We start from the raw sequence: 54,619 nt of genomic DNA, 5'->3' as shown, positions 1-54,619 counted from the left end.
CTACCACGCGATCTGGGTGCTCACCCAGCACCTCGGGCTGCCCAGAGAGGTGCTCGCCGAGACCTACTACGCCTCCCGGGCCCGCATGGAGGCGGGCGAGGGGTCGGTCCACGCGCCCGAGGGCATCACCGAGCTGTTGGACGACGTCCGCGGCGCCGGGGTCCGCACCGTGCTCGTCACCAACGCACCCGCGACGGGCGCGACCTCGTGGCTGGCGACTGTCGGCATCGCCGAGCGGCTCGACGCTGTCGTCCCGGACGCGGGCAAGCCCGCTCGGATGCGCGAGCACCTCGAGACGCTGCTGGAGCAGGCCGGCGCGACAGGCTCCCCGCACCTGCTCATGAGCGTCGGCGACGTGTGGGTCAACGACGTCGAGCCCGCGACCGCGATCGGGGCGCACGGGCTCTACATCGACCGCTACGGCTCCGGTCGCGGCCCCAGCACGGCGAGCGCGCCCACGATCGGCGAGCTGTACCCGGTGATCCGGGCGTGGGCCGCCGACCCCGCGGCCGACCTCGCCGCACGCGGCTGACCGTGCCCGCGGCTCAGTCGATGCCGAGGTCGCGTCGCAGCTTGGCGACGTGACCGGTGGCCTTGACGTTGTACTGCGCGAGCGCGACCGTCCCGTCGGGCGCCACGACCACGGTGGAGCGGATGACGCCGATCGAGGTCCGGCCGTAGCTCTTCTTCTCGCCCCACGCGCCGTACGCCTCGAGCACCTGGTGCTCGGGGTCGGACACCAGCGGGAACGTGAGGTGCTCGGCCTCGACGAACGCCGCCAGCTTGTCGACGGGGTCGGGCGAGACACCGACGACGGCGTATCCCTGCGCGGTCAGCGACGCCAGGGAGTCGCGGAAGTCGCAGGCCTCCGTGGTGCACCCGGGGGTGCCGGCGGCGGGGTAGAAGTAGACGATGACACCCTTGTCCGCGCTCGCGAGCAGGTCGGCGAGGGCGACGGTCGTGCCGTCGGCGGCGGGCAGGGTGAAGGAGGGCGCGGTCGCGCCGACGTCGAGTCGAGGCATGCCGCCACTCTAGGTCCGATCGGGACCCGGGTTCGGCTCGTCCGGACGGCTACGGTGACGCCCGGACGAGGTCTCCAGCCTAAGCGCTGATCGCCTCGGTGGTGAGAGCACCCACCCTGTCGAGGGCCTCGGACCACCGCGCCTCGTACGTCGCGGCGTCGGTGACGCCGTCGTGACGCAGGTCCAGCCGGGTCGTGCCGCCCTCGTCGACGAGGTCGAGCTCGACGATCGTCGCGGGCGCCTCCGGCGTCTCGTGGAAGGACCAGCGCAGCTGCTCCAGCGGGTGGAAGCTGCGCAGCACGCCGCTCGCCCCGTCCGCGCAGCGCCACGGCTCGCCCTTGCCGCCGAACGCGGCCCCGGCACCCAGCAGCGCCTCCGCGCCGCCCGGTCCGGTGAGGACGCGCCACACCTCGGCCACGGGCGCCTGGACGGTCCGGGTGACCCGGACCCCCTCCTGCGCTGCTGTCGATGCTGCCCCAGCTTCTCCGGACCCGGACTCGACCGCGCTCATGCGACCCTCCATCGGACGTTGGTCGCCTCGGCGCTGCGCCGAGGCGCAGTCCCATCCCACCACCGTTGCCCGCGCCACGCCAGCGGTTCGGAGGGTGGATCCGAGCCGTCGACGTGACGCGGGCAGGTGGGTGGTCGGGAGGGCTCTCAGGCGGCCGTGGTGACGGCGACCCGGTCGCCGTCACGACGCAGCGCGTAGGCCCAGGTGGCGGCGGCGAGCGCGACGCTCCAGACCGGCCAGAGGAAGGTCACGCCGACCGCTGCCCAGTTGTCGGCGAGGCTCGCGAGCCCCGCGACCCCGATGCCCTGGACGGCGCCCACGATCATCGACATCCCGGCCGGCAGCAGCATCGCCGCGACGAGCGAGGCGGGCACGACGGCCAGCGGCACCGGCACGCGGCGACCACCCAGCCCGGGCAGCCACGGCCAGAACCGCTCGCCCCACGGCCGCACCAGGCCGATCGTGAGCACGCTGCCGACGACCGCGGCCGCGCTGAGCATCAGCCCGTTGGAGACGTCGCCGCCGGCGGCCTCGAAGGACGCCATGTCGAACCCGATCGGCCAGCCGAGCACCCAGGCGACGCGCGTGACGGCGTAGAGCAGCGGTGCGGCGACGGCGACCCCGACGGCGGTGCGTCCCCAGCGCGCCGCGGCTGCCGGCTGCTGCCAGCGCGGCCGGGGCGCGTCGCCGCGCAGCGCGTCCAGCGCGGTCACGGCACCGAGGACGACGACCGCGGTGGTGCCGACCACCGCGAGCTCGGCGAGCATCGGCGGCCACGGCACGCTCGCGAGCGCGAGCCGCATCTCCTCGGAGAAGGGGGCCATCACCAGCATCGCCGGCAGGTATCCGGTGAGCGCGAGCGGGTTGGCGTCGCAGACGGCCGCCAGCGCGAGAGCCGCGACGCCAGCCGCACCCACGGCCGTGATCGTCTGCGCCGGTCCGCGACGGTCGGTACCGGCCCGCCCGATCGCGCCGACGAGGGCGCGCAGCCGCACCAGCCCGAGGGCGACGAGCAGGCCGGCGGCGCCGAGCAGCACGGCGACCAGCGGGTACGGCAGACCCATCGTCGGCGTGATGCTCGGGTGCGCCTCGCTCGAGGTGGCGCCGTGCCCGGTGAGGCCGGCGACCAGCGCCGTCGCGCCGCCGACGCCGGCGAGGAGCGCGCCGAGGGTGGTCCAGCGGGCCGCGCGGCGCACGCGTACGGCGAGGGAGGGGTAGGTGGTCGGGGGAGTGGTGACGTCTGCGATGTCCATGGCTCCAGCCTTCGCCGCGCCAAGGACGGCGCCATCCCGCCGTGGAGCCAACCGGCTCACCCGGTCGGGGGAGCCGGCTAGAGACCGGAGACGGCGTCGCTGAAGCCGGACTCGTAGGCGAAGATCGCGGCCTGCATCCGGTCGCGCGCGCCCAGCTTGGCCAGCACGTTGCCCACGTGGGTCTTGACGGTCTCGACGCCGAGCCACAGCTCGGCGGCGATCTCGGCGTTGGTGCGGCCGGCGGCCAGCAGCCGCAGCACGTCGCGCTCGCGGTCGGTGAGCGTCGCGAGCAGCGCCTCGTGGCGCGGCTGCGGCGTCGCGTGCGCCACGAGCCGGCGCACCGCGGTCGGGAACAGCACGGCGTCGCCGCGCGCGACCACCCGCACCGCCTCCCGGATCTGGGCGGGGTCGGCGCGCTTGAGGAGGAACCCGGCCGCGCCGGCGCGCAGGGCGTCGAGCACGTAGTCGTCGGCGGAGAACGTCGTGACGACGAGCACGCGTGTGTTCGGCACCCGCTCCAGGATCCGCTGGGTGGCGGTGATGCCGTCGAGCTGCGGCATCCGCACGTCCATGAGCACGACGTCGGGCCGGTGCTGCGTGGCAGCGGCCACGCCCGCGACGCCGTCGTCGGCCTCGGCGACCACCTCGATGCCGAGCTCGGCGCCGAGGATGGCGCGCAGCCCGCTGCGCACGAGAGGCTCGTCGTCGACGAGCAGCACCCGGACCGTGTCGGTCATCGCAGACCCTCCGTGATCGTCAGCCGCACGAGCCACGCCCCCGCCTCGGGGCCGGCGTCGAGCCGCGCCCCGACGAGCGTGGCCCGCTCGCGCATCCCGACCAGGCCGCGACCACCCCCGTCGCGCGGGTGGTCCACCCCGTCGCGCCCGACGGCGTTGCGGACCTCCAGCGTCAGCGCCCCGTCGGCGCGCCACCAGTCGACGTCGACCGGCCCGGTGCCGTGCCGCTGCCCGTTGACGACCGCCTCGGCGAGCAGCTGGTAGGCCTCGCGCGAGACCAGCGGGTCGAGGCCCGCCAGGTCCTCCACCGCCCCGCGCACGCGGACCTCGTGCCCCGCCGCGGCGCCCGGTGCCGTGGCCAGACCGGGCAGGTCGGCCAGCGTCGGTCGCGGCGTGCGGGCGGCGAGCTCGTCGTCCTCGTCGCGCAGCACCGCCAGGCTGCGGTCGAGGTCGGCCATCGCCTGCCGGCCGACCCGGCCGATCTCGGCGAGCGCGGCACGTGCGACGGCGGTGTCGGCGTCGAGCGCGGCCTCGGCGACGCTCGCCTGCATCGTGGTGATCGCGAGCGCGTGCCCCACGCCGTCGTGCAGCTCGCGGGCGACCCGGTTGCGCTCCGCGAGCACGAGCCGCCGCTGCCGCTCGGCGAGCTCGCGCTCGCCGGGCCCGGGGCCGAGCAGCGGCACCGCCAGCGCGCGCAGCAGCGCCCGCCCGAGCAGCGCCAGCAGCGGCAGCGCGAGCAGCACGAGCAGCGCCACCGGCACGCCCCAGCCGCCGAGGTCGGGCGCGCTCAGCCGGAACCCGTCGCCGCGGCTGCCGAGCGTCCAGCCGATCAGCCCGACGGCGTAGGGGATGCCGAACAGCAGCGCGAGGGTCGCGAGCGCGCCGGTGAGCAGGTGGGCGACGAAGTAGCCCGCGGCCCGCAGCCGGTCATCGTGGCCGAGCCGGGCGCTCGTCGTCGGCAGGTCGACGTCGAGGAAGGTGCGCGCGGCGGCGATCCCCAGGTCGCGCACCGGGGCGAGGAAGGGCGGGACGAGCGCGAGCGGCACCGCGATGACCGTGAGCGCGACGGTGAGCGCCATCGGCACCTGCGGTGCGGCCCGCGCGAGCTGCACCAGCCCGCTGACGAGCACGCCGTAGCCGGCGGCGATGACGCCGCCGAGCACGAGGTAGACGCCGGCACGCAGGGCGCGCGAGGCCCACGGCAGCGCACGCGCGGTCCTCGGAGCCACCCCGCCATGCTGCCCGATCGCCGTCGGCAGCGGATCCCCACGCCGGGGGAGCGGCCGCAGTGGGGGCCTCAGTCGGTGCCGAACTCCATCGCGGCGGCGTCCAGCGCGTCGTCGACGGCGTCGACATCGGCCAGCTCGGGGTTCGCGGCGATCGTCTCGCCGCCGCCTGCGGGCAGTGTGCCGAGCAGGGTGCCGTGCTCGACGAGCAGCTGCCCCTGGTCGTGCGGCTGGCCCGCGTAGAGCTCGAGCTTGCTGCGGGAGTCGGCGATGTCGAGGTTGCGCATCGTCAGCTGCCCGATGCGGTCGGTGGGGCCGAACGCGGCGTTCTCGGTGCGCTCCATCGACAGCTTGTCCGGATGGTAGGAGAAGTTCTCGCCGCGTGTGTCGACGATCGTGTAGTCGTCGCCGCGGCGCAGCCGGATCGTCACCTGCCCGGTGACGACCGAGGCCACCCAGCGCTGGATCGACTCGCGCACCATGAGCGACTGCGGGTCGAGCCAGCGGCCCTCGTACAGCAGCCGCCCGAGGCGCCGGCCCTCGTTGTGGTAGCTGGCGATCGTGTCCTCGTTGTGGACGGCGTTGAGGAGCCGCTCGTAGGCGATGTGCAGCAGCGCCATGCCTGGGGCCTCGTAGATGCCGCGCGACTTCGCCTCGATGATCCGGTTCTCGATCTGGTCGCTCATGCCGAGTCCGTGCCGGCCGCCGATGGCGTTGGCCTCGCGGACCAGCGCGACCGGGTCGAGGTCGCGGCCGTTGATCGCGACCGGCCGGCCGCGCACGAAGGTGATCGTGACGTCCTCGGAGGCGATCGCGACGTCGTCGCGCCAGAACGGGACGCCCATGATCGGCTCGACGGTCTCGAGCGAGGTGTCGAGGTGCTCGAGCGTCTTCGCCTCGTGGGTGGCGCCCCAGATGTTGGCGTCGGTCGAGTAGGCCTTCTCGGCACTCGCGCGGTAGGGCAGGTTCCGCGCCGTCAGCCACTCGCTCATCTCCTGCCGGCCGCCGAGCTCCTCGACGAACGCGGCGTCGAGCCACGGCTTGTAGATCCGCAGCGCGGGGTTGGCGAGCAGCCCGTAGCGGTAGAACCGCTCGATGTCGTTGCCCTTGAAGGTGGAGCCGTCGCCCCAGATGTAGACGTCGTCCTCCGCCATCGCGCGGACCAGCAAGGTGCCGGTGACCGCGCGCCCGAGGGGGGTGGTGTTGAAGTAGGTCTTGCCGCCGCTGCGGATGTGGAACGCGCCGCACGCGAGCGCGGACAGGCCCTCCTCGACCAGCGCGGCCTTGCAGTCGACCAGTCGCGCGATCTGGGCGCCGTACTCGTGCGCGCGGTCGGGGACGGTCTCGATCTCGGGCTCGTCGTACTGGCCGAGGTCGGCGGTGTAGGTGCAGGGCACCGCGCCCTTCTCGCGCATCCACGCGACGGCGACGGAGGTGTCGAGACCACCGGAGAAGGCGATGCCGATGCGCTCACCGGCGGGCAGGGACGTCAGAACCTTGGACACGTTGAAAAAATATACAGGTCACTGTATAACGCGTCGAGGCCGGTGGCTGTCGGGTCGCTCACACCGCCCGCCGGCGTCAGGCGCGGCGGCGAGACGGCGGGGCCGGCGGTCAGCGGGTGGCGGGCCGGGCGGGGCGCAGCGTCGTCGGCGCCGCTGCCGTCGCTCGGGGTCGGCGCCGACGGCTGGGGGTCGCGGTGCCGCGCTCGGCGCGCCGGCGCCACAGCTCGGCCTCGCGCTCGATCTCGGCGGTGCGCTGCTGGGCGAGACGTTCGCGGGTGAAGGTGGTGAGCATCGTCGGCTCCTGTCGTGGTGACCGTGCTGGTGACACCGACGACGATGCTCGCTGAGGGGGTGGTGGCGGCATCGGGCAGCCGCCTACTCCTCGGGTGCGCCCGCCCCTGAGGGACGCCTCGTACGGCCTGAGGGGTGGTCGCCGCTGCCCTGAGGGGTCACGGGCCGGCTGAGGGATGCGCCGTCGTCGGCGACGCGGCCCCCAACGCGAACGCGCACCCCACCACGAGGGTGGGGTGCGCGTCGACTCGCAGTGGGCTAGGCCCGGGGAGCGTTGCTCAGAGAGCGCGGATGTCCTGGGCCTGCGGGCCCTTGGGGCCCTGCGCGACCTCGAACTCGACCTTCTGGTTCTCCTCGAGGGAGCGGTAGCCGCTGCCCGAGATCGCGGAGAAGTGGGCGAAGACGTCGGCGCCGCCGTCGTCGGGGCTGATGAAGCCGAAGCCCTTCTCGGCGTTGAACCACTTCACGGTTCCAGTAGTCATGGTGTCTCCTTCAGGATCTGCCGCACGCCTTGCCGGTGCGGCCGCCACGGTGTTCGTCCGTCAGACCCTCGAAAGAGAAAGGCGCCCGTTCCACGAGGACCGGGCGCCTGAAAAGACGTCGATGCACTGCAACTTCGGGAACAACCCTACCCGATCCTCGGCCGCTGCGCGAGCCCTGGTGGTCGCGACCACGTTCCTGCTACCATGCGACGCATGGTACCCAGCGAGGACAGCATCCTCACGAACCTGCGGCGCGGGGCGCTGGAGTACTGCGTGCTGGCGTCGTTGCGCGAGGGTGAGGCCTACGGCTTCGACATCGCGCGTCGGCTCGTCGCCGACGGCGTCCTCATGGGCGGGGAGGGCACGCTCTACCCGCTGCTCGCACGACTGCGCAAGGCCGGCCTCGTCTCGACGAGCTGGCAGGAGTCCGACGCGGGTCCGCCGCGGCGGTACTACGCGATCACCGACGACGGCGCCCGCGCCCTCGACACCTTCCGGCGCGCCTGGACCTCCTTCCGGGACGCCGTCGACCTCACCCTGGAAGGCCCACGATGAACGGCACCACCGACCGCACCCGGCAGTACCTGGACGACCTCGCGCGGATGCTCGACGCGCTCGACCCGCAGGAGCGCGCGGACGTCCTCGACGGCGTCCGCGACCACGTCGACTCGGCGCTGGGCGCGCTCGGTCACGAGCCGACCGCGGCGGACGTCGACCGCGTGCTCGCCGAGCTCGGCAGCCCCGGGGACGTGGCGCGCGAGGCGCTCGCCGGCCGGGCCCCGGTCGCGCCCGTCGTTGCGCCGGCGGCCGCGCGGCCCGCGCTCGCCGGCATGTGGGTGCCACCCACCGTCGTCGGTCTCGTGCTGCTCGGCGCCGCGTTCAGCGTGTTCGTGCTGCCGCTCGCGCTGCTGCTCGCAGGGCTGGTGCTGCTGTGGTTCTCGCCGCTGTGGACGCCGCTCGAGAAGGCCCTCGGCACGATCCTGCCGGTGCTCGGCGTCGGCGCGGTGCCGCTGGGCAGCCTGCTGGTGTTCCGCGCCGACACGCCCAGCCAGAGCGGTATCACCCTGTGGGGCGTGCTGCTGCTCGCGCTGCTGGTCGCCGGCCTCGTCACGCTCGTCGTGCTCGCCGTCCGTGGTGGGCGCCGCGCGCGCGGGTGGGCCGCCTGAGGATCAGGCCGGCACCGCCGCGAGCCAGGTCAGGAAGGGCTCGCGGAACGTCGTGACGACCTCGTGCGCGTCGCTGCCGGTCTCGGCCGCCGCCGCGAGCTCGACGACGGTCCACGCCTTGGCCAGCAGCACGTCCTCGACGCGCGGGGCGGCCGCTCCGTAACCGGCGACGACGGCCTCGGCCGCCCGGCGGTCGGGCAGCCCGGGCAGCAGGATCGCGAGGTCGACGGCGGGGCTCGCCACCGTGACGCGCTCGAGGTCGAGCAGCACGGGTGCGCCGTCGGGCGCGAGCCGCCAGTTGCGGGGGTTGGGGTCGCCGGAGACGACGCCGCGGGGCTCGAACAGTGCGGCCGACCGGCTGGCGAGCCGGTCGAGGCGGTCGGAGGTGGCGCCGTCGAGCGCGAGAGCCCGTGTCGCGGCGTCGGTGAGGTCGCGGTCCCAGCGCGGCCGGTACCGGCCGGGCAGGGCCAGCACCGGCTCGACCGGCGCGGCGTGCAGCCGGCGCAGCACCGCCAGCACCTCCGGGTCGGCGCCCCAGCGCTCCTGGGGCAGCGGGTCCGGCAGGTGCTCCATGACGAGCCAGGGGCCCTCGGCCTCGACGACGGCGTGCAGCCGTGGCGTGCGCACGCCGAGCCGTGCCAGGCCGGGGGCGAGGTCGCGCATCACCGCGACCTCCGCGGCCGGCGCCGGGCCCTTGACGACGACGGTGGCGCCGTCGCCGTGCAGCGCCACCACCCGGCGGCCCGACAGGCCGCCCAGGGTCTCGCCGCGGCGCGGCTCGCCGACGACAGCTCGGGCTGCGGCCAGCACGGCCTCGGGCACGTCGACGTCCATGAGCCTCCGTCTCGTCGGGGCGCCCGGTCGCGCTCAGCCGGCGCGCGGGTCGCGCAGCCCGATCATGCCGTCCACGGGAGGGGGCCGCACCGCCCGCCGGGTACGCAGAAGGCCCGCGTCCTGCTGCTGCAGGTCACGGGCCCTTGCTAGTACGCCCCCTGGGACTCGAACCCAGAACCCAGTGATTAAGAGTCACTTGCTCTGCCAATTGAGCTAGAGGCGCTAGCCGACGAACGAGTCTAGCGCACCCCTGAGACTGCTCGGTGCGCTCCTGACGTGGCGCGGACCACACTCCCCGACGGTGCCTGGCGACGTGTCAGTCGAGCGTGCGCTGGTAGTCGATCGACCGGCCCATCACGCGGTACCCGAGCTGCTCGTTGACCGCGATCATGAACGAGTTCGACTCCGCGTTCCAGGTGTCGACGGTGCGCACCTGCGGCTCGGCCTCGAGCAGCCGCTGCATCATCGTGCCCTTGAGCACGAGCCCCAGCCGGTGCCCGCGGTGCGCCCTCGCGACGGTCGTGTCGTGCTGGTGCGCGCGGTGCGGTCGCTCCTCCTCGACGGCGACGATCGTGTGCCCGCCGAGCTCACCGGTCCCGCGGTGCCGGGCCACCACGTGGTGCAGCCGCATCCCCGCGGCCTCCTGCGCGGTCTCATAGCCCCGGATCCGCTCGGCGGAGAACACCTCGTCCTCGATGTCGAGGTCGTCGGTGGGGGCGTCGTTGATGTCGCCCCACAGCGCCACCATCGGCTCCATGAGGTCGTCGGGGACGGCGCCCGTGAACGCGAGCACCTCGTAGTCGGCGGCCTTGGTGGCCGCGGCCTCGGCGACCTGCTCGGCCCAGCCGCTCGGCAGGTCGTCGAGGTGCTGACGGCGCTGGATCCCCTGCGAGGCGCGTCGGTAGCCGTGCCGTGTCGCGAAGCCGTCGGTCCGCTCGGACTCCCAGCCGCCGATACCGACCTTCGGGCGGGCCTCCGCGCGGGCGACGTCCTCGAGATGGGCGAGCATCGCGCTCCCGTGGCCGCGGCGCCGGTGCTCCGGGTGCACCTCGACGCCGAACCAGGCGTGGTCGAGGTTGTCGTGGTGCGAGGTCCAGATGCTCGCGAGCGCGACCGGTTCGCCGCCGTCCAGACCGACCCAGAACCGACCGGGCTCGCCGTCCCAGCCGTGTGTCATCGCGCACCGGAGCTGGCGGACCGTGCGCGGCTCGTTCCACGGGTCGTCGGAGGCGACCACCGCCGCACGGAAGGATGACAGCTCCTCGACGAGGTCGTCGTCGGGTCGCAGAACCTCGATGTCCATGCGAGAAGGGTGCTCCTGCGCCGACCCGACGGCACAGCTGATTTCCGTCAGTGCGACAGGTGCGGCGGCAGCCTGTCCATGACGTCGTTCCAGCCCTGCTCCGCGCCACCCTCGGCGACGTGCTCGGTCGAGGTGTGGCGCACGGTCACGCGGGTGCCGGGCCCGTCGGGCTCGAAGGTGACCTCGACGAGGTCGACGACGGCGTCGTCGGCGGCGGTCGGTTCCGCTCCCGTCGTCCAGATCCACGTCATCGCCAGCCGGTGCGGCGGCTCGACCACCGTGAGCTCGCCGGTGACGCCGAAGCCGGCCGCGGCGCTGTGCATCCGGTAGTGGCCGCCGGCACGGACGTCGAGGTCGTAGGTGGTGTCAGGCCACTGCGGCCACCACCACTGCGCGAGCTCCTCGGGGTCGACCCACGCCGCGAAGGCGCGCTCGGGCGGGACCGGGACGGACCTGCTGATCGTGATCGTGGTGGCCTCGCTCATCGGCGCTCTCCTTCGTGCTCCGTGCCGCCGCCCAGGTGGGCGGCGAACCTGTCGAGGTGGTTGCTCCACAGCAGCCGGGTGCGTCTCGCCCACTCCAGGAGCGGGTCGAGGCTGCCGGGCACGAGCGTCACGGTGACGACACGCCCGTCCTTGCGACGGGTCGCCAGGCCGCCCGCGACGAGCCGGTCGACGTGCTTGAGCGTGGCGGGGACGCTGACGTCGAGGAGCGCGGCGAGCTCGGTGATCGTGGCCGGTCCCGACTCGAGCCGTTCGAGGAGCCGACGGCGCGGCGCGCTCGCGATCGCCTGCGCAGCGGAGTCGAGGGCGGTGGCCGTCATACGGTGACGGTAGCAGACATGTAACCAATAGGTTAAGTGATCGGAGGGGTCGGATCGGTGCCGGTACGGTTCGGATGTGCCTACCCCGCGTATCGCCCTGGTGACCTGCTCGGAGCTGCCGGAGCTCGACCCGGAGGACCAGCCGCTGATCGGTGCGCTGGCCGACCGCGGCGCGGAGGCGAGCGCCGTCGTCTGGGACGACCCGGACGTCGACTGGTCCGACTACGACCTGGCCGTGATCCGCTCGACCTGGGACTACACCACCCGGCACCGCGAGTTCCTGGAGTGGGCGGCGTCGGTGCCGCGTCTGGTCAACCCGCCGAACGTCATCCGGTGGGCGTCGGACAAGCACTACCTGCAGGGGCTGGCCGACCACGGCCTGGCGGTCGTCGAGACGACGTGGCTGGAGCCGAGCCGCAACTTCGACAAGCGGGCGCTCCACAACCGCTTCCCGGCGCGCGAGGACTTCGTCATCAAGCCGGCCATCTCGGCCGGCTCGCTCGAGACCGGCCGCTACACCGCGACCGACGCCGACTCCCGCCGGTTCGCGATCGAGCACGCCCACCGGCTACTGAGCGAGGGTCGTTCGGTGATGGTGCAGCGCTACCTGCCCGAGGTCGACGCCGCCGGCGAGGCCGCCCTCATCTTCCTCCACGGCACCTTCTCGCACGCCGTCCACAAGGACGCGATGCTGGCGCCGGGGGAGGAGGTCGTCGGCGAGGGGGACACCCTCTACAAGCCCGAGTCGATGTCGCCCTACCGGGCGAGCGCCGTCGAGATCGAGGCCGCCCAGAACGCGCTGGCGTTCGCGCGGGCGCGCATCCCGGGCCGCAGCCCCGCGAGCCGGCCGCTGCTGTACGCGCGGGTCGACCTCGTGACGCCGCGCTCGGGCGACCCCGTGCTCATGGAGCTCGAGCTCGTCGAGCCCTCGCTGTTCTGCTCGCTCGCCCCCGGGGCGCTCGACAGGTTCGCCGACGCGATCATGGCCGAGCTGCGGATGGGTCCGGACACCCACAACATCGCGCTGGCCTGAGCCGGCCGCCCGGCGGCCGGCGACGCCGGCGCGTCACGGCAGCGCCGAGGCGGCGACGCGGGCGATGCTCTCGAGCTCGCGGCGGGTGGCGCCGTCGCGCGCGCGCTGCACGAGGCCGCTGAGCACCGACATCACGTAGCCGGCCAGGGCCGCGGCGTCGACATCGGGTGGGAGCGCACCCGCGGCGACGTCGACCTGGATCCGTTGCCTGAGGCGTGCCGCCTTCCGCTCGCGGATGCGCGACATCGCCGCGCGCACCTCGGTGTCGTCGGTGCCCGCGTCGCCGCTCGTGACCAAGCAGCCCCGCGGCAGCCCGCGACGGGTGTACCGCGCCGGAGCCTCGGCCAGGATGCGTCGCATCGCCAGCGTCGCCGTGGCCTCCTCCTCCAGAGCCGTGTCGATGAACTCGCCGTACCGCCGCTCGTAGACGTCCAGGGCCTCGTCGAAGAGGGCCCGCTTGCCGCCGAAGGCGTTGTAGAGGCTGGGCTGCCCGATCCCGAGCTCGTCGCTGAGCTCGCGCACGCTCGTCGCCTCGTACCCCTTCCGCCAGAACAGCCGGATCGCCTGGTCCAGGGCCGCGTCCCGGTCGAACTCGCGGGGCCGGCCCCGGGACGTCCCGCCTGCCGTCGTCGGAGCCACGGGCCTGATTGTAGATCGATCGCTACAGAATTTGGTAGCGTCGAGTTGTCTAGCGGTCGCTACAGAAGGGATGACGGCGTGAGACGTCTCGACGGGAAGACCGCGCTAATCACGGGCGCGGGGCGTGGGATCGGCCGCGCTGTCGCCATGCGTCTGGCGTCCGACGGTGCGCGGGTGGCGGTGCACTACGGGTCCAGCGCCGATGCCGCGCGCGAGGTGGTCGAGGCGATCGAGGCGCAGGGCGGGTGCGCGATCGGCCTCCAGGCGGACCTCGGGGCGCCAGGGGGCGCCGCAGGGCTGTGGGCCGCGTTCGACGAGCACGTCGGCGACGGCGTCGACGTCATCGTCAACAACGCGGGTGTGCTGGGTCCTCGGGTGCCCTATCCCGAGGTGACGGAGGCCGAGCTCGACGAGGTGCTCGCCGTCAACACCAAGGCCCCGTTCTTCGTCGTCCAGCACGGCCTGAGCCGGCTTCGCGACGGCGGACGCGTCGTGAACGTCTCGACCTCTCTCACCCACGGCTCCCGCAACCCCGACCTGTTGGCCTACTCGATGTCGAAGGCTGCGATCGACGCCTTCACCGCGGTGCTCGCGAAGCATCTCGGGCCCCGGGGCGTCACCGTCAACGCGGTCGGCCCCGGCGCGACGGCGACCGACATGAACGCCGCACGGCTCGCGACACCGGAGGGCCGGGAGGCCATCGCCTCGCGGTCCCCGCTGGGTCGGGTGGCGCAGCCCGAGGACGTCGCCGACGTCGTGGCGTTCCTCGCCTCCGACGACGCCCGCTGGGTGACCGGCCAGTGGATCGACGTCAGCGGGGGTGCGCTGCTCTGACGCCGCCGGCGGGTCGGCACGGGGCGTCGCGCCTCTCGCCCGCTCGTCCTCGCGGCTCGGGGCTCGTGGCGGACCGCGCGAGCCGCGTCGGCTCACCCGAGCTCGCGGGCGAGGTCGCCACCGGCATCATCGCCGCCGCCGCTGCCGGGGCGCTCGCCGCGCACCTCACCGGCTCCTGGCGCGTCGTGCTGCTCGGCATCGCGATGCCGTGCGTCACGGCCGTGGCCGCGGCCCGCACGGGCGGGCTCCTGCGCGCGCGGGCTCTGGCTGTGCCTGGCCGGCGCTGAGCCGTTGTATCGCGCGAGCATCTCGCTCGCCCGCTGGGCGAGCGCGACCCGCAGCTCCACCGGGCCGAGCGCTTCCGCCTCCGTGCCCAGCCGCCACAGCGCCCAGACGGCGTGACGCAGGTCGTCGACGACGACCTCCAGACGCGACCAGCCCTCGCCGTCCTGCGCCGCGGCACGGACCGCGCGCACCGTGTCGAGGAGCTCCTCGCGTCGCTCGTCGCGGACGCGGACGTCGACCACCAGGCTCTTCCCGGCGAGGAACCGTGCGCTGCGCTCGGACCACAGCCGTCGGAGGTCGACGTCGTCGCTGCGGGCGGCCGGCTCCGGGAGCATCTGCGCGGCGACGACGCGCGAGAGCCGGTAGGTGCGGTCCGCCCCGTCACGGCTGGCGAGCAGGTAGGTGCGCCCGCGGACGGTCACCAGCCCCAGCGGGTCGACGACGCGCTCGCGCGCCTCGGCGCCCGGTGCCGCGTGGCGCAACCGCAGCCGGCGTCCCGCGAGCGCGGCGCGCCTGACCTCGTCCATGACAGCCGCCGGGACGGCCTCGGTCGCGGCGGGCCGGGCGAGCAGGTCGGAGCCGGGCTCGACGAGGATCCGGCGCGTGGCACCGGCCAGCTCGTCGCGGTGACCGGCCGGCAGCGCGTCGACGACCTTGCGCACCGCCGAGGCCAGCGCCGGGCTCAGCCCGAGCAGCGGGTCGGACCGGCGAGTGGTGGCGGCCAGCAGCGCGAGCGCCTCGTCGTGCGTGAGGCCGGTCAGCTCGGTCCGGAAGCCCGGCAGCAGCGAGAAGCCGCCGTGGCGGCCCCGGTCGGCGTAGACGGGCACCCCGGCGCTGGAGAGCGCCTCGACGTCGCGCAGCACCGTGCGTGTGGAGACCTCGAGCTCGGCCGCGAGCTCGGCGGCCGTCATCCGGCCCCGCTGCCGCAGCAGCAGCACCAGGGAGACCAGGCGGTCGGCGCGCACCGTCCCAGGGTCTACCAGAAAGGGTGACACAAGGTGTCGTGCTTCGTCGGGACGCTGGTGCTGCGGGTGCCCCGAGCGCGCGGCGAGCGGCGCCGCCGGGGGCACCCGCACGAAGGAGGAACGATGGAGCGAGTGGCGGTCAACCCCGTCTCGTGGTCGCTGGGGCTGGGCTTCAACCAGGGTGAGGTGGTCTCGGGCGCGAGCCGCACGCTGTACGTCTCGGGGCAGGCGGCGACCGCCGTCGACGGACGTCCCACGCACCCCGGCGACATGGGCGCACAGCTCGGCGTCGCCGTCGACAACCTGGAGGCGGTGCTGCGGGAGGCGGGCATGACGCTGGCCGATCTCGTCCGCGTCGCCGTCTACACGACCGACGTCGACGCTCTGATGCCCGAGTACGGCGTGCTGGCGGGGCGGCTGGCAGCCGCGGGGGTCGCTCCGACGACGACGATGCTGCAGGTCGAGCGGTTGGCGATCCCGGGCCTCATGGTCGAGCTCGAGGCGATCGCCGTCGCCTGACGGCGGCGAGCCCGGAGACGACGCGAGGTGCGGACCCGATCGGGTCCGCACCTCGTCCGCTGGGGTGAGTAACGGGGCTTGAACCCGCGACCTCCTGGACCACAACCAGGCGCTCTACCAGCTGAGCTATACCCACCATGCGCACGCGACGTGGGGCACCCGCGTCACGCGACGACGGCCAGTGTACCGGGCCGCGAGGGTGCTCAGGACGTGCGCCGCGTCACCCCGCCGCGCCCGCCGACGGCGGCAGCACGGTGCGCGAGGACAGCACCTCGGCGGCGACGCGCTTGGCGGTCGCGGAGTCCGGCCCGGGGTCCGGCGGGAACAGCACCGCGCGGTAGTAGCGCAGCTCGTCGATGCTCTCGAGGATGTCGGCGAGGGCCCGGTGCCCGCCGGCCTTGGCGGGCGCGTTGAAGTACGCCCGCGGGTACCAGCGGCGCGCCAGCTCCTTGATCGAGGACACGTCGATGATCCGGTAGTGCAGGTGCTGCACCAGGTCCGGCATGTCACGGTCGAGGAACGTCTTGTCGGTGCCGACCGAGTTGCCCGCGAGCGGCGCCTTGCGCGGCTCGGGCACGAACTGCCGGATGTAGTCGAGCGCCTGCTCCTGGGCGTCGGCCAGCGGGATGCCGTGCTCGAGCTCGTCGATGAGCCCGGAGGCCGTGTGCATCTCCCGCACCACCGGCAGCATCGTGTCGACCACGCCCGGCGGCGGCGCGATGACGAGATCGATGCCCCCGCCCAGGGGCTTCAGCTCGGAGTCGGTGACGACGACGGCGATCTCCACCAGCGCGTCCTTGGCCAGGTCGAGCCCCGTCATCTCGCAGTCGACCCACACGATCGCGTCCGTTGCACTCACCCGGGTCACCTTAGTCAGCGGTCGTGACGGCGGTCGTCGCGGTCACCGGTGCGCGAACGGCAGGTCGCGGCTGACGTAGAGGTCGAACACCACGCGCGGGCCCACGCCGTCGGGCAGCGACAGGTCGAGCACCACCACCGGGCCGTCGCGGTCGACGCCGTCGAGCGTGAGCAGCTCCGACAGCGGCTGGCGGCTGACGAGCGTGTCGCCCTCGGCGAACATCGCCTCGAACGCCGGCGCAGCCGACTCCGCGGCCTCCTCGGACCCGAAGTGGTAGGCGATCGCGACGTCGGCCGCGCCGTCCTCGACGCCCCACCCGATGCCCACGGTCCGGAACGGCTCGGGCGGCAGCACCGCGCCCAGGTCGGCCTCGAGCGCGGCCACCTGCTCGGGCGAACCGGTCTCGCCGAGCGCGTCGGCGAGCGCCATCGACGATCCCGTCGCGAGCGCGGCGGCGACGACGTCGGCGTCGTCGAGGGCCGACGCCACGGCGCCCAGCTCGTCGTGGTCGGCCAGCGTCCGCTCCGGCCCGGCGACCCAGTCGGCGACCGCGGTCGTGCCGGGGGAGGCGGCGACCAGCCCGGGCCGCTCGGCGAGGCGCAGCGGCATGCCGAGCGGTCGCGCGACCGTCTGGTTCGCGACGTCGGTGGCGAGGTCCTCGCCCTCGCCGGCCGTGACGACGCCGTCGGCCACCTCGGGCAGGTCGTCGCGCAGGGCGCCGTCCAGGTCGCCGGCGACCACCGCGAACGTCGCGGGCGGAGTCGACTGCTCGACGAACGCCTCGGCGTCGAGCACCGAGAAGCCGAGCTCGTCGGCGAACTCCTCGTGCTGGAGCAGCCGGGGCGCGTTGAAGAGCGAGGCGATCGGCACGAACACGAGCGCCTCCTCGGCGCCCGGGCCACCCGTCAGCGGTCCGAGCCAGTCCACCAGGGCCTGGCCGTCGAGGTCATCCGGGCGCTCGACGCCGGCCGCCTCGCTCGCCGTGACGAGGTCGCCCGCCTGGACCAGGACCGTGGCGTCGGGCGCGGCGGCGGGCAGCTGCGCGAGCGCACCCTGCACCGACCACGCGGAGCCCGAGCCCCACCCGCCGTCACCGCCGTCGCTGTCGCACGCGGTCACCGTCACCAGCAGCGCCGCGGCCAGCAGGCCGGCGGCGTGACGGGTCCTCGGCATCGGTCCTCCGCTCCGGCGCGAGGCCGTGTGCGGCCCGGACGGCGGCACCCCCGAGCGGTCCCCGCGCCGTCACGACCCTAGCGGGCGGGGGAGCCGCGCCGTCGGGCCGGCGTCAGAGCACCGCGTCGGGGTCCGACGCCAGCGGCACCAGGTCGGCGATCGAGTCGACGACGCGCGTGGGCCGGTAGGGGAACGTCTCGACCTGCCCCGGCCGGGTGGAGCCGGTCCGCACGAGCACGGTGCGCAGGCCCGCCTCGAGGCCGCTGATGACGTCGGTGTCCATGCGGTCGCCGATCATCACGGTGGTCTCGGAGTGCGCCTCGAGCTGGTTGAGCGCCGAGCGCATCATCAGCGGGTTCGGCTTGCCGACGTAGTACGGCGTGCGCTGCGTGGCCGTGCTGATGAGCGCGGCGACGCTGCCCGTCGCAGGCAGCGTGCCCTGCAGGCTCGGTCCCGTCGGGTCGGGGTTGGTGGCGATGAAGCGGGCGCCGCCCTCGATGAGACGGATCGCCTTCGTGATCGCCTCGAACGAGTAGGTCCGGGTCTCGCCGAGCACGACGTAGTCGGGGTCGGTCTCGGTCATGACGTAGCCGACGTCGTGCAGGGCGGTCGCGAGACCGGCCTCGCCGAGCACGAAGGCGCTGCCGCCGGGGCGCTGGTCGTCGAGGAACCGCGCGGTCGCCATCGCGGAGGTCCAGATCGCCTGCTCCGGCACCGGGATGCCGCTGCGGCGCAGCCGCACCGCGAGGTCGCGCGCGGTGTAGATCGAGTTGTTGGTCAGCACCAGGAAGCGGCGGCCGCTCTCCTGGAGCGCGGTGATGAACTCGGCGGCGCCGGGGATGGGGGAGTCCTCGTGCACGAGGACGCCGTCCATGTCGGTCAGCCAGGTCTCGATCGGGCGCTGGTTCGTCACGAGCACATCGTGGCAGGAACCGGCGGTGTCCGCGCGCCCCGCGGCCCGACCCTCAGCCGCAGCCGCCGGTCTGCTCGGCGGGAACGGGGCCGTCGACGGGTGTGTCCCACAGGAACGTCACGACGAGATCGCCCTCGGGACCGTCGCCGACCAGCTCCACGGTCCAGGTCCCCGCAGGGCCGACGGGTTCGAGGCGGTGCGTGGTCGCCGTCTCCCGGGAGAGGTTCGTCAGGATGTGGCGCGGGCAGTCGTCGGTCGTGCTCTCGACGAGGGTGGCGCGGAACCACCAGCCCTCGTGCGGGAAGGTGATCTCGACGGCGTCGGGCGAGCCGATCGAGGCCGGGTGGTCGGGCGGTGCGCCGTCGGCGCAGCCGCCGGACGTCGCGTCCGTCCAGCACCAGGCCCAGGCCTGGAGCGCGAGCTCGGTGCCGTCGCCCGCCACGACGACGGTCGGGGGCTCGCCGAGCACGTCCCCGTCCTCGGCGTCGTCGGGCGTGGCGGCGCACCCGGCCGCCACCAGCAGCGCAGCGGCCGCCAGGAGCCGGCCGACCCTCATGACCGGAGTATGGCGGCACCGGTGCGTCTGCGGCGCAGATCCCAGATCCCTCGAACCCCCTGGTCGAGGGCGGTGGCCCGGGAGTAGCGTTCGGCGCATCCCAGCCGGGCGCGAGGACGGAGCGAGCGGTGGACATCGTGACGCGAGGCTTCTCGGGGCGGCGCCGTGACCGCGACGAGCGGCTGCCGCCCGGTCAGACGCTGGTGTCGGACTGGCCGGTCCTCTCCGCCGGCCCCACCCCGCACGTGCCGACCGAGGAGTGGTCGCTGACGATCCGCGACGAGACCGGGACCGAGCACCGGTGGAGCTGGGACGAGCTGCTCGCGCTCGGTGTCGAGGACGTCACGGTCGACATCCACTGCGTCACCCACTGGTCGCGGCTCGGGATGAGCTGGAGGGGCGTCAGCCTCGACAGGCTGTTCGCCGACGTCGAGACCACCGACGACTACGTGATGGCCCACTCCTACGGCGGCTACACGACCAACCTCCCGCTCGAGGACCTGCTCGACGGCAAGGCCTGGATCGCCGTCGAGGCCGACGGCGCGCCCCTGACCGCCGAGCACGGCGGACCCGCGCGGCTGCTGGTGCCGCACCTGTACTTCTGGAAGAGCGCCAAGTGGATCCGCGGGTTCACCACCATGCCCACCAACGACCCCGGGTTCTGGGAGCAGAACGGCTACCACATCCACGGCGACCCCTGGCTGGAGGAGCGCTACTGGTGAGCGTCGAGACGGCGCCGGTTGCGCGCCGGGGCCGGCCCCGCCCCGCGTGGTACGTCGCCACCGTCGCCGAGGTCCGCCCGGAGACGCCCACCGCGACCCGGCTGCTGCTCGACGTGCCCGGCTGGCCCGGCAGCGACCCCGGCAGCCACCTCGACCTGCGGCTCACCGCGCCCGACGGCTACCAGGCCACCCGCTCGTACTCGATCGCCCGCTCCGGGCCCGGCCACGTCGTCCTCGCCGTCGACGAGGTGCCCGACGGCGAGGTGTCGCCGTTCCTCGTGCGCGACGTCCGCGCGGGCGACGTGCTCGAGGTGCTTGGGCCGCTCGGATCGTTCTTCCACTGGCGGCCGGGCGAGAGCACCCGGCCGGTGCAGCTGGTCGCGGGTGGCTCCGGGGTCGTGCCGCTGTACGCGATGGCGGTCGCGCACGACGCCGCGGCGGACCGGACCCCGTTCCGGCTGCTGTACTCGGTCCGCACGCCCGAGGACGTGTTCTTCCGCGCCGAGCTCGACGCGCTCGTGGGGGAGACGTTCCGGCTCGACCTCGTCTACACCCGCCGCGCTCCCGCCGGGTGGTCGGCACCGGTCGGGCGGGTGACTCGCGACGCGCTCGCCGCCGTGACCGTGCCGGCGACCGAGCGGCCCCGCGTCTACGTGTGCGGCTCGACCGGCTTCGTCGAGACGGTGGTGCCCTGGCTCGAGGAGCTGGGGCACGCGCAGCAGGACATCCTCACCGAGCGCTTCGGAGGCGTGCGATGACCCACCTGGACGGCAACGTGCTCGCCGGTGCCCTGGCCGAGGTGCTCGTGCCCGAGGTCACCGGGCTGGTGTGCCGCTGCGGCGGCTGCGGCGCCGACGCCGCGCTCGGGCAGGCCGTCGTGTACACCGATGCCCCGGGGCTGGTGGCGCGCTGCGCCTCGTGCGACCACGTGCTCCTCACCCTCGTGGACGCCGGCGACCGCCGCTACCTCAGCCTGCGCGGGGTCGACGTCGTCGTGCTGGAGCGCTGAGCACGCTCAGATCTGCAGCACCGCCTTCGCGACCAGGAAGTAGACGACCAGCCCGGTGGCGTCGACGAACGTCGTGATGAACGGGTTGGAGAACACCGCCGGGTCCACGCGCACCGTCCGCGCGACCACCGGCATCATGCCCCCGACCGTCGCCGCCATCGTGCACACCGCCAGCATCGTCAGCCCGATGACCAGACCGACGCGCGCGTCGTAGACGAGCGAGGTGACGGCGAGCCCGAGGCCGCCGAGCAGCGCCCCGAGCGCGAGCCCCACCCGCAGCTCGCGCCCGACGATCCGGGCGACGTCGCGCGGCCGCACCTCCTGCAGCGCGAGCGCGCGCGTGACGGTCGTGGCGGCCTGGTTGCCGGTGTTGCCGCCGGTGCCGATCAGCAGCGGCACGAACAGCGCGAGCACCGTGACCTGCTCGAGCGTCGCCTCGAACAGCGACAGCACCTGCACGGTCAGCGTCGCGCCGACGGCGAGCACCAGCAGCCACACGACGCGCGAGCGGACGATGCTGAGGATCGGCGTCGACAGGTACGGCCGGCGCAGCGGCTCGGCACCACCCTGGCGCGCGACGTCCTCGCTCTCCTCCTGCTCGAGGATGCGGACGGCGTCGTCGATCGTGAGGATCCCGACCAGCCGCGACTCCCGGTCGACGACCGGCAGCGCCAGCAGACCCTGGTCGGTGCAGCGGCGCGCCGCGTCCTCGGCGTCCTCGTCGGCCGCCGCGACGAGGGCGTCCCGCATGAGCTCGGCGACCGGTGTCGCGGGGTCGGCCCCGAGCAGACGACGCAGGCTCACCACCCCCACGACGCGACGGCCGCCGTCGAGCACCGGCAGCGTGTAGACGGTCTCGGCGTCGTCGAGGCGGTCGCGGACGCGCTGCAGCGCCTCCCCGGCGGTGTGGTCGAGCCGGGCCGAGACGTACTCGGGGCTCATCCGGCGCCCGATGGCGCCCTGCGGGTAGCCGAGCACCGCGGACGTGCGGCGGCGCTCGCGGGGCGAGAGGCCACGCAGCAGCCTCGGCGCGAGCGAGGCCGGCAGCTCGTCGAGCAGCCACGCACGGTCGTCGGGCTCGAGCGCGGCGAAGATCTCGGCGACCTCGGCGTCGCGCAGACCCTGCACCAGCTCGCCGCGCAACGAGGGCGGGAAGCTCTCGAACACCTCCAACGCCCTGCCCTTGGGCAGCAGCCGGAAGGCGATCGCACGCTGCTTGGAGCTCAGCCGCTCCAGCGTCGCGACGAGGTCGTCGTGGCCGGCGTCGGCCATCGTGGCTCGCGCGGCGGCGAGGTCCTGCTCGCCGAGGGTGCGGCGCAACCTCTCGTCGAGCGCGGTGACGTCCAGGGTCTGGTCGGTGTGCACGGCACCTCCTTCGGGGTACGGCGGCTGACGGCGATGGGGCGGTCGTCGGCGCGGCACAGGCCGACGGCGCGGCGCCCGCGACGACGCGGCGGGCGCGGTGGCACCGGGCGACCGGGAACGGTCGCGCAGCGGGGGAGACGGCGCGGGAGGCCGGCTCAGGCGGGCGGCGGCGTGGGTCGCGGGGCGACCGGCCGCGGACTACTGGCGTCGGTACTCATCGAGCCCTCACCCCGCTCCGGTCGACGTGCGTCGCGGCGGCCGCCGGCGACGTGGCGACACTAGCAGCGGCGCGCCGTCTCACCCCGCGTGGCGGGAACCCGTCGCTCGATGGGTGCGACGCCACGCCGCGACGGGTTGGGCCGCCGTCGAGCGACGGGAGCGCGCCACCTTCCGCGGTCATGACGTCGCCGAGCCGCTGCGCGGCGACGGTCGCGATCATCGGCGAGGTCACGATCGACCGGCTCAGCCACCCGGTCCGGGCCTTCCCGACGTCCAGCGAGGGGTGACGACTCCTCGAGTCCGACCGGCGGCGCTGCGGCGCGACGGCAGCAGCGATCTCGGGGCTGGCGCTCCCGGGCCGCTGCGCCGGACAGGCCGGACCGGGGGTGCGTTCGTGGACGGTCGGGCCCGCGCCTCCGCGCCCGGGCGAGGCGCCTACCGTGGTGCCGTGACCACGCACGAGGACACCACCGACCGGGCCGGGCAGCCGCTGCGCATCCTCGTCGCAGGCGGCACCGGCGTCATCGGGAACCGCGTCGTGAGGCGACTCGCCGCAGCCGGCCACGTCGTCGCGGGCACGACGCGCAGCGAGGCCCGCGCCGGCCTCGTCGAGAAGGCAGGCGGCGAGCCCATCGTGTGCGACGTCTACGACGCCGCCGGGCTCACCGCCGCCGTCACCGCGTTCGCGCCGGACGTCGTCGTGCACCAGCTCACCGACCTGCCGGACAGCGCCGACGAGCTGCCGGCCCGCCGCGCCGGCAACGCCCGCATCCGCGTCGAGGGCACCCGCCACCTGCTCGACGCCGCAGCCGCCGCCGGCTGCCGCCGCATCCTCGCGCAGAGCGTCGCCTGGACGATGCCGCCGGGACCGGGTGCCGACGCCGTCCGCTGCCTCGAGGACGCCGTCCTCGGCGTCGGCGGCGTCGTGCTGCGGTACGGCCAGCTCTACGGGCCCGGCACCTTCTACCCGACCACGCCGCCCGACCACCCACGGGTCCACGTCGACACCGCCGCCGAGCGGACGGTCGAGCTGCTCGAGGCGCCTGGTGGGGTCGTGGAGGTGGTGGAGGGGTAGGGGGTCCACAACGCACCGGCATGTCAGGCCGCGTCGTCGCCGCTGCGGAGGCTTCATGGGATGCGCGGTCGGCGGCGCGGCCCTCGGTGGCCCCAGCGGCCGCGCGGTGCTCGTGCAGTGGACGCTTCCGCCCGGGTGCTGCGGACGCCAGCGCCCCCGGCAGGCGCCGCCGTCGGCGCCCGCTCGTGCCTCGCGGCCGCGCTCCGGCTCCCATCGTCCTCCCGGGGGCCGCTCGCTCCTTCGTCGCTCGCGCCCCCGGCAGGCGCCGCCGTCGGCGCCCGCTCGTGCCTCGCGGCCGCGCTCCGGCTCCCATCGTCCTCCCGGGGGCCGCTCGCTCCTTCGTCGCTCGCGCCCCCGGCAGGACTCGAACCTGCAACCATCAGCTTAGAAGGCTGGTGCTCTATCCATTGAGCTACGAGGGCATCGCAGGCGGCCCCGGCGGGGGTGACGCCGACCTCAAGACTACGGCGCCGAGGGGGTCCGCCCGCGCGTGCGTTGGTACCAACGGCCGGAAACCGGCAGGCTAGGGCCGTGAGCACGACGACGGACGACGCCGCGCAGGGGGCCGGGGACCTCCAGGGGCGCGCGGCGGCACCCTCCGGGCCCCCGCCCGTCCCCATGGTCGAGGTCGTCGAAGACCTCCTGCACGACGTCGAGAAGGCCCGGCTCACCCTCGACACACCCGACGCCGAGGACGCCCGCGCCCGGCGCACCCGCCTCGTGCTGCAGATCAGCAACCACCTGCTGCCGCGGCTGCGCGAGGTGTCCGCGCCCGCGATCGTCGTGCTCGGCGGGTCCACCGGCGCCGGCAAGTCGACGCTCGTGAACTCCGTCGTCAGCAGCGACGTCACACCCGCCGGCGTGCTGCGCCCCACCACCCGCGAGCCCGTCCTCGTCACCCACCCCAAGGACGCCGAGCTGCTCGCCGACCACCCGGTCCTGCAGATCGCCGAGCCCGTCCTCCACGAGGGCACCACCCGCGGGCTCGCGATCGTCGACGCGCCCGACCTCGACTCCGTGCACGCCGGCAACCGCGAGCTCGCCGACCAGCTCGTCGAGATGGCCGACATGTGGGTGTTCGTCACCACCGGCTCCCGGTACGGCGACGCCCTGCCCTGGCAGCGGCTGCGCGACGCCACCGAGCGCGGCATCTCGATCGCCGTCGTGCTCAACCGCGTCGAGCGCTCCGGCCTCGCCCAGATCCGCAACGACCTGTTCCAGCGCCTGCAGGAGCAGGGCCTGACGTCGGTGCCGTTCTTCGTCATCCCCGACGCCGGGCCGCTCGAGGGCATGCTCCCGCAGCAGCAGGTCGAGGCGTTCGCCCGCTTCCTCGGTGTCCTCGGCGCCGGCGCGCAGTCGCGCAGCGTCATCGCCCGCACCGTCCGCGGCGCCTGGCCCGCGCTGCGTGAGGACGTGCAGCTGCTCGCCGCCAACCTCGACACCCAGCGCCGCACCATGCTCGCGCTGCACGGCACCGCCCAGGCCGCCACCCGCGCCGCCGCCGCCCAGGCACGGGCCGACGTCAAGGCCGGCTCCGCCGCCACCGGCGCCCCCACCACCGCGTGGCTCGCCGGCGCCAGCTCCGGAGGTCCGCTGTCCTCGCTCGTCGGCGCCCCCAAGGGTTGGCTGCAGCGGCGCCGGCACCGCCGCTCCGCCGTCGGCCGCGCCGACGCCCTGCAGCGGCTGCGCGACACCAGCCTCGGCGAGCTGCGCACCCTGCTCGTCGACGCCGGCGCCTCCGCCGAGCGCTCGATCCGCGCGGCTCTCGCTGACACCCCGGCCGGCACCCAGCTCGCCGCGCTCGTCACCCCCGAGGTGACGACGACGGCCCGCAACGAGCGCCTCGACCTGCTGTTCCGCGAGTGGCAGGACGTCGTGGGGGAGCGCACGATCGAGCTCACCGCGTCCGAGCCGCTGTCCGGCATCGAGATCAGCCACCTCGTCGAGTCCGCCGCCGCCGGCGTCGACGGCGCCTCGCGTGCCGTGCAGCGGCTGCTCGGCGACGCCGGCACGGCCGCCGCCGCACGTATCCGCGACGACCTCGCCGAGTGGGCCGCGGCTGCCGTCGCCGCCGAGGCCGACGAGTTCCTCAAGGCCCTCGACGACATGGACGTCGACCCGTCCGACGCCGCGACCCGGCTACGGTTGCGAGCCAGCGAGCTGCGGGAGTACGTGTGACCGGTGAGGTGGGGCCCGAGCTGCGCGCTCGGGTGGAGGAGATCCGTGACGCCGTCGACCGGGCGGGCAGCCGTCTCGACCGCGAGGTGAGCGACCGCGCCCGCACCGACCTCGTGCGGGTCGTCGAGCGCCTCGAGCTCGGCGTCGACCACGCCGTCGTCGCGCTCGTCGGGGGGACCGGCTCCGGCAAGTCCTCGATGTTCAACGCCCTCACCCGGCTCGCGTTCGCCGACGTCGGCGTCATCCGGCCGACGACGTCGCAGGCCGCCGCGTGCGTGTGGGGCCCGCCGGCCGACACGCTGCTCGACTTCCTCCAGGTTGCGCGCGAGCGGCGCATCCTGCGCGAGTCCGCGCTCACCGGCGCCGACGAGGCCGACCTGCGCGGCCTCGTGCTGCTCGACCTGCCCGACCACGACTCGGTCGCGACCGGCCACGCCGAGCTCGTCAACCGGCTGCTGCCGCTCATCGACCTGCTGATCTGGGTCGTCGACCCGCAGAAGTACGCCGACAACGTGCTGCACGAGGGCTACCTGCGCGAGCTGCAGGACCGCCACGAGGCGATGCTCGTCGTCGTCAACCAGGTCGACACGCTCACCGAGGCCGGGCGCGCCGCGGTGCGCGACGACGTCGTGCGGCTGCTCGCCGAGGACGGCCTCGCCGACGTCCCGGTCGTGCTCGCCTCGGCCCGCACCGGCGACGGCGTGTCCGACGTCCGCGACCACCTGCGCGAGGTCATGCGCACCGAGTCGGTGGCGGCGCGCACCGCCCGCGACGAGATCGGCGCCGTCGCGCGCCGGGTCGCGACGGGTCTCGCGGAGCGCGAGCCCGACCTGCCCGAGGCCGGTCGGACCGCGGAGTCGCTCGCCGACGCCGCCGGGGTGCCCGCGGTCGCGCACGCCCTCGAGGCGGCGGTCGCCAGCCCCGGTCCCGTCGCGCTGAGCACCGTGCAGCGACCGGCGCGCAGCCGCGTTGACGCGATCCGGGAGGGCTGGCTCGCCACCGCGACCACGGGGCTGCCGCCGCGGTGGCGCGAGGCGGTCGGCAGCGCCGTCGCCGCCGCCGGCGACTTCCACGAGCACGTCACCGATGCCCTCGAGAGGGTCGCGCTGCCCGAGGGTCGCGACCGCACCGCCGCACGCATGCGGCTGATCGGGATGGTCGCCCTCGTGCTGGGTGCGGTGCTGGGCGTCGCGGGCGCGGTGGTGATGCTCGCCGTCGAGCGGACCCCCGGTCTGCTCCTGCTGGGCGGCGGCGTGCTCGTGCTGCTCGTCGGCGCGGTGCTGGTGCTGTCCGCACGGTCGCGGCGCCGTCGCACCGCGACCGAGCGTGCGCAGCGCTACCGGTCGGAGGTGGCGGGTGCGCTCGCTGCCGTCGTCACGGCCGACCTGGAGGAGCCGACGGCGGACGTCCTGGCCGACCACGCGGCCGTGCGTGCCGGTGTGCTCGGTTCGTCCACAGGCTGACGCTGCTGCACCGTCGTCCACAGCACCCCCTCGCGGGCGCTGCGCGCCGCCGCGGCCGCGCGCCAGCCTGAGCGCTCCGGCACGGTGCCGGCCCGACCACGACGTCGGGTGCGCGGAAGGAGCGAGACGATGGTGAGCGAGACCGAGGTGACCGTCCGTGGTCGGCTGGGCCACAACCCCGAGCTGCAGCAGGCGCCGGGCAAGAAGGCCTGGGTGCGGCTGCGGGTCGCGACGAACCGGCGGGTCCGCACGGCCGAGGGCTGGGCGGACGGTCCGACGTCCTGGTACGACGTCAAGGTCTGGGACGACTTCGCGACCAACGTCGCGATGAGCCTGCGCAAGGGCGACGCCGTCATCGTGCAGGGAGCGCTGCAGATCGAGGAGTACACGCACGGCTCCGGGGTCACGCTGCGCACCCCGGTGATCACCGCGCACGCGCTCGGGCCCGACCTGCGGCACGTGGTGGCGCACGTGCTCCGCGTCAACCGTGGCGCACCGGAGAGCGGGAACGGGGACGGCGCGGACGACGCCGGTGCGGGCACCGACCCGGGCTCCGGTGTGGCGCCGCGGGTGCGGCCGGAGGTGGACCTCAGCGGCATGCAGGAGCTCGACGACGAGACCGACCCCGACGGTGGCGGGGGCCCGGCCGACGGCTCCGACGAGGGCGAACCGGTGGCCGAGGAGGCGCTGACCGGGGTGTGAGCCCACCACCGCGGGCCGGACCACCACAGCGGTGGCCGGACGCTCGGAGCCCGAGGTGCCGGGTCGGACGTAGGCTAGGAGGCTGGTATCCGGCTCGACGACACCCTGGGAGAGCAGTGGCCGAGTACATCTACTCGATGGTTCGCGCGCGCAAGGCGCACGGTGACAAGGTCATCCTCGACGACGTCACCATGTCCTTCCTGCCCGGCGCGAAGATCGGCATGGTCGGCCCCAACGGCGCCGGCAAGTCGACGATCCTCAAGATCATGGCGGGGCTCGAGCAGCCCTCCAACGGCGAGGCCAGGCTGTCGCCCGGCTACTCGGTCGGCATCCTGCTGCAGGAGCCGCCGCTCGACGAGAGCAAGACCGTGCTGGGCAACGTCCAGGACGGCCTCGGCGACATCAAGCGCAAGCTCGACCGCTTCAACGAGATCGGCGAGCTCATGGCCGACCCCGAGGCGGACTACGACGCGCTGCTGGAGGAGATGGGCAAGCTCCAGGCCGACATCGACGCCGCCGACGCGTGGGACCTCGACTCCCAGCTCGAGCAGGCGATGGACGCGCTGCGCTGCCCGCCCGGCGACGAGCCCGTTACCAACCTCTCCGGGGGTGAGCGCCGCCGCGTCGCGCTCTGCAAGCTGCTGCTGCAGAAGCCCGACCTGCTGCTGCTCGACGAGCCCACCAACCACCTGGACGCCGAGAGCGTGCAGTGGCTCGAGCAGCACCTCGCGAAGTACCCGGGTGCCGTCATCGCCGTCACCCACGACCGGTACTTCCTCGACCACGTCGCCGGCTGGATCGCCGAGGTCGACCGCGGGCGGCTGTACCCCTACGAGGGCAACTACTCGACCTACCTGGAGAAGAAGCAGGAGCGCCTGCAGATCCAGGGCCGCAAGGACGCCAAGCTCGCCAAGCGGCTGGCGTCGGAGCTGGAGTGGGTGCGGCAGAACGCCAAGGGCCGCCAGACCAAGTCGAAGGCCCGTCTGGCCCGCTACGAGGAGATGGCGGCGGAGGCCGAGCGCACCCGCAAGCTCGACTTCGAGGAGATCCAGATCCCGCCGGGCCCGCGCCTGGGCTCGGTCGTCATCGAGGCGACCGACCTGCGCAAGGGCTTCGGCGATCGGCTCCTCATCGACGGGCTGTCGTTCACGCTGCCGCGCAACGGCATCGTCGGCGTCATCGGCCCGAACGGCGTCGGCAAGACCACGCTGTTCAAGACGATCGTCGGGCTGGAGCCGCTCGACGGCGGCGACCTCAAGATCGGCGAGACCGTCAAGATCTCCTACGTCGACCAGGGCCGCGAGAACATCGACCCGACGAAGACCCTGTGGGAGGTCGTCTCCGACGGGCTGGACTTCATCCAGGTCGGCAACGTCGAGATCCCCTCGCGCGCCTACGTCTCGCAGTTCGGGTTCAAGGGGCCGGACCAGCAGAAGCCGGCGGGCGTCCTCTCCGGTGGCGAGCGCAACCGCCTCAACCTGGCGCTGACGCTCAAGCAGGGCGGCAACCTGCTGCTCCTGGACGAGCCCACCAACGACCTCGACGTCGAGACCCTCGGGTCGCTCGAGAACGCGCTGCTCGATTTCCCGGGCTGCGCCGTCGTCGTCTCCCACGACCGCTGGTTCCTCGACCGTGTGGCGACGCACATGCTCGCCTACGAGGGCACCCCGGAGAACCCGGCGAGCTGGTACTGGTTCGAGGGCAACTTCGCCGCCTACGAGGAGAACAAGGTCGAGCGGCTCGGCCCCGACGCCGCCCGCCCGCACCGGGTCACCTACCGCAAGCTCACGCGGGACTGACACCCTCGGTGCCGTGACGCAGCCGCCGCCCGTCGCCGCGATCCTCGTCGAGGGTCGCAGCGACGAGGCGGCGGTCCGCGCCGCGGCGACCGTGCACGGGCTCGACCTCGACGCCGCGGGCGTGCTGGTCGTGCCGATCGGGGGAGCGATGGCGATCGGCCGCGCGCTCGCGCGGTACGGGCCCGGCGGCGAGGACCTCCGCCTCGCCGGGCTGGTCGACGTCGGCGAGGTGCGGCACACCTGCCGCGCCCTGTTCGGCGGGCTCGACCACGAGCCGTACCCGGGTGCGCTCGCCCGCTCCGGGTTCAACGTGTGCGACCGCGACCTGGAGGACGAGCTGATCCGGGCGCACGGCGTCGCGGGCGTGCAGGAGCTGCTGGCCGAGCACGGCGACCTCGACCGGTTCCGGCTCTTCCAGCACCAGCCGGCGCACCGCGAGGAGGAGCCTCACGACCAGCTGCACCGGTTCCTCGGGACCACCGCGGGGCGCAAGGTCAGCTACGGCGCCTGGCTCGTCGAGTCGCTGCCGCCCGCCGCCGTCCCGGCGCCGCTGACCGGCGTGCTGGAGGCGGCGCTCGGGGCGCCGGCCGGTGCACCGGGCTCACCCCTGGGGACCGGGGGCAGCGCCCCGGGCGCGCTCAGTCGCGGTCGAGGCGGGCGATCTCGTCGGCGCTGAGCTCGAGATCGGCCGCGGCGGCGGAGTCGGTGATCGACGACGCCCGCTTGGCGCCGGGGATCGGGATGACCACCGGCGCCTGCACGAGCTCCCACGCGAGCGCGACCTGCTGCGCGCTCACCCCGCGCGCGGTCGCGACCTCGGCGAACGCCGGGTGCTTGTCCGCGAGCGACTTCGCGTCGCCGAGCCCGCCGAGCGGGCTCCAGGCGAGGAACGCGAGGCCGAGCTCGTCGCAGACGTCGATCTCGGGCCGGCTGCTGCGGAACGCCGGGGAGAACTGGTTCTGCACGCTCACGAGGTGGTCGCCGAGCACCGCGTGGGCCGCACGGATCTGGTCGGGGTCGACGTTGGAGAGACCGACGGCGCGCACCTTGCCGGAGTCCGCGATCTCGCGCAGCACGCCGACCGTCTCCGACCAGTCCCGGCCGTCCTCGGGGCGGTGGTGCTGCCACAGCCACAGCTGCTCGACACCCAGCCGGCGCAGGCTGTCGTCGACCGCCTGCCGCAGGTGCTCGGGCGAGCTGTCGCGACCCCAGCCGCCGCCGTCGGTACGGGTGCAGCCGCCCTTGGTGGCGAGCCGCACCTGGTCGCGCACCCCGAGCTCGTCGAGCAGCGAGGCGACCAGCTTCTCGTTCTCGCCCTGGCAGGCGGCTCCGAGCTGCTCGCCCGGCCCGTAGGCGTCGGCGGTGTCCAGCAGCGTGACACCCGCGTCGAGCGCCGCGCGGACCGTGCCGAGCAGCTGCTCGCGCGGCTGCGGGCCGGTCTGGTCGAACGTCATGCAGCCGAGGCCGATCGCCCCCACCTCGTCGATGCCGACCGTGCCGTTGCCGATGCGTCGCGTGTGCATGCCTCGACCCTAGAGCCGATACCGTGCCATCGAGCCACGGACCACGAGGAGACAGCGTGAGCAGGATCAGCATCCCGATCCAGATCCGGTGGTCGGACATCGACGGCTACGGGCACGTCAACAACGCCGCGATGCTGACCCTGCTGGAGGAGGCGCGCATCGCGACCTTCTGGAACGCCGACCTGCCCGAGGGAGCCGCACGGCCCACGCAGACGCTCGTCGGCGGCCCCACCGCCGAGCACTTCACGCTCGTGGCGCGGCAGGAGGTCGAGTACCTGGCGCCGCTGCCGTTCAGCCAGCGCCCCGCACGCGTCGACCTGTGGGTCTCCCGCATCGGCGGCGCGAGCCTCGAGGTGAACTACGAGGTGTTCAGCCCCGACGACGTCCGGTGCGCGATCGCCGCGACGTCGATCGTCATGGTCGACGCCGCCAGCGGCCGCCCGCGCAAGCTCACCGCCGAGGAGCGGGCCGCGCTCGAGCCGCTGCTCGACGAGCCGCTGCGGTTCCGCCGCCGCTGAGCCCCGGGCCGCCGCCGCGGTGAAGGGGCCGCGGCCTCACGGTCGGTGCGGTGCGCCGTCGGCGGCCGCCGAGAGCCGTGCCGCCTCCAGCACGCGCACCACGTCGGCGGCCCCGCGCGGGTCCACGGGCGGTGCGGCGCCGTCGCGGACGGCGCGCGCCAGCTGGGCGTAGAAGTCGTCGCAGGCCTGCAGGGGAGCCAGCCCCGAGCGCACCTCGACCTCCTCGCCCCCACGCACCAGCCGGACGGCGTCGAAGTCGTTCACCACGATCGTGCCCCGCGAGCCCATCACGCTCCACTTCGGGAGGTCGACGTCGCACTCGCGGAACACCTCGACGCGGGACTCGACGCCGCCGCCCCAGACGAGCCGGATGTCGGCGTAGTGCTCCACCGCGTCCTCGGGGTAGCGGTGCATCGTCGCGGCGACCGTGCGCGGCAGCCCGCCGTGCAGCAGCAGCTGGTGATCGACGAGATGCGGTGCGATCAGCTGCGCCACACCGCCGCCGCCCTCGAGGGTGTGTGCCCACGCGGCGGGCTCGGTGCCGGCGTGCGCGCGATCCGTGCCGGCGACCGTGTACGGGCCGCGGTGCATCCGCCGCTCCTCGCAGCGCCACAGCTCGCCGATCTCGCCGGCGGCGACCATCTCGCGGATGATCTGGAACGACGGCTCCCACCGCCGGTTCTGGAACACCGTGAGCAGGCGCCCGTGCTCCTCGGCGGCCTGCTGCATCGCCTCGGCCTCCGCGACGGTCGCCGCCATCGGCTTCTCGACGACCACGTGCTTGCCGGCGGCGAGCGCGGCCAGCGTCATCGGGGCGTGCAGGTGGTGGGGCGTGGCGACGACGACGACCTCGACGGCGTCGTCGGCGACCAGGTCGCGCCAGTCGTCGTGGCCACGCGTGCCGAACCGGCGCGCCCCGGCCGCGGTGCGCTGCGGGCGGCGCGCGCTGACCGCGACGAGGTCGAAGTCCTCCGAGCGCTCCAGCGTGCCCTGCGCGTGGTAGTACCAGCCGCTGTTGCCGAGACCGATGACACCGATCCCGATCGGGCGGTGCGTCACCGCTCGCCCGCCGTGCCGGTGACCGGTCCCTGCGCGGCGACGCCGTCGCTCAGGTACCACTCTACGAGCGCGGTCTGGGTCCAGCGGGGGTCGCCCGCGGCGAGGACGTCTTCGAAGACCTCGCGCAGCGCAGCGGTGAACGGTGCGCGCGCCCCCACCTCCGCGGCCGTGCGCAGCAGGTAGCCCATGTCCTTGGAGTGCAGCGCCATCGTCCCCGAGGTGCCGTACTCGCGCCGTGCCATCCGCGGCAGCACGTTGGTGAGCATCTCCGACCGCGCACCGGTCCACGCGAGCGCCTCGGGCAACCGGTCGAGATCGACCCCGGCGTGCTCGGCGAAGCCCAGCGCCTCGCCGATCACACCCATGATCACGCCGTTCAGCATGTTCTGGACGAGCTTGACGTACTGCCCGTGCCCGTGCGGCCCCATGTGGAACGCGCGCACCGTGACCGCGTCGAGCCACGGCCGCACGCGCGCGACGTCCGCCGCCGGGCCTCCGACGAAGGAGACCAGCCCCTCCGGGCCGTAGCTGACCGGCGCGTCGAGGACCGCGACCCCGCGCTCGGCGCCCGCCGCCACCAGCGCGAGCGAGCGAGCCGGGAGGTTGGTGCTCATGTCCACGCAGATCTCGCCCGGCCGCACCAGGTGGAGCAGCCCTTGCTCCAGCAGCACCGCGTCGACGACATCGGCGTTCGGCAGCGACAGCACCAGGGTGTCGGCGACCGCGGCGACCTCGGTGGCCGTGCCGTGCACGTGGGCGCCCGCCCCGGCGGCGCGCTCGCGTGCTCCGGCGTCGATGTCGAACGCGTGCACATCGAGCCCGGCCGCCACCGCCGAGGCGACCAGGTCGCTCCCGACGTTGCCCAGCCCGATCAGTCCATAGGTCGTGCTCATCGGCTCGCTGCCCCTCCGCCGTCGACGGCGATCGTTGTCCCGGTGATGAAGCTGGCGTCGTCGCTGGCGGCGAAGACGATCGCGGCCGCGATCTCCTCCGGCTCGGCGAGCCTGCCCAGCAGGTTGGACGCCGCAGCCGCCCGCATCCGCTCCCGGGCGGCCTCGGGGTCGGCATGATCCTGCAGGTGCATCTCGGTGATCGTGCCACCGGGGGCGACGCCCACCACCCGCACCCCGTGACCGGCGAGCGCCGCGGCCATCGAGCGTGTCACCGAGACCAGTGCCGCCTTGGTGGCGTCGTAGATCCAGCGGCCCGCCCGGGAGCGGTAGGCCGCCTCCGAGGAGACGGTGACGACGACGCCACCTGCCGCGGTCAGGGCGGGGACCAGCTCGTGGACCAGCTGCGCCATGCCGCGCACGTTGACCGCGAACAGCAGGTCCCAGCCGGCCAGCCCGCGCTCGAGGAAGGGGTTCTCCTGCGACCCGTCGACATGCACCAGCCCGGCGCACCCCACCAGCCCGTGCAGTGCGGGGTGGGCGGCCGCGACGGCGGCGGCGGTCTCACCGACAGAAGTCTCCGACGCGAGGTCGAGCAGGAAGACGTCGACGCGACCTCCCGCTGCACGGACGGTCTCTGCCAGGGCCTCGCAGCCGTCGCGGTCGCGGTCGAGCAGCAGCACGTGGGCGCCCTCGGCCGCGAGCCGAGCCGCCGAGGCTCGCCCGATGCCGGAGGCTGCACCGGTGACGGCGACGGTGCGGCCGGAGAAGCGCTGGGGAGGAGGTGGGGCGGAGGGTGTCACTTGAGTCCTGTCGTCGAGATGCCGTCCAGCAGGAGGCGCTGGAAGGCGAGGAAGAAGCCGATGACCGGCAGCAGGGAGAGGAGCGACATCGCGAAGAGGCCGCCGTAGTTGGACGTGCCCGAGGCATCGACGAACAGCGCCAGCCCGATCGGCACGGTGTAGTTGCCCTGGCTGGTGAGGTAGATCAGCGGGTTGAGGAAGTCGTTCCACGACCAGATGAACGAGAACGCAGCGGTCGTGGCGAGCGCGGGCACGGCCAGCGGGACCATGATCTGACCGAAGATCCGTGCATGACCGCAGCCGTCGATCCGGGCCGCCTCGGCCAGGTCCTTGGGGATGAGGCGGAAGAACTGCACCAGCAGGAACACGAAGAAGGCCTCGGTCGCGAGGAACCGCGGCACGACCAGCGGCAGGAACGTGTCGACCCAGCCGAGAGAGTTGAACAGCAGGTACTGGGGGATGAGCAGCACGTGGTACGGGAGCATGATCGTGCCGATCATGAGCGCGAACCACACCCGTCGGCCAGGGAACCTCAGCCGCGCGAACGCATAGGCCGCCAGCGAGCACGAGAGCACGTTGCCGAGCACCGCCAGCGCGGAGATCACCAGCGAGTTGAGGAAGAACGTCCCGAAGCTGGTCTGGGCGACGCTGGTCCAGCCGTTGACGAAGTTCTCCAGCGTCGGGGTGGAGACCCACAGGCTGTCCTCGACGAGCACCTGCTCCGAGGGACGGAAGGCCGACGCCGTCATCCACAGCAGCGGGTAGGACATCACGAACGCGGCAGAGACCAGCCCGACGTGGATGAACGTGCGTTGCACCCGGTGGCTCACCTGGTGCGGCCGGTGGCGGGCGGCGACGGCGGTCATCGCTCCTCCCCATCTCCGTAGTGGACCCAGAAGCGGCCGCTGGCGAACACCGCGGCGGTGACGGCGGCGATCACGACGAGCAGCGCCCATGCCATCGCCGAGGCGTACCCGAACCGCAGCTCGGTGAAGGCGCGCTGGTAGAGCAGCAGCGTGTAGAACAGCGTGGAGCCCGCGGGGCCGCCGGTGCCGCCGCTGACCACGTAGACCTGTGTGAAGGCCTGGAACCCGCCGATCGTCGCCAGGATGCCGTTGAAGAGCACCACGGGCGAGATCGACGGCAGCGTGATGTACCAGTACCGCGCGCGTCGACCTGCGCCGTCGAGCGCCGCGGCCTCGTACAGCTCGGTCGGCACCTGTCGCAGCCCGGCGAGGAAGATGATCATCGGCGAGCCGAACGTCCAGACGTTGAGCACCATGATCGTGAAGAGCGCGGTGTCGGGGTTGCCGATCCAGCTGCGACCGTCAATGCCGACGACGCCCAGCACGGCGTTGACCAGCCCGGACTCACCCCACACGAAGCGCCAGAGCACCGCGATCGCGACGCTGCTGCCGAGCAGCGAGGGGATGTAGAACACGGTGCGGTAGATCCCGAGCGCCCGGATGCCCTTGTTGAGCAACGTCGCCACGGTGAGGGCGAAGACCAGCATCGCCGGCACCGAGAGCAGGACGTACAGCAGGGTGACGCGGACCGATCCCCAGTAGGCGGGGTCGACCGTGAACATGATCCGGTAGTTGTCCAGACCCACCCACTCCATCCGGCTGAAGGAGCCGGAGAAGTTGGTGAACGACAGTGCGAGCGAGCCGAGCATCGGCAGCGCCGTGATGCCGAAGAAGCCGAGCAGCCACGGTGACAGGAACAGGTACCCGGCCAGCGTGGCTCGTCTGGTCTCGGTCCAGCCCTGGTCGGGCCGTCGCTGGTGGCTCCCGCCACCGGCGACGGCGCCGGCGCCGGACCCGGCCGGACGACGCCGCCGCTGGTGGGCTCGTGCGGTGGTGACAGCCATGAGATGCCCCTTCTGGGGGTGGTGGGCACGCCGCGCGAGCTTGCCCACCACCTCGGTCAGAACCCGGAGAGCGCGGTCTCCACCTGGGTGATGAACGCGTCGGCTGCGGCGTCGGGCGCCGTCTGACCGAACATCACCTCTTCCCAGCTGGTCGTGAACTGGCCGACCAGCGCCTGGGTGCCGTCGGGCCAGATGTCGACGTAGCCGCCGGCGGCGAGGATCTCGTTGTAGAGGGCGATGCGCTCCTTGATCGAGTCCGCGACGTCGGCGGAGGCGAGCATCTCCTCGGCGACCGCGGTGGCCGGCGGCAGACCGGTCTGGGTCTGCAGGATGAACGCACCCTCCGAGGAGCTGATGAAGAAGTTGATGAACTCGGCGGCGGCGGCGACGTTGGTGCAGTTCTCCGAGATGGCCCAGGAGTTGGCGCCCACCACCTGGGGCTTGCCGCCCGTGGGGGCCAGCGCCATCGAGACCGCGCCCAATCCGTTCTGGTCGAGCGTGATCTGCATGTCGGAGGCGTTGTTGTCACCGGTCGCGCTGACCAGCGTCAGCCCGACCGCCATCATGCTCTCGGAGGTCGGCACGCCGGCGAACTCGGCTGCGATCTCCGGCGGCGGCGTGGCGCCCGACTCGATCGCCCCGAGCCAGAGCTCGTACCACGCGACGAGCGTCTCCTTGCTGAAGCCGGCGGCGTCGTCGGCGAAGAGGTCCTCGCCCTGGCTGAGCGCCCACATCTGGAACTGTGTGATGCTGCCGCCCTGGGAGGCCAGCGCGAAGGAGTCGCCGAGGTCGGGCTGGGCGGCGATCGCCCAGTCGACGTAGCCGCTCCAGTCGTTGCCGGCGTCGGGGGCCTCGACACCGGCGCTCTCCAGCGCGGGCAGGTTGAGCACGGCACCCTCGTACCAGATCCCGTAGGGGATGGAGTAGATGTGGCCGTCGGCGTTGCGGTTGCTCTCCACGACCTCCTCCGGGATGCCGGAGACGTCGATGGTGCCGTCCTCGATCAGACCTTCCAGCGGCATCAGGGAGCCGCGGTCCTCGTAGCGGGTCTGGTAGCGGGACTGCATCGCGGGCACGCACGGCAGGTTGTTCGCCGAGGCCTGCACCGACAGCCGGTCCCAGTGCCCGTCGAACGTCGTGGGCTGGGTCTCGATCACCAGGTCAGGGTTCTGGCCGCCGAAGATGTCCACGACCTCCTGGACAGCGGCGTTGCGGGCGTCGGACCCGTACCACGCGATCGTCAGCGGGCCCTCTGCGGAGAGCTCGTCACCGCCGGGGGCGTCGCCCTCGTCGCCGCCGCACGCGGCGACGACGAGGCCGACTGCCAGGGCGGCGACGGGCGCCGCCGCATAGCGGCGCCGGGGGCGGGAAGGACGCGCGGCGACTCTGCCTGCGTAGGACATGGTTCTCCTTAGTGCTCGTGCGAGGGTTGCGGCGAGAGGTGGCGGGACGCGATCCGCACGCCCGCCTGGAGGTCGGCGATCACGGTCGCCCGGTCGACGAGCGGCAGCTCGACGACGACGTACCCGCCGAACGCGGGTGTGATCGCTTGGGCGAGGACGGCGTCGAAGTCGACGACGCCCTCGCCGAACCGGACGAAGCGGCCAGGGCCGGGTCCGGTGCAGTCCTTGAGGTCGATGTGCACGACGCGGTCGGCGAACTCGCGCGCGACCGCGGCCGGGTCGTGGCCGGAGGCGACGAAGTGCCCGGTGTCCAGGCACATCCCGACGGCGCCCGAGGGCACCTCCTCGAAGATCCGCCGGTAGTCCTCGGGGTGCTCGAGGACGTTGCCGACGTGGTTCTCCACCGCGATGGTGAGACCGTGCTGCTCGGCGACCGGGACGACGTGGCCCAGCAGCTCGATGACGGCCGCGAGCCCGCCGCGGGTGTCCCGGCGAGCGCCGGTGGCCTTGATGACGTCGACACCGAGGCGATGGGCGACCTCGAACAGCCACAGCCAGCGCGCGACCTCGCGCGCCAGGTCGGCGCTCTCGGGTCCGGGGTCGAACGGCGAGACCTGCAGCGTGGCGGGGCGCAGCCCGGCGTGCCGGCAGCGGCCGAGCAGGCCGTCGACACCTGCCGGGGTCAGGTTCCGCCCGTACCACGCGTTGATCTCGAGGTCGCGCACGCCGAGCCGGGGTGCGAGCTCGAAGGTGGGGACGAAGTCCTCGTCGCCGAAGCCGTCGAAGCAGATCGTCGCGACCGACAGCGTCGCGCCGCGGGTCATGACCCTGCTCCGGTGAAGTCGGGGATGCGGACGCGCGCGCCGTCCGCCATCGCCGACTCGTGGGCGCAGATGCCCACCGCGGTCCAGTTCGCGGCCGTCTCCGCGTCGATGGCCGGCGCGCGGTGCTCGACGATGCTCCTGAGGAACTCGTGCGCCAGGTGCGGGTGGGAGCCGCCGTGGCCGGCACCCTGCACGAAGGAGAGATGCTCGTTGTCGTCGCCGTAGACACCGCGGGTGGTGAACGGGGCGATCTCAGCGGGCAGCCGGTCGGCGAAGTCGCGCACCTCGATGCGCTGCGGCTGCTCGCCCACGTGCAGCACGTGACCGGCGCCCTGGGTCTGCTCCCACTCGAACGTCGCGCGGTCGCCGAAGACCGTGAAGCTCTCGACGTACTCGCGCGCGGTCTCGAAGAGCGAACGGGCCACCTCGGCGTGCACGATGCCGTCACGCGTGGTGATCAACGCCGTCTCGACCGCGAACGGCGAGCCGTAGCGCGCGCTCAGGTCCTCGGAGATGCGGCCCGACCCGAGGCAGACCACGCTCTCGGCCAGCGAGCCCGCCAGCGCCAGCACGGGGCTCACCGCGTGCGTGGCGTAGTGCATCGGCGGCAGCCCCTCCCAGTAGCCGGGCCAGCCGGCCATCTCCTGGTGATGGGCGCCGCGCAGGAACTGGATGCGGCCGATGGTCCCGTCCGCCACGAGCGACTGCACGTGCAGGAACTCGCGGGAGTAGACGACGGTCTCCATCATCATGTAGTTGCGGCCGGAGCGCCGTGCGGCGGTCACGACGGCCTCGATCTCCTCCAGCGTCGTCGCCATCGGCACCGTGCAGGCGACGTGCTTGCCCGCCTCCAGAGCGGCGATCGACTGCGCCGCGTGGTCCGGGATCGGGGTGTTGATGTGGACGGCGTCGATCTCCGGGTCGGCGAGGAGGTCGGTGATGTCGGTGTAGCGGCGCGGCACCCCGAACTGCTCGGCGGTGCGGTCCAGCGCCGACCGGGTGCGCTGGCACACCGCGAGCATCTCCGCGTCGGGATGTGCCTGGTAGATGGGGATGAACTCGGCACCGAAGCCGAGGCCGACGACGCCCACCCGGACCTTCTCAGTCATCTATGACCTCCTCCGTCCCGACGAATCTAGGAAGGTGGCGGTCGTCGAACCATGCGTTATCCAGCATGGTTCATAAGATCTATGACGTGCCCCTCGACCGCCCCGCCCGCCACGTCGCACTCCTCGTCGAGACGTCGAACGCGTACGCACGCGGCCTGCTCGGTGGCATCCACGCCTACGTGCGCGAGCACCCCGGGTGGGCGCTGTACGTCGCTGAGCACAGCCGTCACGAGACCGACTTCTCGTGGCTCGACGGGTGGCACGGTCACGGTCTGATCGCGCGTGTGGAGACCTCGGAGACCGCAGCGCTGGTGAGGCGGCTCGGACTGCCGACCGTCGATCTCTCGGCGGCGCGCCTGGTGCCCGAGCTCCCCGGGGTGGAGACCGACGACGACGCGATCGCCCGGCTCGCCGTCGAGCACCTCGCGGACCGAGGGCTGCGCCACTTCGCCTTCTGCGGTGACGAGCGCTTCGAGTGGTCACGCACGCGGGGCGAGCGCTTCCTCCACCACGTGCAGGCCAGAGGGCACGGGGCGCAGATGTTCGCGATGCAGCGCTCGGGTATGCGCTCGCGCGACCGGCAGCGCCTCGCGGAGTGGCTGCAGGGGTTGCCGAAACCGGTCGGCGTGCTCGCGTGCTATGACATCGCCGGCCAGGAGGTCCTCGAGGCGTGCACGATCGCAGGCATCCCCGTGCCCGACGCGGTCGCGGTGCTCGGCGTGGACAACGACGACCTGATCGGCACCCTGACCTCCCCGCCGCTGTCGAGCATCGAGCCCGACACCCGACGCACCGGTTACCTGGCAGCGCAGATGCTCGACAGGCTGATGGCCGGGGAGGCCGTGCCGCCGGGGCTGCGCCACATCCCGCCGGTCCGCGTCGTGCCGCGGCAGTCCTCGGAGATCCTCTCGGTCGAGGACTCGCAGGTCGTGGCCGCGCTGCGGTTCATCCGCGACCGCGGCCTGCGGGAAATCAGGGTCGACGACGTGCTGAGGCACGTCGGGTCGTCCCGGCGCGCGCTGGACCTGCGCTTCGTCAAGCACCTCGGCCGCACGGTCCACGCCGAGATCACGCGGGTCCGCATGGCGCACGTCGCCGACCTGCTCGCGACGACCGACCTGACGCTGCCGCAGGTGGCGGAACGGCTCGGGTTCAAGCACAGCGAGTACATGAGCGTGGCGTTCAAGCGTGCCACCGGACGTGCGCCCGGCCAGTACCGCCGTGACGTCCGGGGCGTGACCTCGCGGTGAGCCGCACGCCTGGCCCGCAGAAGCGTGTTGACTGTGCCTCGTGACCGACACCGACCTCCTGCGCGCCGTCCACGGCGTGCTGCTCGCCGCCTTCGACGGCACCGACGTGCCCGCCTGGATCCGTGACGCCGAGGGCCTCGGCGGGGTGTGCCTGTTCGGGACCAACACCCCCGACGCCGCCACGACCGCCCGGCTGGTGGCCGACCTGCGCGCGGCCCACCCCGACCTCGTCGTGACGCTCGACGAGGAGGGCGGCGACGTCACACGCATCGAGGCGGCCACCGGCTCGGCGCTGCCGGGCGCGAGCGCGTTCGGCACCGTCGACGACGTCGACCTCACCCGGCGAGCCGGTCGCGCCCTCGGCGACCTGCTGCGGGCCTGCGACATCGACCTCACGCTCGCGCCGGTCGTCGACGTCGCCTCCGACCCGGACAACGTCGTGCTCGGGTCGCGTGCGATCGGGTCCGAGCCCGACGTCGTCGCCCGGCACGGCGCCGCGCTCCTCGCCGGCCTGCACGAGGCCGGCGTGGGCGGCTGTGCCAAGCACGCCCCCGGGCACGGGGACACCGCGGTCGACTCCCACCTCGGCGTGCCGGTGCTCGACGTCGATCTCGCCACGCTGCAGGCGCGCGACCTCGCGCCCTTCCGTGCCCTCGCGGACGCCGGGGTGGACGCGATCATGCTCGCCCACCTCGTGGTGCCGGCCCTGGGGGACGGGCTGACCTCGCTGCAGCCGGCCACGACGCGGCTGCTGCGCGAGGCCGGGTTCACGGGAGCGGTCCTCACCGACGCCCTCGACATGGGCGCCGTCCTGGAGCGCACCGGCGACATCGGCGAGGCCGCCGTGCAGGCGCTGCTCGCCGGCGCCGACCTGCTCTGCCTCGGCTCGCCGGCCCACGTCGACGAGGGCACGTTCCGTCACGTCGTCGCCACGCTCGCCGCCGCGGTCGAGAGCGGTCGGCTGCCGCGCGAGCGGCTCACCGAGGCCGCGACCCGGGTCGCCCGGCTCCGTCGTCGGCACGAGGGCCCGGTCCCGACCCTCGACGGCGCGCTCGCCGCGCTCGCCGAGGTCGGCGCCGAGGCGGCCCGGCGCGCGTCCGAGGCACGCGGCGACGTCACGCTGCGACCCGGCGACGGGCTGCTGGACCTGCGCTTCCGCGCCGCCTACGCCGCCAGCTCCACGCACGACGTCGCGCCGCGCGTGCTGACCGAGCGGCTCGGTCTCGTCGCGGGCGAGCCCGCGGGGCGCCGGCTCGCCGTCCTCACCAAGGACCGCAGCCCCGAGGTCGCCGAGCTGCTCGCGCGGCGCCCCGACGCCGTCGTCGTGCACGTCGGCTTCCCGACCGCCGCACCCGAGGCCGCCAACCGGGTGCTCGTGCACGGCGCCGGGCGCGCCAGCGCGGAGGAGGCGGCTCGCCGCTGCGCGCCGCGCGAGGACTGGCGCGACCTGGTCGGCCTGCAGGCGCCGACCGAGGAGCGCAACCCGCGCAGCCTCGAGCTCGACACCCTCGACTCGGCAGGCGTCGTCGCCACCGTGCTCGCCGAGGACGCGACCGTCGCCGCAGCGGTCGCCGCGCAGGCCGACGCGCTCGCGCGGCTGGTCGACGCCGGTGTCGCCGCGCTCGCCGCCGGCGGCCGCGTGCACTACGTCGGCGCGGGCACCTCCGGCCGGCTGGGGGCGCTCGACGCCGCCGAGCTGCTGCCGACCTACGGCGTCGGGACCGAGGGGTTCGTCGCCCACCTCGCGGGCGGCCCAGCGGCGATGCTGCGGGCCGTCGAGGGCGCCGAGGACGACAGCGAGGCCGGTGCCGCCGCCGTCGCGGGCGTCGGTCCGCGCGACCTCGTCGTCGGGGTGGCTGCGAGCGGCCGCACGCCGTTCGTCGGCGGCGCGCTCGCCGCCGCCCGCGCAGCAGGCGCCGCGACCGGGTTGATCTCGAACAACCCGCACGCGACCCTCGCTACCGAGGTCGACGTCGCGGTGCTGCTCGACACCGGGCCCGAGGTCGTCACCGGGTCGACGCGGATGAAGGCCGGCACCGCCACCAAGATGGCGATCAACGCGTTCTCGACGGCGGTGATGGTGCGCCTCGGCAAGACCTACGGCAACCTCATGGTCGACGTCGCCCCGACCAACGACAAGCTGCGGGCCCGCTGCGTGCGGATGCTGGTGCAGGCGACCGGCACCGAGGTCGCCGACGCCGCGGCCGCGCTCGCCGAGGCCGGCGACATCCGCACGGCGCTGGTCATGCTCGCCGCGGACGCGCCGCTCGGCGTCGCGCGCGAGGCCGTCGCGGCGCACCCGCCCGACCCGGCACGCGCCGGCGACCCCGGCGGGCTGCGCCCCGCGATCGCGGCGGCGCGCGCCGGCGCCTAGGGCCCCTGGCGCCCAGCCCGGAGCCCCTGGCCCAAAGCCCCTAGCCCTCTGCGGGCAGGCGCAGCATGCCCTCCTGCGCCATCGTCGCGACGAGCCGGCCGTCGGAGGAGAACACCTTGGCGACGCCGAGCCCGCGGCCGCCCTGCGCGGTCGGCGACTCCTGCACGTAGAGCAGCCAGTCGTCGAGCCGGAGGTCGCGGTGCCACCACATCGCGTGGTCGAGCGAGGCGATGCTGATGCCGCGGCTGCGCCAGGACACGCCGTGGGCGCGCAGCGCGGGCTCGAGCATCACCTGGTCGCACGCGAACGCCAGCACGGCCCGCTGCGCGGGCTGGCCGCCGGGGATCGGGGCGCGCGCACGCATCCACAGCGCCTGCGCCGGCTCGGCGTCGGGCGCGGGCCCGACGAACAGCGAGCCGTTGACGTGACGGATGTCGAAGGCGCCGTTGCGGTGCAGGAACCGGGCGGTCGGGTCGTCGAGCGAGCCGAACAGCTCCACCGAGCTCGGCAGCTCCTCGGGACCGGGCACGTCCGGCATCCGCTCGGTGTGCTCGACGCCGTCCTGCACCTCCTGGAACGAGGCGATCATCGACAGGATCGGCATGCCCCTCTGCAGCGCGTGCGTGCGGCGCGCGCTGAACGAGCCGCCGTCACGCAGCCGCTCGACGGCGAACGTGATCGGCTCGTCGAGGTCGCCGGGCCGCAGGAAGTACCCGTGCAACGAGTGGACCAGCCGGCGCGCGAGGTCGCCCTCGAGCGTGCGCTGCGCCGCCACCACGGCCTGCGCGAGCACCTGGCCGCCGTAGACCCGGCCGTGCAGCTGCGGCAACGAGTCGCCCACGAAGGTGTCCTCGCCCGCCTCGCGCAGGTCGAGCACGTCGAGGACGGCCGCGAGCGACGGCACCTCCTCGTGGGCCTGCGTCATGCCCCGGGCTCCTCGAAGGTGTTCACCAGCGAGTGCGCCGCGCGCTCGAGGTAGTCCCACAGCGTCGCCTGGTGCATCGGTGCGAGCCCGGCGTCCTCGACCGCGACCCGCATGTGCGCCAGCCACCGGTCCCGCGCGGCGGGGCCCACCGGGTAGGGCGCGTGACGCATCCGCAGCCGCGGGTGCCCGCGCTGCTCGGAGTACGTGGTCGGGCCGCCCCAGTACTGCTCGAGGAACATCCGCAGCCGGTCCTCGGCGAGCCCGAGGTCCTCCTCGGGGTACATCGGGCGCAGCAGGTCGTCGGTGGCGACCAGCTCGTAGAACCGGTGCACGATCCTGCGGAAGGTCGCCTCGCCGCCGATCGCGTCGTAGAAGGAAGCGGCGCGCGCCTGCGTCGCGCCGGCGGCCCGCAGCGGGATCGCCGCGCCGGCCGGGGTGGGCTCGGAGGGTGTTGCCGTCACGGCAGCAGCCTAGATCTTCCGACGGCGCCACCCGCGCGCTCGCCCCTTCCGGACCGGGCTGCGTAGACTGGTGACGGCTCGCCGGAGACGCCGGCGCGCGGGATGCGAGGAGCGACAGTGGGCAAGGCCGAGGACTTCCTGGCGGCGCTCGGTGGCAACGACAACGTCGTGGACCTGGAGCCGTGCATCACGCGGCTGCGCGTCGAGGTCTCCGACCCGGCTCTCGTCGACGAGGACACCCTCCGTGAGCACGGCGCGTTCGGCGTCGTCCGCTCGGGTCGGGTCGTGCAGGTCGTCGTCGGTCCCGAGGCCGACGACCTCGCCGCCGCGATGGAGCAGATCCGCAGCTCCTGACCAAGGTGCCGGCCGCGCCCCGCTGCGCGCGACGGTCAGTCGGCGAGCGTGACGCCGCGCCCCGCGAGGGCGGCGGGCAGCTCGCGGCGCATGGCGCTCGCGACCTGCCACTGACGCCCGGACCGCGTGCGCACGATCCAGCGCAGCGTGATGCCGGAGCCGGCGACGTCCTCGACGAGCACCTCGGCGTCGCCCATGATCGCGTCGCCGAGCGGGCCGCTGCGCAGCGCCTGCGTCACCGCGGTCATCGCCTCGCGCGCGGCCTCGACGTCGGCGTCGGGCAGGACGCGCACCTGGGCCACCGCCTGCGACCAGCCCTGGGACTCGTTGGCGACCCGCAGCACCTCGCCGTTGCGCACGTGCCAGACGCGGCCGTCGTCGTCACGGATCGTCGTGATGCGCAGCGCCACCCGCTCGACGGTGCCGCTGGCCATGATGACCCCGACGGCGCCGAGCTCGACCCGGTCGCCGACGCCGTACTGGTCCTCGACCAGCATGAAGATGCCGCTGATGACGTCCCGCACCAGCGACTGCGCACCGAACGCCAGCGCGACGCCCACGACGCCGGCCGAGGCGAGGAGCGGGGCGACGTTGACGTCGAGCTCGCTCAGCACCATGACCAGCGCGACCGTGCCGATGACGATCGCGACCGTCGAGTTCAGCACCGACTGGAACGTCCGCAGCCGCTGACCGGCGCGGTTCGGGTCGCCGATGACGACCTTCGCGCGGTCGCTCACGGAGGCCGCTCGCGCCGGCAGCCTGGACAGACGGCGCACGACGCGTCCCACGACGAACCGCAGCAGCACCGTGAGCAGGACGGCGACGACGGCGATCGCGGCGATGCGCGCGGGTGCTGCCGCGACGACGGTGCTCACCACGCCCTCAGCTGTCACCCGCACGCCGCCAGCCTAACGACGCGACCGCCCGCCCGGCGTCGTCGCCCCAGGACGGTGGAGCGCCGTCAGCCGGCGGCCGCGGGCTGGGCCGCGCGACGGGCGGGGTCGGTGATCCGCTCCATGAGCGTGACGGTCGCGCGGCGGCCGAGCACCCGGGCGGCGACGGCGGAGGCGCGGTTGCCCGCGCCGTCGACCACGCTGGGGCCGGGGTCGCGGGAGGCGAGGTGCGCCAGCGCCGTCGCGACGACGTCCTCCGGGCTGCGCTTGCGGGCACCGGCCGTGGCGTCCTCGGTGCCGACGACGTCGTTGAGCTCGGTCGCGGTCGCCTCCGACGGGACCGCGGACCTCGAGGCCGTCTACGACGAGGCCGTCGCCGCGCTGCGCGGCTGACGGCGCCTCACGAACTCGCGCGCGACAGGCGCGGGCAACACCCCGTGGCGCGACGGCAGCGGCACCCGGTGTCTGGCAAGATCGATCACGCTCCCCGGTGGGCGGGGGGCCGAGACACGTGGGAGCTCCAGTCGCTGTGACCGAGACCACCGAGGACGCCGCCGGTCAGCCGGTGGACGACGAACTCCGGGCGCTCGCGCGCGCCCACGGGGTGGCCACGGAGTACTGGGACATCGACGGCGTCCAGCGCCACGTCTCGGAGCGCACGATCCGCGCGGTCCTCGCCGCGCTGGACGTGCCCGCCGAGACCTCCGAGCAGGTCGCGCGCTCGCTGGCCGCGGCCGAGCTGGCGCCGTGGCGGCGCATGCTCCCGCCGAGCGTCGTCACCACCGAGGGCGAGGCGCGCACCATCGGCGTCCACGTGCCCGACGGCGCCTCCGTCGAGGTCCGCGTCGAGCTGGAGGACGGCGGCGAGGTCGAGCTCGCGCAGGTCGACGACTGGGTGCCGCCGCGCGAGGTCGACGGCCGGATGATCGGCCGCGCCACCTTCGAGCTGCCCACGACGCTGCCGCTGGGCTGGCACACGCTGCACGCCCGCAGCGGCGAGGAGACCGCGACCGCCGTGCTCGCGGTCACGCCCGCCCGGCTGGAGCTGCCGCCGCTGCGGCCCGAGCTCGGCGACCGGGCGTGGGGGCTCATGACCCAGCTGTACTCGGTGCGCTCCTCGCGCTCCTGGGGCTTCGGCGACCTCGCCGACCTCGCGGAGCTGACGACGATCGGGGGCGAGCTCGGGGCCGACTTCCTGCTCGTCAACCCGCTGCACGCGGCCGAGCCGACGACGCCGATCACGCCGTCGCCCTACCTGCCGGCGACCCGCAGGTTCGTCAACCCGCTCTACATCCGGCCGGAGGAGATCCCCGAGATCGGGTACCTGCCGACCAGCCAGCGCACGCTCATCGAGTGGGGCTTCGAGGGCGTCGCCCCGATGAACACCGACGCCGGCCCGATCGACCGGGACGCCGTCTGGGACGCGAAGCGACCGGCGCTCGAGACGATCTACGGCGTCGGGCGGTCGCGCTCGCGGCAGCGCGAGCTCGACGCGTTCCGGCGCGAGCAGGGCCAGGGCCTGGAGGACTTCGCGCTGTGGTGCGCGGTGCACGAGCGCTACGACGAGCAGTCGTGGCCGCTCGCCGTCGAGAACCTCACGCCGGGCACGCTCGCCCAGCTGCGCCGCGAGCTCGCCGACCGCATCGACTTCCACGTGTGGCTGCAGTGGGTGGCCGACGCCCAGCTGGCGCGCGCCCAGAAGGCCGCGCGCGACAACGGCATGCGGCTGGGGATCATGCACGACCTCGCCGTCGGCGTGCACCCCGAGGGCGCCGACGCCTGGTCGCTGCGCGACGTGCTCGCGCGCGGCATCACCGTCGGCGCGCCGCCGGACTTCTACAACCAGCAGGGCCAGGACTGGAGCCAGCCGCCGCTGCGCCCCGACGCGCTCGCCGAGACCGGCTACGCCGCCCTGCGCGACATGGTCCGCACCGTGCTGCGCCACGCGGGCGCGCTGCGGGTCGACCACATCATCGGGTTCTTCCGGCTGTGGTGGATCCCGGAGGGCGCCGGCCCGGCCGAGGGCACCTACGTGCGCTACGACCACGAGGCGATGATCGGGGTGCTGGCGCTCGAGGCCCACCGCGCGGGCGCCGTCGTCATCGGCGAGGACCTGGGCACGGTCGAGCCGTGGGTCCGCGACTACCTCGACCGCCGGGGCATCCTCGGCACCTCGGTGCTGTGGTTCGAGAGCACCGAGGACGGTCACCCGAAGCCGCCCGAGGACTACCGCAGGCTCGTGCTCGCCACCGTGACCACGCACGACCTGCCGCCGACCGCGGGCTACCTCGCCGAGGAGCACGTCGACCTCCGGCACCGGCTCGGGCTGCTCACCGAGCCGGTGGCGCAGGTGCGGCTCGCCGCCCGCCTCGAGCGGGAGCGGATGCTCGCGGCGCTCGCCGCGCGCGGGCTGCTGCCCGACGACCCGACCGAGCGGCAGGTCGTCGAGGCGCTGCACGCCTACGTCGCGCAGACGCCGGCGGCGCTCGTGGGCGTCTCGCTCGCCGACGCGGTGGGGGAGCGGCGCACCCAGAACCAGCCGGGCACCAACGACGAGTACCCGAACTGGCGCATCCCGCTGGCCGACGGCGCCGAGCGCTGCGTGCTGGTCGAGGACCTCCCGGGCAACGCGCGCCTGGGCTCGCTGGTCACCGCTCTCGTCTCGGAGCTGAGGTCGCATGCCGCTCACTAACCTGTCCGTGCTCGCCCCGGTCGCCGGCCGGGTGACGACCCTCGACGAGGTGCCCGACCCGGTCTTCGCCGCCGGCATGGTGGGGCCGGGGCTGGCGATCGCACCCGTGCTGGGCACGGCCGTCGTCGAGGCGCTCGCGCCGGTCGGGGGCGTCGTCGCCGCGATCCACCCGCACGCGTTCGTCATCGCGGGCCCGGGCGCGGGCGAGCGCGGTGTGCTCGTGCACCTCGGCATCGACACCGTGCAGCTCAAGGGTCGCGGCTTCGAGCTGCTCGCCGAGCTCGGGGAGGAGGTGGCCGCGCGGCAGCCTGTCGTGCGGTGGTCGCCCGACGACGTCGTCGCGCGCGGCATGAGCGCGCTCGTGCCGGTCATCGCGCTCGCGGCGGACCCCGCGATGCTCGACCTCGGCAGCGGCGACGTCGAGGCCGGCGACCACCTGTTCGACTGGCACGCGCAGCCCTGACCCCGCCGGCGCCGTCGATCCGGGCGCCGCTCGGACGTCATCGAGGTGACACCGTCCCCGAGGCCGAGGAGCCCGTGATGCCCGAGTACGCCGTCCTCATGTACCACCCGCGGCCCGGCGAGGGCGAACCGACGGACCGCGCCCCGCACGACGCCTACGCGCGGTCGATGGAGACCTCCGGCGAGCTGGTGTTCGCCCGCGGGCTCGCCGACCCGCGCCAGGCCCGTTCGCTGCGCGCCGACGGCTCCACCGAGGGCCCGTACCTGGAGTCGGCCGAGGCGGTGGTCGGGGTGTACGTCGTCGAGGCGCCCGACCTCGACGCCGCGGTCGCGATCGCGAGCCGCAACCCGATCCTGCGGCAGGGTGGTGGGGTGGAGGTCCGGCCCGTCGGCTGAGCCGTGCCCTAGGGTCGACGGCGTGCCGCGCACCCTGGACGACGTCGCGTTCCCGCTGCGCACGCAGCGCCTGACGATCCGCCGCGCCCGGCCCGAGGACGCCGCCGCGATCTGGGCCTACCGGCGACTGGAGCCGGTCGCGCGCTTCATGACGGCGCTGCCCGGCCCGCTGGAGGACTTCCGCACGACGTTCACCGAGCCCGACCGGCTGGGCCGCACCCTCGTCGTCGAGCTGGTCGACGGCACCCTGGTCGGCGACCTCATGGTGCGCGTCGACGACGCCTGGGCGCAGACCGAGGTCGCCGCGCAGGCGGCGGGCACGCAGGCCGAGATCGGCTGGGCGCTCGACCCGGCGCACCAGGGTCACGGGTACGCGACCGAGGCCGTGCGCGAGCTGCTGCGGCTGTGCTTCGACGACCTCGGCCTGCGCCGTGTCGTGGCGCTGTGCTTCGCCGCCAACGAGCCGTCGTGGCGGCTGATGGAGCGCGTGGGGATGCGGCGCGAGACCCACACGGTGCGCGAGAGCCTGCACCGGTCGGGGGAGTGGATGGACGGCCTCGGCTACGCGATCCTCGCCGAGGAGTGGCGCGCCCGCGCATGACGACGCCCGCCCCGCACGGGGGCGGGCGTCGTGGCGTCAGGCCTGTGCCGCGGCGCGGTCGGCGCGCTGCGCCTGCAGGGCGCGGCGCACGCCGTCGCGGTTCTCGACGACCAGCCGGCGCAGCGCCGGGACCCTGTCGGCGAGCGCCTCGAGGAACTCGTCGGTCGCGGCGAGGACGTCGACGCCGTAGGCCTCGTCGATGTCGGCCAGCTGCGTCGGGTAGAGGCCGACGACGATGTTCTGAGCGATCTCGTTGGTGCGGTGGTCCCAGACCTTCTCGATCGCGTCGAAGTAGCGCTCGACGAACGGCACGAGCAGCTCGCGGTCCTTCGCGCGGCCGAAGCCGGCGATCACCGCGGCCTGCACCGCGTTGGGCAGCGAGTCGCCCTCGACGACGTCGCGCCACACCGCCTCCTTGGCCTCGGCGGTCGGCATCGAGGCACGGGCCTCGGCCGCGGCGCGCTGACCTGCCGCGGTGCTGTCGCGCTCGAGCTCGGCGTCGATCTCCTCGGCGCTCGCGGCACCCGCCGCGGCGAGGCCGCGCAGCAGGTCCCAGCGCAGGTCGGTGTCGACCACGAGTCCCGGCACCGCGTCGCCGCCCTCCAGCAGCCCGCGCAGCTGCGCGACCTGCTCCTCGCCCGCGGCGCGCGCCGCGAACGCCCGGACGAACTGGAGCTGGCTGTCCGAGCCGGGCTCCGCCGTCGTCGCGAGCTGCCACAGCCGCGCGGCCGCCTGACCGGACACCTCCTCGCGCACCCGCGGGTCGACGTAGAAGTCGATCGTCGTCGCCAGCTGGCGCAGCAGCACCATGACGACCGAGGAGTCGGTCTCGGACGCGATGTTGTTGAGCACGAGCTCGACGAACTGACGACCGGGCGTCTCGCCGTCGCGCGTCATGTCCCACGCGGACGCCCACACGAGCGTGCGCGGCAGCGAGTCGGTGAACCGCGACAGGTGCTCGGTCGCCGCGGCGAGCGACTCGGCGTCCATGCGGACCTTGGCGTAGGCGAGGTCGTCGTCGTTGACGATGACGATCGCGGGTCGGTCGAGGCCGACGAGCTCGGGGACCGGGGTCGCGTCGCCGTCGATGTCGAGCTCGACCCGCTGCGTGCGCACGAGGTTGCCCTCGGCATCGATGTCGTAGCCGCCGACCGCGAGCCGGTGCGGGCGCAGCGAGGACATCTCCTGCGGCGTCTCCTGCCGGATGACGAAGCTGGTGATGCGGCCCTGGCTGTCGCTCTCGATCTCCGGCCGCAGCAGCGTGACACCGGCCTCCTCGAGCCACACCTGCGACCAGCGCGACAGGTCGCGCCCGCTCGTGGCCTCGAGCTCGACCAGCAGGTCTCGCAGCTCGGTGTTGCCCCACGCGTGCTTCTTGAAGTACTGCTGCACGCCCGCGAGGAACGCGTCGCGCCCCACCCAGGCGACGAGCTGCTTGAGGACCGAGGCGCCCTTGGCGTAGGTGATGCCGTCGAAGTTGACCTCGACGTCCTCGAGGTCGTTGATCTCGGCGACGATCGGGTGCGTCGAGGGCAGCTGGTCCTGCCGGTAGGCCCAGGACTTCTCGAGCGAGGAGAACGTCGTCCAGGCCTGGGTCCAGCGGGTCGCCTCGGCGGTCGCGAGGGTGGACGCGTACTCGGCGAACGACTCGTTGAGCCACAGGTCGTTCCACCAGCGCATCGTCACGAGGTCGCCGAACCACATGTGCGCGAGCTCGTGGAGGATCGTGACGGCGCGGCGCTCCACGATCGCCTGGGTCGGCTTGGACCGGAACACGTAGTTCTCGAGGAACGTCACCGCGCCGGCGTTCTCCATCGCGCCCGCGTTGAACTCCGGCACGAACAGCTGGTCGTACTTCGCGTACGGGTAGGGCATGTCGAACGCCTTCTCGAAGAAGGCGAAGCCCGCGCGCGTGATGTCCATGATCTCGTCGGCGTCGAGGTGCTCGGCGAGCGAGGCGCGGCAGAACACACCGAGCGGGATCTCGCGGCCGTCGACGCTCGTGAGCGAGCCGGTCTCGCGGTGGTACGGGCCGGCGACCAGCGCCGTGACGTAGCAGGGCAGCCGGTCGGTCGCCGGGAAGGCCCAGACGGCGCTGCCGGGGCGGTCCTCGCCGGCCGGCACAGGCTCGGGCGTCGGCGCGTTGGACACGACCTGCCAGTGGTCGGGCGCGGTCACGGTGAACGTGAACGTCGCCTTGAGGTCGGGCTGCTCGAAGACGGCGAACATGCGCCGGGTGTCGGCGACCTCGAACTGCGAGTACAGGTACACCTCGTCGTCGACGGGGTCGACGAACCGGTGCAGGCCCTCGCCGGTGTTCATGTACGCGCAGTCGGCGACGACGACGAGCTCGTTGCTGGCCTGCAGGTCGGGCAGCTGCACGCGGGAGTTCCCGAACACCTCGACCGGGTCGAGCGACGTGCCGTTGAGGACCACCTCGTGGACGACAGGCGCGATGAGGTCGATGAACGTCGACGCGCCGGGCTCGGCGTCGAACAGCACGCGGGTCCTCGACCCGAACACCTCGCTGCCGCGGGTGAGGTCGAGCTCGACCTCGTAGCTGTGCGTCCGCACGGTCGCGGCGCGCTCGGCCGCCTCGAGGCGGGTGAGGTTCTCTCCGGGCACGGGTGGGCTCCTTCGGGATGACGGGTTCAGCGATCCTGCCACGGCGGGCGCGAGCGGCGCGCGCGGGCGGACGCGTCGACGATAGGCGCCGGGCGGCGTGATCGGCGAACCGAATCACACCCGCATCGCGAGCAGCGCGGCCGCGCGGGAACAGGATCGCCCTCGCCGGTGGTTGGATCGGGGGCAGGGACCACCGACCGAGAGGACGCGCTTCCATGACCACCGCCACGCCCCAGACCGCCGTCGCCGACTTCTGGTTCGACCCGATCTGTCCCTGGGCGTGGATGACGTCCCGCTGGATCGGCGAGGTCGAGAAGGTCCGAGACATCACGGTCCGCTGGCACGTCATGAGCCTCGCGGTGCTCAACGAGGGCCGCGACCTGCCCGAGGACTACCGCAAGGGCCTCGAGGACGCCTGGGGCCCGGTGCGTGTGATCATCGCCGCGCAGGAGCGCCACGGCGAGGAGTACGTCAAGAAGCTCTACGACGCGATCGGCACCCGTATCCACCCGCAGGGTCGGCGCGGCGAGGCCGGGCTGCGGCCGCTGGTCGTCGAGGCCCTGGAGGAGGTCGGGCTGCCGGCCGACCTCATCGACGTCTACGACACCGACGAGGTCGACGAGAAGCTGCGCGCCTCGCACGCCGAGGGCATCGGGCTCGTCGGCGAGGACGTCGGCACGCCGATCGTCGCCTTCAACGGCACCGCCTTCTTCGGGCCGGTCATCACCCCCGCACCGAAGGGCGAGGAGGCTGGCCGCCTGTGGGACGGCGCGGTGCTGGTCGCGAGCTACCCGGGCTTCTACGAGATCAAGCGCACCCGGACGCAGGGACCGATCTTCGACTGACGGGTCCTCAACCCGGTCGCGTACCTTAGGGCGTGCTCGCCACGGAGGAGAGGGAGCCCGCCCATGTCGTCACGCCGCCTCGGACCGCTGGAGATCACGCTCATCGTGGTCGACGCGATCCTCATCGGTGTGCTCGTGGTCCTGCTGGTCACGGCGCCCGACGGACCCGACGACCGGGCGGGTGACGACCCGTCGTCGACCGCCGCGACCGCCGACCCGTCCGCCACGGTGACCGAGGACCCGACCTCGGCGCAGGTCGTCACGGTCCCCGCCGATGCCGTCGACCTCGCGGAGTTCGCGACGCCGAGCGGCAACATCTGGTGCACGATCGGCGACGACTCGGCCGCCTGCCAGATCGACACGATCGAGTACGCGCCGCCGCAGATCGAGGGCTGTGACGACAACGACCTGCTCGGGCGCGTGCTCGTCGTCGGTCCCGACGGTGCCGAGTTCCCGTGCCCCGACGGCTCGATCCCTGGGGCCGACCCCGACGACCGCGAGGTGCTCGACTACGGACAGACCACGCACGTGGGCGACTACATGTGCGAGGTCACGAGAACGGGCGTCACCTGCACCAACATCACGACCGGGTCGGGCTTCTCGGTGCGCCGCGCCGAGGCGACCCGGTTCTGATCTCACGATCCGGGACTCCCGCGCCCGGGCGTCCGCGGCGGCCGCGGCGGTGGTGGAATCGCACCGTGACCGCCGAGACCGCACGCACCGCCACGCCCGTGGCGAGCGTGCCCGCGCCCCGCGCCGGGCACGCGATGCGTCGCATGCGTCTCTGCGAGATGTGTCCCTGCTCCTGACCAGCAGACCACCACATCCGCAGACCCCTCGGAGCACGACATGGCCGTCACCACCGGCACCACCTGGGACATCCTCCTCAACGACGAGCCCACCACCCGCCTCGACCCGCACGGCAGCGTGAGCGCCCGTGCCGCGTACCAGGCGGCGCTCTACGACCGGGCGGTCCTCGTCGACCTGCGCAGCGCCCGACGCCGCTCCCACGACGGCGAGCTGCCCGCCGGCCTGTCGGTCGCCGTCGTCGACCGCCTCGAGCTCGGCGTGTGGCTGCGGGAGTCGCTCGCCGCACGCGTGCTGCTCCTCGACGACGACGGCGACCGCGCCGGGCGGCTGGCCGCGAGCGCCGGGCCGCGGCTCGCGGCCGTCGCCGGAGGCTTCGCGGGCTGGCGCGCCGCCGGGCTGCCGGTCGCCTCCTGAGCGGGCCACGGCCGAGACGTCCGCGCACCGACTTGCGCGGCGGGAGCGGGCGCGCGT

General features: G+C 73.9%; 59 protein-coding genes and 3 tRNA genes (1 of these 62 only partly in view). 26 read left to right on the top strand and 36 right to left on the bottom strand.

Features of this window, described 5'->3' with window-relative positions:
* Positions 1-532, top strand: the 3' portion of a protein-coding gene (locus GPA02_RS12015) for an HAD family hydrolase (RefSeq protein ID WP_162457766.1). It extends 191 nt beyond the left edge of the window; the window shows 532 of its 723 coding nt (coding positions 192-723); the start codon falls outside the window, past its left edge; it ends in the stop codon at positions 530-532.
* A gap of 13 nt (positions 533-545) precedes the next feature.
* On the opposite strand, the gene GPA02_RS12010 is transcribed toward GPA02_RS12015, so the two are convergent.
* From GPA02_RS12010 to cspE, 8 genes are all read right to left on the bottom strand, one after another.
* The gene (locus GPA02_RS12010) at positions 546-1,022 is read right to left on the bottom strand and encodes a peroxiredoxin (protein ID WP_156200293.1); all 477 of its coding nucleotides are present in this window, start codon (positions 1,020-1,022) and stop codon (positions 546-548) included.
* A 79-nt stretch (positions 1,023-1,101) separates the two neighbouring features.
* Entirely contained in the window at positions 1,102-1,533 is a 432-nt protein-coding gene (locus GPA02_RS12005) for an SRPBCC family protein (protein ID WP_156200292.1), read from the bottom strand.
* Positions 1,534-1,679: 146 nt separating this feature from the next.
* The gene (locus GPA02_RS12000) at positions 1,680-2,786 is read right to left on the bottom strand and encodes a hypothetical protein (RefSeq protein ID WP_156200291.1); all 1,107 of its coding nucleotides are present in this window, start codon (positions 2,784-2,786) and stop codon (positions 1,680-1,682) included.
* Between the two features lie 77 nt (positions 2,787-2,863).
* Positions 2,864-3,523: a response regulator gene (locus tag GPA02_RS11995; protein WP_156200290.1), complete on the bottom strand. Its 660-nt coding sequence runs from the start codon at positions 3,521-3,523 to the stop codon at positions 2,864-2,866.
* Entirely contained in the window at positions 3,520-4,752 is a 1,233-nt protein-coding gene (locus GPA02_RS11990; protein ID WP_156200289.1) for a histidine kinase, read from the bottom strand. The genes GPA02_RS11995 and GPA02_RS11990 overlap by 4 nt, the downstream gene beginning before the upstream one ends.
* 68 nt (positions 4,753-4,820) lie before the next feature.
* Positions 4,821-6,254, bottom strand: a complete 1,434-nt coding sequence (argG, locus tag GPA02_RS11985; RefSeq protein WP_156200288.1) for an argininosuccinate synthase — start codon at positions 6,252-6,254, stop codon at positions 4,821-4,823.
* Positions 6,255-6,363: 109 nt separating this feature from the next.
* On the bottom strand, positions 6,364-6,546 hold the full coding sequence (locus GPA02_RS11980) for a hypothetical protein (RefSeq protein WP_156200287.1): 183 nt from the start codon (positions 6,544-6,546) through the stop codon (positions 6,364-6,366).
* Between the two features lie 277 nt (positions 6,547-6,823).
* The gene (gene cspE, locus GPA02_RS11975) at positions 6,824-7,027 is read right to left on the bottom strand and encodes a transcription antiterminator/RNA stability regulator CspE (RefSeq protein ID WP_156200286.1); all 204 of its coding nucleotides are present in this window, start codon (positions 7,025-7,027) and stop codon (positions 6,824-6,826) included.
* A gap of 213 nt (positions 7,028-7,240) precedes the next feature.
* Here cspE and GPA02_RS11970 point away from each other — a divergent pair, with 213 nt between their 5' ends.
* Positions 7,241-7,582, top strand: a complete 342-nt coding sequence (locus GPA02_RS11970; protein WP_156200285.1) for a PadR family transcriptional regulator — start codon at positions 7,241-7,243, stop codon at positions 7,580-7,582.
* Positions 7,579-8,193: an HAAS signaling domain-containing protein gene (locus GPA02_RS11965; protein WP_156200284.1), complete on the top strand. Its 615-nt coding sequence runs from the start codon at positions 7,579-7,581 to the stop codon at positions 8,191-8,193. The genes GPA02_RS11970 and GPA02_RS11965 overlap by 4 nt, the downstream gene beginning before the upstream one ends.
* A 3-nt stretch (positions 8,194-8,196) precedes the next feature.
* Here the strand turns inward: GPA02_RS11965 and GPA02_RS11960 are convergent, their stop codons facing one another.
* The 5 genes from GPA02_RS11960 to GPA02_RS11940 all read right to left on the bottom strand — a co-directional run bounded on the left by GPA02_RS11960 (position 8,197) and on the right by GPA02_RS11940 (position 11,153).
* A complete protein-coding gene (locus GPA02_RS11960) occupies positions 8,197-9,027 on the bottom strand; it encodes a phosphotransferase family protein (protein ID WP_156200283.1) in 831 nt (276 codons plus the stop codon).
* Between the two features lie 150 nt (positions 9,028-9,177).
* Positions 9,178-9,250, bottom strand: a tRNA-Lys gene (locus tag GPA02_RS11955).
* 93 nt (positions 9,251-9,343) lie between these two features.
* Positions 9,344-10,330 carry a GNAT family N-acetyltransferase gene (locus tag GPA02_RS11950; RefSeq protein WP_156200282.1) on the bottom strand — a complete coding sequence of 329 codons (987 nt, stop codon included), beginning with the start codon at positions 10,328-10,330 and terminating at the stop codon, positions 9,344-9,346.
* A gap of 47 nt (positions 10,331-10,377) precedes the next feature.
* Positions 10,378-10,815, bottom strand: a complete 438-nt coding sequence (locus tag GPA02_RS11945; RefSeq protein WP_156200281.1) for an SRPBCC family protein — start codon at positions 10,813-10,815, stop codon at positions 10,378-10,380.
* A complete protein-coding gene (locus tag GPA02_RS11940; RefSeq protein WP_156200280.1) occupies positions 10,812-11,153 on the bottom strand; it encodes an ArsR/SmtB family transcription factor in 342 nt (113 codons plus the stop codon). Before GPA02_RS11940 ends, GPA02_RS11945 begins: the two co-directional genes overlap by 4 nt.
* Positions 11,154-11,229: 76 nt before the next feature.
* Between GPA02_RS11940 and GPA02_RS11935 the strand changes: the two genes are divergently transcribed.
* Positions 11,230-12,186 (top strand): ATP-grasp domain-containing protein, encoded by a 957-nt coding sequence (locus tag GPA02_RS11935; RefSeq protein ID WP_156200279.1) that lies wholly within the window; start codon positions 11,230-11,232, stop codon positions 12,184-12,186.
* A gap of 33 nt (positions 12,187-12,219) precedes the next feature.
* Here GPA02_RS11935 and GPA02_RS11930 read toward each other — a convergent pair whose 3' ends face one another.
* Complete coding sequence (locus GPA02_RS11930) at positions 12,220-12,825, bottom strand: TetR/AcrR family transcriptional regulator (protein WP_156200278.1); 606 nt, start codon at positions 12,823-12,825, stop codon at positions 12,220-12,222.
* A gap of 78 nt (positions 12,826-12,903) precedes the next feature.
* Between GPA02_RS11930 and GPA02_RS11925 the strand changes: the two genes are divergently transcribed.
* Positions 12,904-13,659: an SDR family oxidoreductase gene (locus GPA02_RS11925; protein WP_156200277.1), complete on the top strand. Its 756-nt coding sequence runs from the start codon at positions 12,904-12,906 to the stop codon at positions 13,657-13,659.
* 92 nt (positions 13,660-13,751) lie between these two features.
* On the opposite strand, the gene GPA02_RS11920 is transcribed toward GPA02_RS11925, so the two are convergent.
* On the bottom strand, positions 13,752-14,909 hold the full coding sequence (locus tag GPA02_RS11920; protein ID WP_156200276.1) for a helix-turn-helix transcriptional regulator: 1,158 nt from the start codon (positions 14,907-14,909) through the stop codon (positions 13,752-13,754).
* Positions 14,910-15,032: 123 nt separating this feature from the next.
* Here GPA02_RS11920 and GPA02_RS11915 point away from each other — a divergent pair, with 123 nt between their 5' ends.
* Positions 15,033-15,428, top strand: a complete 396-nt coding sequence (locus GPA02_RS11915) for a RidA family protein (RefSeq protein WP_156200275.1) — start codon at positions 15,033-15,035, stop codon at positions 15,426-15,428.
* Positions 15,429-15,488: 60 nt separating this feature from the next.
* Here GPA02_RS11915 and GPA02_RS11910 read toward each other — a convergent pair.
* The 5 genes from GPA02_RS11910 to GPA02_RS11890 all read right to left on the bottom strand — a co-directional run bounded on the left by GPA02_RS11910 (position 15,489) and on the right by GPA02_RS11890 (position 18,929).
* Positions 15,489-15,564 (bottom strand) — tRNA-His (locus GPA02_RS11910).
* An 84-nt stretch (positions 15,565-15,648) separates the two neighbouring features.
* Positions 15,649-16,296: an oligoribonuclease gene (gene orn / locus GPA02_RS11905; protein ID WP_156200274.1), complete on the bottom strand. Its 648-nt coding sequence runs from the start codon at positions 16,294-16,296 to the stop codon at positions 15,649-15,651.
* Between the two features lie 33 nt (positions 16,297-16,329).
* On the bottom strand, positions 16,330-17,460 hold the full coding sequence (locus GPA02_RS11900; protein ID WP_156200273.1) for a hypothetical protein: 1,131 nt from the start codon (positions 17,458-17,460) through the stop codon (positions 16,330-16,332).
* 112 nt (positions 17,461-17,572) lie between these two features.
* On the bottom strand, positions 17,573-18,334 hold the full coding sequence (locus GPA02_RS11895; RefSeq protein WP_204986600.1) for an HAD-IIA family hydrolase: 762 nt from the start codon (positions 18,332-18,334) through the stop codon (positions 17,573-17,575).
* Positions 18,335-18,425: 91 nt separating this feature from the next.
* On the bottom strand, positions 18,426-18,929 hold the full coding sequence (locus GPA02_RS11890; protein ID WP_156200269.1) for a hypothetical protein: 504 nt from the start codon (positions 18,927-18,929) through the stop codon (positions 18,426-18,428).
* 128 nt (positions 18,930-19,057) lie between these two features.
* Here GPA02_RS11890 and GPA02_RS11885 point away from each other — a divergent pair, with 128 nt between their 5' ends.
* From GPA02_RS11885 to GPA02_RS11875, 3 genes are read left to right on the top strand one after another with little or no spacing between them, the layout of a single operon-like run.
* Positions 19,058-19,651, top strand: coding sequence for a molybdopterin-dependent oxidoreductase (locus GPA02_RS11885; protein ID WP_156200267.1), 594 nt, complete (start codon positions 19,058-19,060; stop codon positions 19,649-19,651).
* Positions 19,648-20,409 carry an FAD-binding oxidoreductase gene (locus tag GPA02_RS11880; protein WP_156200265.1) on the top strand — a complete coding sequence of 254 codons (762 nt, stop codon included), beginning with the start codon at positions 19,648-19,650 and terminating at the stop codon, positions 20,407-20,409. The genes GPA02_RS11885 and GPA02_RS11880 overlap by 4 nt, the downstream gene beginning before the upstream one ends.
* Positions 20,406-20,660 (top strand): DUF6510 family protein, encoded by a 255-nt coding sequence (locus GPA02_RS11875; RefSeq protein WP_156200263.1) that lies wholly within the window; start codon positions 20,406-20,408, stop codon positions 20,658-20,660. The genes GPA02_RS11880 and GPA02_RS11875 overlap by 4 nt, the downstream gene beginning before the upstream one ends.
* Positions 20,661-20,666: 6 nt before the next feature.
* Here the strand turns inward: GPA02_RS11875 and mgtE are convergent, their stop codons facing one another.
* Complete coding sequence (gene mgtE, locus GPA02_RS11870; protein WP_156200262.1) at positions 20,667-22,025, bottom strand: magnesium transporter; 1,359 nt, start codon at positions 22,023-22,025, stop codon at positions 20,667-20,669.
* Positions 22,026-22,692: 667 nt separating this feature from the next.
* Here mgtE and GPA02_RS11865 point away from each other — a divergent pair.
* Positions 22,693-23,319, top strand: a complete 627-nt coding sequence (locus GPA02_RS11865) for an NAD-dependent epimerase/dehydratase family protein (protein ID WP_240134016.1) — start codon at positions 22,693-22,695, stop codon at positions 23,317-23,319.
* A gap of 349 nt (positions 23,320-23,668) precedes the next feature.
* Here GPA02_RS11865 and GPA02_RS11860 read toward each other — a convergent pair.
* A tRNA-Arg gene (locus GPA02_RS11860) sits at positions 23,669-23,741 on the bottom strand.
* Between the two features lie 109 nt (positions 23,742-23,850).
* Here GPA02_RS11860 and GPA02_RS11855 point away from each other — a divergent pair.
* The 5 genes from GPA02_RS11855 to GPA02_RS11835 all read left to right on the top strand — a co-directional run bounded on the left by GPA02_RS11855 (position 23,851) and on the right by GPA02_RS11835 (position 30,137).
* Positions 23,851-25,497 (top strand): P-loop NTPase family protein, encoded by a 1,647-nt coding sequence (locus tag GPA02_RS11855; RefSeq protein WP_156200260.1) that lies wholly within the window; start codon positions 23,851-23,853, stop codon positions 25,495-25,497.
* Positions 25,494-26,960: a GTP-binding protein gene (locus GPA02_RS11850; RefSeq protein ID WP_162457765.1), complete on the top strand. Its 1,467-nt coding sequence runs from the start codon at positions 25,494-25,496 to the stop codon at positions 26,958-26,960. Before GPA02_RS11855 ends, GPA02_RS11850 begins: the two co-directional genes overlap by 4 nt.
* Before the next feature lie 129 nt (positions 26,961-27,089).
* Complete coding sequence (locus GPA02_RS11845) at positions 27,090-27,662, top strand: single-stranded DNA-binding protein (RefSeq protein WP_156200256.1); 573 nt, start codon at positions 27,090-27,092, stop codon at positions 27,660-27,662.
* 116 nt (positions 27,663-27,778) lie between these two features.
* Complete coding sequence (gene ettA, locus GPA02_RS11840) at positions 27,779-29,461, top strand: energy-dependent translational throttle protein EttA (RefSeq protein WP_156200254.1); 1,683 nt, start codon at positions 27,779-27,781, stop codon at positions 29,459-29,461.
* A gap of 13 nt (positions 29,462-29,474) precedes the next feature.
* The gene (locus GPA02_RS11835) at positions 29,475-30,137 is read left to right on the top strand and encodes a TOPRIM nucleotidyl transferase/hydrolase domain-containing protein (RefSeq protein ID WP_156200252.1); all 663 of its coding nucleotides are present in this window, start codon (positions 29,475-29,477) and stop codon (positions 30,135-30,137) included.
* Here GPA02_RS11835 and GPA02_RS11830 read toward each other — a convergent pair.
* Positions 30,100-30,984 (bottom strand): aldo/keto reductase, encoded by an 885-nt coding sequence (locus tag GPA02_RS11830; protein WP_156200250.1) that lies wholly within the window; start codon positions 30,982-30,984, stop codon positions 30,100-30,102. The two genes, GPA02_RS11835 and GPA02_RS11830, sit on opposite strands and share 38 nt — an antisense overlap.
* 56 nt (positions 30,985-31,040) lie before the next feature.
* On the opposite strand from GPA02_RS11830, the gene GPA02_RS11825 reads away from it, so the two are divergent.
* On the top strand, positions 31,041-31,502 hold the full coding sequence (locus GPA02_RS11825; RefSeq protein ID WP_156200248.1) for an acyl-CoA thioesterase: 462 nt from the start codon (positions 31,041-31,043) through the stop codon (positions 31,500-31,502).
* Between the two features lie 36 nt (positions 31,503-31,538).
* Here the strand turns inward: GPA02_RS11825 and GPA02_RS11820 are convergent, their stop codons facing one another.
* Genes GPA02_RS11820 through GPA02_RS11785 form a run of 8 tightly spaced genes read right to left on the bottom strand, consistent with a single transcriptional unit; the run spans position 31,539 to position 39,460 of the window.
* A complete protein-coding gene (locus tag GPA02_RS11820; protein ID WP_162457764.1) occupies positions 31,539-32,561 on the bottom strand; it encodes a Gfo/Idh/MocA family protein in 1,023 nt (340 codons plus the stop codon).
* Positions 32,558-33,454 (bottom strand): NAD(P)-dependent oxidoreductase, encoded by an 897-nt coding sequence (locus GPA02_RS19315; RefSeq protein ID WP_240134015.1) that lies wholly within the window; start codon positions 33,452-33,454, stop codon positions 32,558-32,560. The genes GPA02_RS11820 and GPA02_RS19315 overlap by 4 nt, the downstream gene beginning before the upstream one ends.
* Entirely contained in the window at positions 33,451-34,254 is an 804-nt protein-coding gene (locus GPA02_RS19310) for an SDR family NAD(P)-dependent oxidoreductase (protein WP_156200244.1), read from the bottom strand. Before GPA02_RS19310 ends, GPA02_RS19315 begins: the two co-directional genes overlap by 4 nt.
* Positions 34,251-35,120: a carbohydrate ABC transporter permease gene (locus tag GPA02_RS11805; protein WP_162457762.1), complete on the bottom strand. Its 870-nt coding sequence runs from the start codon at positions 35,118-35,120 to the stop codon at positions 34,251-34,253. Before GPA02_RS11805 ends, GPA02_RS19310 begins: the two co-directional genes overlap by 4 nt.
* Positions 35,117-36,124 (bottom strand): carbohydrate ABC transporter permease, encoded by a 1,008-nt coding sequence (locus GPA02_RS11800; protein ID WP_156200242.1) that lies wholly within the window; start codon positions 36,122-36,124, stop codon positions 35,117-35,119. The genes GPA02_RS11805 and GPA02_RS11800 overlap by 4 nt, the downstream gene beginning before the upstream one ends.
* A gap of 56 nt (positions 36,125-36,180) precedes the next feature.
* Positions 36,181-37,527, bottom strand: a complete 1,347-nt coding sequence (locus GPA02_RS11795; protein ID WP_156200240.1) for an ABC transporter substrate-binding protein — start codon at positions 37,525-37,527, stop codon at positions 36,181-36,183.
* Positions 37,528-37,535: 8 nt separating this feature from the next.
* On the bottom strand, positions 37,536-38,351 hold the full coding sequence (locus tag GPA02_RS11790; RefSeq protein WP_156200238.1) for a sugar phosphate isomerase/epimerase family protein: 816 nt from the start codon (positions 38,349-38,351) through the stop codon (positions 37,536-37,538).
* A complete protein-coding gene (locus GPA02_RS11785) occupies positions 38,348-39,460 on the bottom strand; it encodes a Gfo/Idh/MocA family protein (protein WP_156200237.1) in 1,113 nt (370 codons plus the stop codon). Before GPA02_RS11785 ends, GPA02_RS11790 begins: the two co-directional genes overlap by 4 nt.
* 86 nt (positions 39,461-39,546) lie before the next feature.
* On the opposite strand from GPA02_RS11785, the gene GPA02_RS11780 reads away from it, so the two are divergent.
* Positions 39,547-40,710 (top strand): XylR family transcriptional regulator, encoded by a 1,164-nt coding sequence (locus GPA02_RS11780; RefSeq protein ID WP_240134014.1) that lies wholly within the window; start codon positions 39,547-39,549, stop codon positions 40,708-40,710.
* Positions 40,711-40,750: 40 nt separating this feature from the next.
* The gene (locus GPA02_RS19535) at positions 40,751-43,084 is read left to right on the top strand and encodes an N-acetylmuramic acid 6-phosphate etherase (protein WP_338027523.1); all 2,334 of its coding nucleotides are present in this window, start codon (positions 40,751-40,753) and stop codon (positions 43,082-43,084) included.
* A 40-nt stretch (positions 43,085-43,124) separates the two neighbouring features.
* Here the strand turns inward: GPA02_RS19535 and GPA02_RS11765 are convergent, their stop codons facing one another.
* Together GPA02_RS11765 and GPA02_RS11760 are read right to left on the bottom strand one after the other, a co-directional pair.
* On the bottom strand, positions 43,125-44,009 hold the full coding sequence (locus GPA02_RS11765) for an acyl-CoA thioesterase (protein WP_156200233.1): 885 nt from the start codon (positions 44,007-44,009) through the stop codon (positions 43,125-43,127).
* The gene (locus tag GPA02_RS11760) at positions 44,006-44,422 is read right to left on the bottom strand and encodes a globin (RefSeq protein ID WP_156200316.1); all 417 of its coding nucleotides are present in this window, start codon (positions 44,420-44,422) and stop codon (positions 44,006-44,008) included. Before GPA02_RS11760 ends, GPA02_RS11765 begins: the two co-directional genes overlap by 4 nt.
* 165 nt (positions 44,423-44,587) lie before the next feature.
* Between GPA02_RS11760 and GPA02_RS11755 the strand changes: the two genes are divergently transcribed.
* The gene (locus GPA02_RS11755) at positions 44,588-44,824 is read left to right on the top strand and encodes a PTS sugar transporter subunit IIB (protein ID WP_156200231.1); all 237 of its coding nucleotides are present in this window, start codon (positions 44,588-44,590) and stop codon (positions 44,822-44,824) included.
* A gap of 35 nt (positions 44,825-44,859) precedes the next feature.
* Here the strand turns inward: GPA02_RS11755 and GPA02_RS11750 are convergent, their stop codons facing one another.
* Positions 44,860-45,723, bottom strand: coding sequence for a mechanosensitive ion channel family protein (locus tag GPA02_RS11750; protein WP_156200229.1), 864 nt, complete (start codon positions 45,721-45,723; stop codon positions 44,860-44,862).
* Positions 45,724-45,785: 62 nt separating this feature from the next.
* Positions 45,786-45,917, bottom strand: coding sequence for a hypothetical protein (locus GPA02_RS19460; RefSeq protein ID WP_275689722.1), 132 nt, complete (start codon positions 45,915-45,917; stop codon positions 45,786-45,788).
* 329 nt (positions 45,918-46,246) lie between these two features.
* On the opposite strand from GPA02_RS19460, the gene malQ reads away from it, so the two are divergent.
* From malQ to GPA02_RS11725, 4 genes are all read left to right on the top strand, one after another.
* The gene (gene malQ / locus GPA02_RS11740) at positions 46,247-48,409 is read left to right on the top strand and encodes a 4-alpha-glucanotransferase (protein ID WP_156200225.1); all 2,163 of its coding nucleotides are present in this window, start codon (positions 46,247-46,249) and stop codon (positions 48,407-48,409) included.
* The gene (locus tag GPA02_RS11735) at positions 48,396-48,872 is read left to right on the top strand and encodes a PTS sugar transporter subunit IIA (RefSeq protein ID WP_156200223.1); all 477 of its coding nucleotides are present in this window, start codon (positions 48,396-48,398) and stop codon (positions 48,870-48,872) included. Before malQ ends, GPA02_RS11735 begins: the two co-directional genes overlap by 14 nt.
* A gap of 77 nt (positions 48,873-48,949) precedes the next feature.
* Positions 48,950-49,267, top strand: a complete 318-nt coding sequence (locus tag GPA02_RS11730) for a YciI family protein (RefSeq protein ID WP_156200221.1) — start codon at positions 48,950-48,952, stop codon at positions 49,265-49,267.
* 22 nt (positions 49,268-49,289) lie between these two features.
* Positions 49,290-49,868: a GNAT family N-acetyltransferase gene (locus GPA02_RS11725; protein ID WP_204986595.1), complete on the top strand. Its 579-nt coding sequence runs from the start codon at positions 49,290-49,292 to the stop codon at positions 49,866-49,868.
* A gap of 36 nt (positions 49,869-49,904) precedes the next feature.
* On the opposite strand, the gene pepN is transcribed toward GPA02_RS11725, so the two are convergent.
* Entirely contained in the window at positions 49,905-52,493 is a 2,589-nt protein-coding gene (pepN, locus tag GPA02_RS11720) for an aminopeptidase N (protein WP_156200219.1), read from the bottom strand.
* Positions 52,494-52,708: 215 nt separating this feature from the next.
* Between pepN and GPA02_RS11715 the strand changes: the two genes are divergently transcribed.
* From GPA02_RS11715 to GPA02_RS11705, 3 genes are all read left to right on the top strand, one after another.
* Positions 52,709-53,338, top strand: coding sequence for a mycothiol-dependent nitroreductase Rv2466c family protein (locus tag GPA02_RS11715; protein WP_156200218.1), 630 nt, complete (start codon positions 52,709-52,711; stop codon positions 53,336-53,338).
* Positions 53,339-53,401: 63 nt separating this feature from the next.
* Positions 53,402-53,971, top strand: a complete 570-nt coding sequence (locus tag GPA02_RS11710) for a hypothetical protein (RefSeq protein WP_156200216.1) — start codon at positions 53,402-53,404, stop codon at positions 53,969-53,971.
* Positions 53,972-54,187: 216 nt separating this feature from the next.
* Positions 54,188-54,562, top strand: coding sequence for a rhodanese-like domain-containing protein (locus GPA02_RS11705; RefSeq protein ID WP_156200214.1), 375 nt, complete (start codon positions 54,188-54,190; stop codon positions 54,560-54,562).
* Positions 54,563-54,619: the final 57 nt, after the last annotated feature.

The sequence above is a fragment of the Actinotalea caeni genome (assembly GCF_009733795.1).
Classification (GTDB): domain Bacteria; phylum Actinomycetota; class Actinomycetes; order Actinomycetales; family Beutenbergiaceae; genus Pseudactinotalea; species Pseudactinotalea caeni.
This window is presented reverse-complemented; position numbering and strand designations above follow the sequence as displayed.

What these genes read in the sequence shown, in the direction of transcription:
- GPA02_RS12005 (WP_156200292.1), bottom strand. Translation starts at nt 1,533, where the DNA reads ATGAGCGCGGTCGAGTCCGGGTCCGGAGAAGCTGGGGCAGCATCGACA.
- GPA02_RS11915 (WP_156200275.1), top strand. Translation starts at nt 15,033, where the DNA reads ATGGAGCGAGTGGCGGTCAACCCCGTCTCGTGGTCGCTGGGGCTGGGC.
- GPA02_RS11785 (WP_156200237.1), bottom strand. Translation starts at nt 39,460, where the DNA reads ATGACTGAGAAGGTCCGGGTGGGCGTCGTCGGCCTCGGCTTCGGTGCC.
- GPA02_RS11980 (WP_156200287.1), bottom strand. Translation starts at nt 6,546, where the DNA reads ATGCTCACCACCTTCACCCGCGAACGTCTCGCCCAGCAGCGCACCGCC.
- GPA02_RS11705 (WP_156200214.1), top strand. Translation starts at nt 54,188, where the DNA reads ATGGCCGTCACCACCGGCACCACCTGGGACATCCTCCTCAACGACGAG.
- GPA02_RS11895 (WP_204986600.1), bottom strand. Translation starts at nt 18,334, where the DNA reads ATGGACGGCGTCCTCGTGCACGAGGACTCCCCCATCCCCGGCGCCGCC.
- GPA02_RS11960 (WP_156200283.1), bottom strand. Translation starts at nt 9,027, where the DNA reads ATGGACGTCGACGTGCCCGAGGCCGTGCTGGCCGCAGCCCGAGCTGTC.
- GPA02_RS11805 (WP_162457762.1), bottom strand. Translation starts at nt 35,120, where the DNA reads ATGACCGCCGTCGCCGCCCGCCACCGGCCGCACCAGGTGAGCCACCGG.
- GPA02_RS11875 (WP_156200263.1), top strand. Translation starts at nt 20,406, where the DNA reads ATGACCCACCTGGACGGCAACGTGCTCGCCGGTGCCCTGGCCGAGGTG.
- GPA02_RS11790 (WP_156200238.1), bottom strand. Translation starts at nt 38,351, where the DNA reads ATGACCCGCGGCGCGACGCTGTCGGTCGCGACGATCTGCTTCGACGGC.
- GPA02_RS11970 (WP_156200285.1), top strand. Translation starts at nt 7,241, where the DNA reads ATGGTACCCAGCGAGGACAGCATCCTCACGAACCTGCGGCGCGGGGCG.
- GPA02_RS11950 (WP_156200282.1), bottom strand. Translation starts at nt 10,330, where the DNA reads ATGGACATCGAGGTTCTGCGACCCGACGACGACCTCGTCGAGGAGCTG.
- GPA02_RS11730 (WP_156200221.1), top strand. Translation starts at nt 48,950, where the DNA reads ATGCCCGAGTACGCCGTCCTCATGTACCACCCGCGGCCCGGCGAGGGC.
- GPA02_RS11900 (WP_156200273.1), bottom strand. Translation starts at nt 17,460, where the DNA reads ATGCCGAGGACCCGTCACGCCGCCGGCCTGCTGGCCGCGGCGCTGCTG.
- GPA02_RS11890 (WP_156200269.1), bottom strand. Translation starts at nt 18,929, where the DNA reads ATGAGGGTCGGCCGGCTCCTGGCGGCCGCTGCGCTGCTGGTGGCGGCC.
- GPA02_RS19315 (WP_240134015.1), bottom strand. Translation starts at nt 33,454, where the DNA reads ATGAGCACGACCTATGGACTGATCGGGCTGGGCAACGTCGGGAGCGAC.
- GPA02_RS12010 (WP_156200293.1), bottom strand. Translation starts at nt 1,022, where the DNA reads ATGCCTCGACTCGACGTCGGCGCGACCGCGCCCTCCTTCACCCTGCCC.
- GPA02_RS11795 (WP_156200240.1), bottom strand. Translation starts at nt 37,527, where the DNA reads ATGTCCTACGCAGGCAGAGTCGCCGCGCGTCCTTCCCGCCCCCGGCGC.
- GPA02_RS12000 (WP_156200291.1), bottom strand. Translation starts at nt 2,786, where the DNA reads ATGGACATCGCAGACGTCACCACTCCCCCGACCACCTACCCCTCCCTC.
- GPA02_RS11965 (WP_156200284.1), top strand. Translation starts at nt 7,579, where the DNA reads ATGAACGGCACCACCGACCGCACCCGGCAGTACCTGGACGACCTCGCG.
- GPA02_RS11800 (WP_156200242.1), bottom strand. Translation starts at nt 36,124, where the DNA reads ATGGCTGTCACCACCGCACGAGCCCACCAGCGGCGGCGTCGTCCGGCC.
- GPA02_RS11765 (WP_156200233.1), bottom strand. Translation starts at nt 44,009, where the DNA reads ATGACGCAGGCCCACGAGGAGGTGCCGTCGCTCGCGGCCGTCCTCGAC.
- GPA02_RS11715 (WP_156200218.1), top strand. Translation starts at nt 52,709, where the DNA reads ATGACCACCGCCACGCCCCAGACCGCCGTCGCCGACTTCTGGTTCGAC.
- GPA02_RS11940 (WP_156200280.1), bottom strand. Translation starts at nt 11,153, where the DNA reads ATGACGGCCACCGCCCTCGACTCCGCTGCGCAGGCGATCGCGAGCGCG.
- GPA02_RS11845 (WP_156200256.1), top strand. Translation starts at nt 27,090, where the DNA reads ATGGTGAGCGAGACCGAGGTGACCGTCCGTGGTCGGCTGGGCCACAAC.
- GPA02_RS11710 (WP_156200216.1), top strand. Translation starts at nt 53,402, where the DNA reads ATGTCGTCACGCCGCCTCGGACCGCTGGAGATCACGCTCATCGTGGTC.
- GPA02_RS11830 (WP_156200250.1), bottom strand. Translation starts at nt 30,984, where the DNA reads ATGCACACGCGACGCATCGGCAACGGCACGGTCGGCATCGACGAGGTG.
- GPA02_RS11945 (WP_156200281.1), bottom strand. Translation starts at nt 10,815, where the DNA reads ATGAGCGAGGCCACCACGATCACGATCAGCAGGTCCGTCCCGGTCCCG.
- GPA02_RS11735 (WP_156200223.1), top strand. Translation starts at nt 48,396, where the DNA reads ATGCCGCTCACTAACCTGTCCGTGCTCGCCCCGGTCGCCGGCCGGGTG.
- GPA02_RS11995 (WP_156200290.1), bottom strand. Translation starts at nt 3,523, where the DNA reads ATGACCGACACGGTCCGGGTGCTGCTCGTCGACGACGAGCCTCTCGTG.
- cspE (WP_156200286.1), bottom strand. Translation starts at nt 7,027, where the DNA reads ATGACTACTGGAACCGTGAAGTGGTTCAACGCCGAGAAGGGCTTCGGC.